At 66.6% G+C, this 57,463-nt stretch carries 44 protein-coding genes, 3 tRNA genes and 2 pseudogenes (1 of these 49 cut by a window edge); 27 read left to right on the top strand and 22 right to left on the bottom strand.

Annotation, left to right across the window (positions count from 1 at the left end; genetic code table 11):
* Positions 1-1,959 carry the 3' portion of a DNA topoisomerase IV subunit A gene (gene parC / locus H9Q09_RS15865; RefSeq protein WP_187391831.1) on the top strand. The gene continues 294 nt to the left of window position 1, outside the view, so the window shows 1,959 of its 2,253 coding nt (coding positions 295-2,253); its start codon lies off the left edge, out of view; it ends in the stop codon at positions 1,957-1,959.
* Positions 1,960-2,019: 60 nt separating this feature from the next.
* Here parC and H9Q09_RS15860 read toward each other — a convergent pair whose 3' ends face one another.
* From H9Q09_RS15860 to hemB, 5 genes are all read right to left on the bottom strand, one after another.
* Complete coding sequence (locus H9Q09_RS15860) at positions 2,020-2,946, bottom strand: DMT family transporter (RefSeq protein WP_187391830.1); 927 nt, start codon at positions 2,944-2,946, stop codon at positions 2,020-2,022.
* Between the two features lie 77 nt (positions 2,947-3,023).
* Complete coding sequence (locus H9Q09_RS15855) at positions 3,024-3,773, bottom strand: arginyltransferase (protein WP_024350539.1); 750 nt, start codon at positions 3,771-3,773, stop codon at positions 3,024-3,026.
* A gap of 16 nt (positions 3,774-3,789) precedes the next feature.
* On the bottom strand, positions 3,790-5,610 hold the full coding sequence (locus H9Q09_RS15850) for an SLC13 family permease (RefSeq protein WP_187391829.1): 1,821 nt from the start codon (positions 5,608-5,610) through the stop codon (positions 3,790-3,792).
* A gap of 162 nt (positions 5,611-5,772) precedes the next feature.
* A complete protein-coding gene (locus tag H9Q09_RS15845; RefSeq protein ID WP_348646314.1) occupies positions 5,773-6,246 on the bottom strand; it encodes an RDD family protein in 474 nt (157 codons plus the stop codon).
* A 108-nt stretch (positions 6,247-6,354) separates the two neighbouring features.
* Complete coding sequence (gene hemB, locus H9Q09_RS15840) at positions 6,355-7,389, bottom strand: porphobilinogen synthase (protein ID WP_187391828.1); 1,035 nt, start codon at positions 7,387-7,389, stop codon at positions 6,355-6,357.
* Between the two features lie 281 nt (positions 7,390-7,670).
* Here hemB and H9Q09_RS15835 point away from each other — a divergent pair, with 281 nt between their 5' ends.
* The 4 genes and pseudogenes from H9Q09_RS15835 to H9Q09_RS15820 all read left to right on the top strand — a co-directional run.
* Positions 7,671-8,093: a DUF6163 family protein gene (locus H9Q09_RS15835; RefSeq protein WP_348646313.1), complete on the top strand. Its 423-nt coding sequence runs from the start codon at positions 7,671-7,673 to the stop codon at positions 8,091-8,093.
* 212 nt (positions 8,094-8,305) lie between these two features.
* Positions 8,306-8,815 carry a MarR family winged helix-turn-helix transcriptional regulator gene (locus H9Q09_RS15830; protein WP_009209424.1) on the top strand — a complete coding sequence of 170 codons (510 nt, stop codon included), beginning with the start codon at positions 8,306-8,308 and terminating at the stop codon, positions 8,813-8,815.
* 614 nt (positions 8,816-9,429) lie between these two features.
* Complete coding sequence (locus H9Q09_RS15825) at positions 9,430-10,794, top strand: selenium-binding family protein (protein ID WP_187391827.1); 1,365 nt, start codon at positions 9,430-9,432, stop codon at positions 10,792-10,794.
* 59 nt (positions 10,795-10,853) lie between these two features.
* Positions 10,854-11,117, top strand: a pseudogene (locus tag H9Q09_RS15820) (2Fe-2S iron-sulfur cluster-binding protein); the annotation flags it as partial.
* Positions 11,118-11,466: 349 nt separating this feature from the next.
* On the opposite strand, the gene H9Q09_RS15815 reads toward H9Q09_RS15820, so the two are convergent.
* From H9Q09_RS15815 to H9Q09_RS15805, 3 genes are all read right to left on the bottom strand, one after another.
* Positions 11,467-11,541 (bottom strand) — tRNA-Glu (locus H9Q09_RS15815).
* Positions 11,542-11,723: 182 nt separating this feature from the next.
* Complete coding sequence (locus H9Q09_RS15810) at positions 11,724-12,755, bottom strand: D-Ala-D-Ala carboxypeptidase family metallohydrolase (protein WP_210315388.1); 1,032 nt, start codon at positions 12,753-12,755, stop codon at positions 11,724-11,726.
* 228 nt (positions 12,756-12,983) lie between these two features.
* Complete coding sequence (locus H9Q09_RS15805) at positions 12,984-13,424, bottom strand: VOC family protein (RefSeq protein WP_187391824.1); 441 nt, start codon at positions 13,422-13,424, stop codon at positions 12,984-12,986.
* A 357-nt stretch (positions 13,425-13,781) separates the two neighbouring features.
* Here H9Q09_RS15805 and H9Q09_RS15800 point away from each other — a divergent pair, with 357 nt between their 5' ends.
* The 5 genes from H9Q09_RS15800 to H9Q09_RS15780 all read left to right on the top strand — a co-directional run bounded on the left by H9Q09_RS15800 (position 13,782) and on the right by H9Q09_RS15780 (position 15,454).
* Positions 13,782-14,360, top strand: coding sequence for a cold shock domain-containing protein (locus tag H9Q09_RS15800; protein WP_246716177.1), 579 nt, complete (start codon positions 13,782-13,784; stop codon positions 14,358-14,360).
* Positions 14,361-14,375: 15 nt separating this feature from the next.
* The gene (locus H9Q09_RS15795; RefSeq protein WP_187391823.1) at positions 14,376-14,840 is read left to right on the top strand and encodes a DUF192 domain-containing protein; all 465 of its coding nucleotides are present in this window, start codon (positions 14,376-14,378) and stop codon (positions 14,838-14,840) included.
* A gap of 53 nt (positions 14,841-14,893) precedes the next feature.
* Positions 14,894-14,970, top strand: a tRNA-Pro gene (locus H9Q09_RS15790).
* A 66-nt stretch (positions 14,971-15,036) separates the two neighbouring features.
* Positions 15,037-15,342, top strand: coding sequence for an ETC complex I subunit (locus H9Q09_RS15785; RefSeq protein WP_024350550.1), 306 nt, complete (start codon positions 15,037-15,039; stop codon positions 15,340-15,342).
* A 36-nt stretch (positions 15,343-15,378) separates the two neighbouring features.
* Positions 15,379-15,454: transfer RNA gene (locus tag H9Q09_RS15780), tRNA-Arg, on the top strand.
* 19 nt (positions 15,455-15,473) lie between these two features.
* On the opposite strand, the gene H9Q09_RS15775 is transcribed toward H9Q09_RS15780, so the two are convergent.
* Complete coding sequence (locus tag H9Q09_RS15775; RefSeq protein WP_187391822.1) at positions 15,474-18,053, bottom strand: GSCFA domain-containing protein; 2,580 nt, start codon at positions 18,051-18,053, stop codon at positions 15,474-15,476.
* Between the two features lie 187 nt (positions 18,054-18,240).
* Positions 18,241-18,840, bottom strand: a pseudogene (gene cysC / locus H9Q09_RS15770) (adenylyl-sulfate kinase); the annotation flags it as partial.
* A 393-nt stretch (positions 18,841-19,233) separates the two neighbouring features.
* On the opposite strand from cysC, the gene H9Q09_RS15765 reads away from it, so the two are divergent.
* Complete coding sequence (locus tag H9Q09_RS15765) at positions 19,234-19,437, top strand: hypothetical protein (protein ID WP_024350553.1); 204 nt, start codon at positions 19,234-19,236, stop codon at positions 19,435-19,437.
* An 80-nt stretch (positions 19,438-19,517) separates the two neighbouring features.
* On the opposite strand, the gene metC is transcribed toward H9Q09_RS15765, so the two are convergent.
* Positions 19,518-20,702 (bottom strand): cystathionine beta-lyase, encoded by a 1,185-nt coding sequence (gene metC / locus H9Q09_RS15760; RefSeq protein ID WP_246716176.1) that lies wholly within the window; start codon positions 20,700-20,702, stop codon positions 19,518-19,520.
* A 216-nt stretch (positions 20,703-20,918) separates the two neighbouring features.
* On the opposite strand from metC, the gene H9Q09_RS15755 reads away from it, so the two are divergent.
* The 5 genes from H9Q09_RS15755 to H9Q09_RS15735 all read left to right on the top strand — a co-directional run bounded on the left by H9Q09_RS15755 (position 20,919) and on the right by H9Q09_RS15735 (position 26,880).
* Entirely contained in the window at positions 20,919-21,938 is a 1,020-nt protein-coding gene (locus tag H9Q09_RS15755) for an amino acid ABC transporter substrate-binding protein (RefSeq protein ID WP_040325598.1), read from the top strand.
* Positions 21,939-22,049: 111 nt separating this feature from the next.
* Positions 22,050-23,240: an amino acid ABC transporter permease gene (locus tag H9Q09_RS15750; RefSeq protein ID WP_187391820.1), complete on the top strand. Its 1,191-nt coding sequence runs from the start codon at positions 22,050-22,052 to the stop codon at positions 23,238-23,240.
* A gap of 17 nt (positions 23,241-23,257) precedes the next feature.
* The gene (locus tag H9Q09_RS15745) at positions 23,258-24,757 is read left to right on the top strand and encodes an amino acid ABC transporter permease (RefSeq protein WP_187391819.1); all 1,500 of its coding nucleotides are present in this window, start codon (positions 23,258-23,260) and stop codon (positions 24,755-24,757) included.
* 11 nt (positions 24,758-24,768) lie between these two features.
* A complete protein-coding gene (locus H9Q09_RS15740) occupies positions 24,769-25,557 on the top strand; it encodes an amino acid ABC transporter ATP-binding protein (RefSeq protein ID WP_024350558.1) in 789 nt (262 codons plus the stop codon).
* Positions 25,558-25,716: 159 nt separating this feature from the next.
* Complete coding sequence (locus H9Q09_RS15735) at positions 25,717-26,880, top strand: AI-2E family transporter (RefSeq protein WP_246716175.1); 1,164 nt, start codon at positions 25,717-25,719, stop codon at positions 26,878-26,880.
* Between the two features lie 101 nt (positions 26,881-26,981).
* Here H9Q09_RS15735 and H9Q09_RS22360 read toward each other — a convergent pair whose 3' ends face one another.
* The 3 genes from H9Q09_RS22360 to H9Q09_RS15720 all read right to left on the bottom strand — a co-directional run bounded on the left by H9Q09_RS22360 (position 26,982) and on the right by H9Q09_RS15720 (position 30,635).
* Positions 26,982-29,042, bottom strand: a complete 2,061-nt coding sequence (locus tag H9Q09_RS22360; protein WP_210315387.1) for an OmpA family protein — start codon at positions 29,040-29,042, stop codon at positions 26,982-26,984.
* 182 nt (positions 29,043-29,224) lie between these two features.
* A complete protein-coding gene (locus H9Q09_RS15725) occupies positions 29,225-30,352 on the bottom strand; it encodes an FAD-dependent monooxygenase (protein ID WP_348646315.1) in 1,128 nt (375 codons plus the stop codon).
* A gap of 37 nt (positions 30,353-30,389) precedes the next feature.
* Positions 30,390-30,635 carry a zinc-finger domain-containing protein gene (locus tag H9Q09_RS15720; RefSeq protein WP_024350562.1) on the bottom strand — a complete coding sequence of 82 codons (246 nt, stop codon included), beginning with the start codon at positions 30,633-30,635 and terminating at the stop codon, positions 30,390-30,392.
* Between the two features lie 140 nt (positions 30,636-30,775).
* Between H9Q09_RS15720 and H9Q09_RS15715 the strand changes: the two genes are divergently transcribed.
* The 4 genes from H9Q09_RS15715 to H9Q09_RS15700 all read left to right on the top strand — a co-directional run bounded on the left by H9Q09_RS15715 (position 30,776) and on the right by H9Q09_RS15700 (position 33,654).
* Positions 30,776-31,534, top strand: coding sequence for an alpha/beta hydrolase (locus H9Q09_RS15715; protein WP_187391886.1), 759 nt, complete (start codon positions 30,776-30,778; stop codon positions 31,532-31,534).
* Positions 31,531-32,406 (top strand): alpha/beta hydrolase, encoded by an 876-nt coding sequence (locus H9Q09_RS15710; protein ID WP_348646312.1) that lies wholly within the window; start codon positions 31,531-31,533, stop codon positions 32,404-32,406. Before H9Q09_RS15715 ends, H9Q09_RS15710 begins: the two co-directional genes overlap by 4 nt.
* Before the next feature lie 142 nt (positions 32,407-32,548).
* Positions 32,549-33,373, top strand: coding sequence for a serine O-acetyltransferase (cysE, locus tag H9Q09_RS15705; protein ID WP_187391817.1), 825 nt, complete (start codon positions 32,549-32,551; stop codon positions 33,371-33,373).
* Positions 33,374-33,444: 71 nt separating this feature from the next.
* Positions 33,445-33,654, top strand: coding sequence for a DUF3126 family protein (locus tag H9Q09_RS15700; RefSeq protein WP_024350566.1), 210 nt, complete (start codon positions 33,445-33,447; stop codon positions 33,652-33,654).
* Between the two features lie 93 nt (positions 33,655-33,747).
* Here H9Q09_RS15700 and H9Q09_RS15695 read toward each other — a convergent pair whose 3' ends face one another.
* Together H9Q09_RS15695 and H9Q09_RS15690 are read right to left on the bottom strand one after the other, a co-directional pair.
* A complete protein-coding gene (locus tag H9Q09_RS15695) occupies positions 33,748-34,350 on the bottom strand; it encodes a transglutaminase-like cysteine peptidase (protein WP_187391816.1) in 603 nt (200 codons plus the stop codon).
* A 607-nt stretch (positions 34,351-34,957) separates the two neighbouring features.
* Positions 34,958-42,985 carry a hypothetical protein gene (locus tag H9Q09_RS15690; protein WP_187391815.1) on the bottom strand — a complete coding sequence of 2,676 codons (8,028 nt, stop codon included), beginning with the start codon at positions 42,983-42,985 and terminating at the stop codon, positions 34,958-34,960.
* 416 nt (positions 42,986-43,401) lie between these two features.
* Here H9Q09_RS15690 and H9Q09_RS15685 point away from each other — a divergent pair, with 416 nt between their 5' ends.
* Positions 43,402-43,785, top strand: a complete 384-nt coding sequence (locus tag H9Q09_RS15685) for an Hpt domain-containing protein (RefSeq protein WP_187391814.1) — start codon at positions 43,402-43,404, stop codon at positions 43,783-43,785.
* A gap of 168 nt (positions 43,786-43,953) precedes the next feature.
* Positions 43,954-44,274 (top strand): 2Fe-2S iron-sulfur cluster-binding protein, encoded by a 321-nt coding sequence (locus H9Q09_RS15680; protein WP_187391813.1) that lies wholly within the window; start codon positions 43,954-43,956, stop codon positions 44,272-44,274.
* 137 nt (positions 44,275-44,411) lie between these two features.
* Here the strand turns inward: H9Q09_RS15680 and H9Q09_RS15675 are convergent, their stop codons facing one another.
* Positions 44,412-45,017: a DUF922 domain-containing protein gene (locus H9Q09_RS15675; RefSeq protein ID WP_024350571.1), complete on the bottom strand. Its 606-nt coding sequence runs from the start codon at positions 45,015-45,017 to the stop codon at positions 44,412-44,414.
* Between the two features lie 423 nt (positions 45,018-45,440).
* Between H9Q09_RS15675 and dnaE the strand changes: the two genes are divergently transcribed.
* Positions 45,441-48,902 (top strand): DNA polymerase III subunit alpha, encoded by a 3,462-nt coding sequence (dnaE, locus tag H9Q09_RS15670; protein ID WP_187391812.1) that lies wholly within the window; start codon positions 45,441-45,443, stop codon positions 48,900-48,902.
* Between the two features lie 149 nt (positions 48,903-49,051).
* On the opposite strand, the gene H9Q09_RS15665 is transcribed toward dnaE, so the two are convergent.
* Both H9Q09_RS15665 and H9Q09_RS15660 read right to left on the bottom strand, forming a co-directional pair.
* On the bottom strand, positions 49,052-49,714 hold the full coding sequence (locus tag H9Q09_RS15665) for a hypothetical protein (RefSeq protein ID WP_187391811.1): 663 nt from the start codon (positions 49,712-49,714) through the stop codon (positions 49,052-49,054).
* Positions 49,711-49,986: a DUF3572 domain-containing protein gene (locus H9Q09_RS15660; RefSeq protein ID WP_040325604.1), complete on the bottom strand. Its 276-nt coding sequence runs from the start codon at positions 49,984-49,986 to the stop codon at positions 49,711-49,713. The genes H9Q09_RS15665 and H9Q09_RS15660 overlap by 4 nt, the downstream gene beginning before the upstream one ends.
* Positions 49,987-50,132: 146 nt before the next feature.
* On the opposite strand from H9Q09_RS15660, the gene H9Q09_RS15655 reads away from it, so the two are divergent.
* Together H9Q09_RS15655 and H9Q09_RS15650 are read left to right on the top strand one after the other, a co-directional pair.
* Entirely contained in the window at positions 50,133-50,504 is a 372-nt protein-coding gene (locus tag H9Q09_RS15655) for a response regulator (protein WP_024350574.1), read from the top strand.
* A gap of 9 nt (positions 50,505-50,513) precedes the next feature.
* Positions 50,514-51,878 (top strand): PleD family two-component system response regulator, encoded by a 1,365-nt coding sequence (locus tag H9Q09_RS15650; RefSeq protein ID WP_187391810.1) that lies wholly within the window; start codon positions 50,514-50,516, stop codon positions 51,876-51,878.
* Between the two features lie 404 nt (positions 51,879-52,282).
* On the opposite strand, the gene H9Q09_RS15645 is transcribed toward H9Q09_RS15650, so the two are convergent.
* The 3 genes from H9Q09_RS15645 to H9Q09_RS15635 all read right to left on the bottom strand — a co-directional run bounded on the left by H9Q09_RS15645 (position 52,283) and on the right by H9Q09_RS15635 (position 54,464).
* A complete protein-coding gene (locus H9Q09_RS15645; RefSeq protein ID WP_246716174.1) occupies positions 52,283-53,194 on the bottom strand; it encodes a diguanylate cyclase in 912 nt (303 codons plus the stop codon).
* Positions 53,195-53,578: 384 nt separating this feature from the next.
* Positions 53,579-54,031, bottom strand: coding sequence for a YaiI/YqxD family protein (locus tag H9Q09_RS15640; protein WP_187391808.1), 453 nt, complete (start codon positions 54,029-54,031; stop codon positions 53,579-53,581).
* 76 nt (positions 54,032-54,107) lie between these two features.
* Entirely contained in the window at positions 54,108-54,464 is a 357-nt protein-coding gene (locus tag H9Q09_RS15635) for a helix-turn-helix domain-containing protein (protein WP_187391807.1), read from the bottom strand.
* A 172-nt stretch (positions 54,465-54,636) separates the two neighbouring features.
* Here H9Q09_RS15635 and H9Q09_RS15630 point away from each other — a divergent pair, with 172 nt between their 5' ends.
* Together H9Q09_RS15630 and H9Q09_RS15625 are read left to right on the top strand one after the other, a co-directional pair.
* A complete protein-coding gene (locus H9Q09_RS15630) occupies positions 54,637-56,652 on the top strand; it encodes an acetyl/propionyl/methylcrotonyl-CoA carboxylase subunit alpha (protein WP_187391806.1) in 2,016 nt (671 codons plus the stop codon).
* Between the two features lie 54 nt (positions 56,653-56,706).
* Positions 56,707-56,982 carry an acylphosphatase gene (locus H9Q09_RS15625; RefSeq protein WP_187391805.1) on the top strand — a complete coding sequence of 92 codons (276 nt, stop codon included), beginning with the start codon at positions 56,707-56,709 and terminating at the stop codon, positions 56,980-56,982.
* The last annotated feature ends 481 nt before the right edge of the window (positions 56,983-57,463 follow it).

Here is a 57,463-nt window from a genome sequence, read left to right as displayed (position 1 = left end):
TCGCAGGATTTCGCCATCCGTTACCCGCTGATCGACGGGCAGGGCAATTTCGGCAATGTCGACGGCGATAGCCCGGCGGCGATGCGCTACACCGAAGCGCGGATGACCGATGTCGCGACGCTGCTGCTCCGCGGCATCGACGAGGACGCGGTCGACTTCAAGAAGACCTACAACGAGGAGGAAGAGGAACCGATCGTCCTGCCGGGCGCGTTCCCGAATCTTCTCGCCAACGGCTCGTCGGGCATTGCCGTCGGCATGGCCACGTCGATCCCGCCGCACAACGCGGCCGAGCTCTGCGACGCGGCGCTCAAGCTGATCGAGAACCCGGAGGCCACCACCGACGCGCTGCTGCGCTTCGTGCAGGGGCCGGATCTGCCGACCGGCGGCGTCATCGTCGACAACCAGGCGCAGATCCGCGAGGCCTACGACACCGGGCGCGGCTCGTTCCGGGTTCGGGCGCGCTGGGAGACCGAGGACCAGGGCCGCGGCGGCTACGTGGTCGTCGTCACCGAGATTCCGTATCAGGTCCAGAAGTCGCGTCTGATCGAGAAGATCGCCGAGCTGCTTCTGGCTCGCAAGCTGCCGCTGCTGGGCGACATCCGCGACGAATCGGCCGAGGACGTGCGCATCGTCATCGAGCCGAAGAGCCGCACGGTCGATCCCGAGCTCTTGATGGAATCGCTGTTCCGGCTGACCGATCTGGAATCGCGTATCCCGCTCAACATGAACGTCCTGTCCGGCGGCAAGGTGCCCCGGGTCATGTCGCTCAAGGACGTTCTGGCCGAATGGCTGGCGCATCAGCGCGAGGTGCTGGTGCGGCGCTCGCGCTTCCGGCTGGCGCAGATCGAGCGGCGGCTGGAGATCCTCTCTGGCTATCTGATCGCCTTCCTGAACCTCGACGAGGTGATCCGGATCATCCGCGAGGAGGACGAGCCCAAGGCCGTCCTGATGCGGACCTTCGAGCTGACCGACACCCAGGCCGAGGCGATCCTCAACATGCGGCTGCGCTCCCTGCGCAAGCTGGAGGAATTCGAGCTCAAGCGCGAGTTCGACACGCTGACCGCGGAAAAGGCCGAGAAGGAAGCGCTGCTGGCTTCGGACGAACGCCAGTGGGCGGGCATCGCTGCCGAAGTACGCGAGGTCCGCGAGACCTATTCGAAGAAGACCAAGATCGGCCGTCGCCGCACCATGTTCGCCGACGCGCCGAACCGGGCGCTCGACGACATCACGGTGGCGCTGATCGAGAAGGAGCCGATCACGGTCGTCCTGTCGAAGAAGGGCTTCCTGCGCGGCATGAAGGGCCATCTGGCCGACTTCTCGTCGCTGGCCTTCCGCGAGGGCGACGGGCTGCAGCTCGCCTTCCACGCCATGACCACCGACAAGCTGCTGTTCCTGTCGACCGGCGGTCGCGCCTTTACCCATGGCGCCGACAAGCTGCCGGGCGGGCGCGGGCAGGGCGAGCCGATCCGGCTGGCCTTCGAGCTCGAAGACGATCAGGACATCGCGCTGGCCTTCGTCGCCGATCCCGAGCGCCGCCGGCTGCTGGTCTCCTCCGACGGCAATGGCTTCGTCGCCAGCGAGGCCGACATGCTGGCCAACACCCGCAAGGGCAAGCAGCTGATGAACGTTGCAGGAAAGACCAAGCTCGCGCTGGCCGCGCCGGTCGGCGCAGGCGACCACGTGGCCATCGTCGGCGAGAACCGCAAGCTGCTGGTCTTCCCGCTGGTACAGGTGCCGCAGATGACCCGCGGCAAGGGCGTGCGGCTGCAGCGCTACAAGGATGGCGGCCTGTCGGATGCCCGCGTCTTCGCCATGGCGGACGGGCTGACCTGGACCGATTCCGCCGGCCGCAGCTTTACCCGCTCGGAGACCGAGCTCCTGGAATGGCGCGGCGACCGCGCCCAGGCCGGCCGGCTGGTGCCGAAGGGCTTCCCCAAGACCAACCGCTTCGACGGCTAGTCATCGGCCTTGCCCGGCAAGCGGGCGAGGCGATGCGCGAAGGACTGGGCTCGGTGCCCGTCAGCCAGCGCGGTTCGGCCCGGCAAGGCGCCGCTGACCGCGCACCCGCCGCAACTCGGCGACCGAATGGGCGACCAGCGTCGCGATCACCACCCCGCCGCCCAGCATCGCCAGATCGACCGGGCGCTCGCCGAAGATCAGCCAGACCCAGACCGGCGCCAGCACGGTTTCGATCAGGAAGGCCATGGAGACGACCGGGGCGGGCACGAACATCGGTCCGATCGCCAGACAGATCATGGCGACGGGGATCAGCAGGCCGCCATTCAGGATCAGCCAGATGATCGCCTCGGAATGGAGCCCTTCGCCGGCGACGAAGGGCAGAGCGATGATGGCCGGCAGCAGACCGCCAAGCGCCGCGGTGTAGCGCATGTCGGTGCGCGAGCGCCGCGACAGGGTCAGGGCGAGGGCGATCAGGAAGGCGGTCGCCAGCGCGGAGAGGTCGCCCGTCCAGTTGCCGGTCTCAAAGCCCGCGCCGATGATCAGGAGGACGCCGAAGAGCGTCGCCGGGATCGCCAGCACGGTGGCCAGCGGCGGACGCTCGCCGATCAGCCACCAGGACAGGATCGCCGCGAACATCGGGTTGAAGGCGAGGATGAAGACGACATTCGCCGCGCTGGTGTTGAACACGGCGAAGACGAAGGTGGTGGCCGCTACCGAGAAGACGGCAACGATCAAAAGGCCGGTCCAGCCGGCGATCAGCTTCTGGCCGCGCGGATTGCGGATCCGGTCGACCTGCCAGATCAGGAGCACGGCGAGGCCGGTCAGCAGGCCGCGGACCGCCAGCACGGTCCAGAAGGCGCTTTCCGACATGCGGATCAGCGGAATGTCGAAGGACAGGACCAGCCCGCCGATGCCGACGATGGCAAGGCCCTGGCCATAGGACTGGGCCGAAGCGGCGGCTTCGGTCTGGGACGAGACGGCGGACATGGGAACCTGCGAATGGTAAGTTACCCTGACCGGCTATCGTGCCGGGCGCGGCATGGCAACCGGCGCGACGTCCGGCCTCAGCCCTCGTAGCGTTCCCAGCCCTTGGGCAGCAGGTGTTCCTGCGGGCGGAAGCGGATCTTGTAGTCCATCTTGCGCGAGCCGTTCACCCAATAGCCGAGATAGAGATAGGGCAGGCCGAGCTTCCTTGCGCGCTCGATATGGTCGAGGATCATGAAGGTGCCGAGGCTTCGCTCGCTCTCGTCAGGTTCGAAGAACGAATAGACCATCGACACACCGTCGGCCATGACGTCGCTGAGCGCGACGGCGACGAGTTCGCCATCGGAATGCGGGCTGAAGGCCGAATCCGCGCCGCGCCGGCGGTACTGCACCAGCCGCGTATCGACCTGGCTGTCCTCGACCATCATGGCGTAGTCGAGAACGCTCATCTCGGCCATGCCGCCCTCGGCGTGGCGGTGATCGAGATAGCGCCGGAACAGCGAATATTGCTCGCTCGACGGTTCGGCCTGGTCCATCCGGCCGATCAGGTCGCGGTTGCGGGTCGCCACACGGCGCATGGAGCGCGTCGGCTGGAACTCGTCCACCAGGATGCGCACCGACACGCAGGCGCGGCAGCGCTCGCAGGCGGGCCGGTAGGCGATGTTCTGGCTGCGGCGGAAACCGCCCTGGCTGAGGAGGTCGAGCAGCGAGGGCGCGCGCTCGCCGGTCAGATGGGTGAACACCTTCCGCTCGGACTGCCCCGGCAGATAGGGGCAGGGCGAGGGCGACGTGAGGAAGAATTGCGGCGTCTGCGGATGATGAACCGTCAAGGCCGAGCCTCCCGTCTCACAACGAATAATACCATGGGCCCACGATCGAAAATGTTAACCACACCAGAATCACGAGGGGAACACCGGCCTTGGCGAAGTCGACGAAACGATAGCGTCCCGGGCCCATGACCATGAGGTTCGTCTGGTAGCCGATCGGTGTGGCGAAGGATGCGTTGGCGGCGAAGATGACGCAGGCGAGAAAGGCCTGCGGCGGCGCGCCCAGCCGGTTGGCGATGTCGAGCGCGATGGGCGTGAACAGCACGGCGGTGGCGTTGTTCGACAGGAAGTTCGTCATGATCGCGATGACGAGGAACAGGGCCGACAGGATGACCGTCGGCGACTGGCCGTCGAGCGCGGCGACCGTCCCTTCGGCGATCATCCCTGCACCGCCGGTGCGCTCCAGCGCCGTCGCCGCGGCGATTGCCGCGCCCACCAGCATGAAGATCGAGCGATCGACCGAACGCGCCGCCTCGCCGACGGTGAGGCAGCCGGTGGCGACCATGAGGACCGCGCCGGTCACGGCGAGAACATCGATGGGCAAGAGGCCGGTGGCCGAGCCGGCGATGATGCCGAGGAAGATCGCGACGGCGAGCTTGGCCTTGGTGCTCTGCGGGATCGCCTGGGCGCTGTATTCCAGCAGCAGCAGATCGTGGTTGCCCTTGAGCGACGAGATCGCCGCCTCGCGGCCGCACAGGAGCAGCGTGTCGCCGGGCTCCAGCCGAATTTCCGACAGCGCCGAGCGGGCCATGCGGCTCTTGCGCTGCAGGCCGAAGAGGGTGATCCCGAACTGGGTGCGCAGGCCGGAGAACTGCATCGTGCGGCCGGCATAGCGCGAGCCCGGCGCCACCACCGCCTCAGCCATCACCATGTCCGGCCCGATCTTGCGCTGTTCGGCCGAGTAGCCGGACGGGTCGAGCGTCTTGATGGTCAGATTGCCGGCGGCCAGCGCCTTGGAGAAGGCCCGGCGCGTCGCCGTGACGATCAGCCGGTCGCCGGGCTGCAGCGAGACGCCGTCGAAGGGCGGCAGGAAGGTCTCGTCGTCGCGCAGGATCATCCGTGGCATCAGATCGCCGAGATCGGTGAACAGGCCGGCCCGCGCCGTGCTGCCGACGAAGGCGTGCTCCTCGGTGATGTCGATCTCGCCGAGGAACTGTTTGCCGCCGGCATCGACGACGCGGCCTTGCGGGCCTTCGCGCGGGGTGAGGATGCGCGGCATCACCTTGATGACGTAGATGCCGCCGACCACGGCGATGGCGAGGCCCGGAATGGTGAAGTCGAAGAAGTCGAGGGTGATGCCCGAGCGGGCCGCGACGCCCGCCACGAGGAGGTTGGTGGACGAGCCGATCAGCGTCGTGACGCCGCCGAGGATCGACAGGAAGGACAGGGGCATGAACACCCGCGAGGGCGAGATGCCGCGCTGGGTCGCCAGCATGGTGAGGATGGGGATGAAGATCACCACCACCGGCGTGTTGTTGAGGAAGGCCGACAGGACCGCGGCCGTCAGCAGGACCACCGCGATCGCACCGGCGCCGGCCGTGCCGCCGATCCGCGACAGCAATTGCGTTGGCTGCGCCATGGCATCGGTGGCGAAGAGGCCCTGGCCGACGATCAGCAGCGCCAGGACGGTGATCAGTGCCGGATTGGCGAAGCCGGCGAGCAGGTCGCCGCTGGTGACGGCAAAGCCGGCCGCGTCCCGGTAGGGGAACAGGGCGAAGAACAGCAGGAATGCACTGAGAGATGCTGCGGCCACGGCCTCGATCGGCCAGCGTTCCAGCGAATACCCGATCACACTCACCAGGATGAAAAGGTAAGTGACCCAGACGTGTAGCGAATCCATAAACCGCCGCGTTCCGTTGTCCGCCTGACCTTATCCGTGTCGTGGCGGCGAATGGCAACCCGTGGGGTCGATCGAACAGGATCGGCCGAAGCGGAGTTCGGCGCAATCAGCGGCGGGAAGAGCGCGGACGGCGAGGGCGTCCGCGTAGGAAGGTCGCCGGGGTCAGCGGTCGCGGACGACCGCGGTTCCAAGCAACAGGTCGTGCAGCAGCTGCTTGCGGCGCGTGAACAGGGCAACCAGCAGGACGAAGGGCGTCAGCACCGAGACGGAGGCCCAGAACAGGACGCCGTGCAGGACCGCCAGCGTCGGGTCGACCCTTGCGCCATCGAGCCGCGCGACACGCAGGCCGGCCACCCGCATGCCCGGCGTGGCCTGCTTGGCGCCGCCCATGGTGAAGGCGATGTAGACGATGGCGATCACCGGCAGGAGGATCGCGTAGAGGCCCCATGCCAGGCCGAAGGAGACGATGCCGAGGATGAAGACGACGATGGCCGCCGGCACCGACAGAAGCAGCACCAGCGCGTAATCGACCACGAAGGACATCATCCGCCGGGTGCGCACGCCATCATAGAGCCGCGGCGCGTCGAGATCCGTCGCACGCGTTTCGGCCGTCCGGGTCATGGTGTCGTCGTACACGGGCTGTCCTTCGTCGCAGTTTCCTGTCGTCCTCAGATGGTGACGATCACGGCGGCGTGCAACGCCGGTGCCGCAGGGGCGGCTGCCGTGCGAGGCGCGCGCGGCCCGTCAGCGGCGGGGCATGCGCGCGGCGATGGTCGGCGAGAAGTAGCTGAGGATACCGGAGGCGCCGGCCCGCTTGAACGCGGTCAGGCTCTCGATCATCGCCCGCTCGCCGTCGAGCCAGCCATTGCCGGCCGCTGCCATGATCATCGCGTACTCGCCGGAGGTCTGGTAGGCGAAGGTCGGGACGCCGAATTCGCGCGACAGCCGCGAGACGATGTCGAGATAGGGCATGCCGGGCTTGACCATGATCATGTCGGCGCCCTCGGCGATGTCCTGTGCGGCCTCGCGCACAGCCTCGTCGCTGTTGCCGTAGTCCATCTGGTAGGTGCGCTTGTCGCCCTTCAGCATGCCGCCGGAGCCGACCGCGTCGCGGAACGGGCCGTAGAAGGCCGATGCGTATTTCGCCGCATAGGACATGATCAGCGTGTCGCGATGGCCGACCTCGTCGAGCGCCTGGCGGATGCAGGCGACCCGCCCGTCCATCATGTCGGAGGGGCCGATGATGTCGCAGCCGGCTTCGGCCTGCACGACGGCCTGTCGGCACAGCGCCTCGACGGTCTCGTCGTTGAGAATCCGGTCGCCCTCCATGATGCCGTCGTGGCCGTGGGAGGTGTAGGGGTCGAGCGCGACGTCGCAGAGGATGCCGACCTCCGGCACGGCGGCCTTGATCGCCCGGCTTGCCCGGCAGACGAGATTGCCCTCGTTGAAGGCCTCGCTGCCGCGTTCGTCGCGCTTGTCGGCATCGGTATAGGGAAACAGCGCGACAACCGGGATGCCGAGATCCCGCGCGCGCCTGGCGGCCTCGACGCAGCCCTCGACCGAGAGGCGGAAGACCTCCGGCATGGAGGGCACCGGTTCCGGCGCGCCGCCGCCTTCGCGCACGAAGATCGGCCAGATCAGATCGTCGGCGGTCAGATTGGTTTCGCGCACCAGCCGGCGCGACCAGTCGGACTGGCGCAGCCGCCGCATCCGCAGGCCTGCCGTCGCCGCATCGATCCGCGTGGTGATCGAAACTCCAGAATCGCCGGTCCGTGTCATGCGGCAGCATCCTATCTGTCTGTCGGGTGCATCCGTCCCGCGCCTTTCATGGAGAGGCGAGAACGGCGTCCATCATGCGCGGGGCCGATCGCCGCGCGGTCGGCTTCTGCGTATGCCCTCGGCGCCGCGACTTCAAGATTGACGCGCTCTTCGCGTCCACCGTAGGTTCCGGCGCGTCGGGCGCTCGCCCGGCCCGCATGCGGTCATCCGCACGCCATGTCTCCCCGCGCGACCGCATGCAAGGCGGCAAGGGCGCCGAACGGTCCGGAAGGTGGAGCTACGTGATCAAGGGATTTGCCCAGCGCGTCAAGGCCGAAGCGTTCAATCGCGCGCTGGCGGTCTGGCTCTACCGGCTGGCGGCCATCGTGATGTTCGTCGCCGGCGTCGGCTACTGGATCCGGCTCGTCGGCATCGACGAGGGGCCGCTCAACCGCTTTGACCTGATGCCACTGTGGTGGAAGATTGCCGCGCCGGCGCTGGCGGTGCTCTATCCGGTCGCCGGGATCGGGCTATGGCTGACGGTCGGCTGGGGCGCGGTCGTCTGGGTGCTGATCGCCCTGATCGAAGCGGTGATGCATCTCGGCTTTCCCGAACTGTTCGGCCCCAACCTCCTGTGGCTCGGCTTCCATCTGTGGGGGCTCGGCATGCTGGCGGTGATCCGCGCGGTGGGGCTCTACGAACGGCGGCGCCTGCGCGGCTATTGAGGTGGCCTCCATTCCCCGCCTCCGCGGCCCGCCGGGAGGCCGAAAGGAATTGTTCAGATCGGGGATAGGTCTTGTTAATCAAGACTTTGGATGCGCAAGTGTAAGGGCGCATTAAGCCTGCGGTTTAAGTCGAATTTTAGATGCGCTGCCTATGTTGGGTCTCAAGATGGGGTCGATAGAGAACATCCATCAGCTCAACAGCGGAGACTACTATGAACGCTCAGATGAAGGCAGACGCCGCCCCGCAGGTCGGTCCGAAGGATGAACTGAAGTCGCTTTACCTGGAGACGCTGCAGCTGGTCGAGCGGCTGCACCGCCGCCTGCTGGACGTCATCAAGGACGAGTTCGACCGCAACAGCCGCACCGACATCAACGCGGTCCAGGCGCTGCTGCTCTTCAACATCGGCGACTCGGTGCTGACCGCCGGCGAGCTGCGCACCCGCGGCTTCTATCTCGGCTCCAACGTCTCCTACAATCTGAAGAAGCTGGTCGATCTCGGCTTCATCAACCACCAGAAGTCGCGGGTCGACCGCCGCGCGGTGAAGGTGTCGCTGACCGATACGGGCCGCGAAGTCGCCGCGATCGTCGCCGAGCTCTATGACCGTCATATCGGCTCGATCGACAAGGTCGGTGGCCTCGACGAGCAGGAATTCCAGAAGATGAACCGTTCGCTGCAGCGGCTGGACCGCTTCTGGAACGACCAGATCCTGTACCGCCTCTAGACCCAGTCCTACAGACCTCCGCGCATTTGCCTCGCGACCCTCGGGTCAGCGGGGCCTTTGCGGTTCGGACACCACAAGGAGAGGTGTTCGGGATCGCGCAGGGCAGGGGCTCGCCGTCCCGGCGACAGCCTGGCGCCCGAGTTCGCAGCCGGTTCCGGGGCCGGGCCGCCGATTCTCTCGTTGTGCGAACCGGGCAAGAGTGCTCAGGATGGGCGGCAGGAACTCGGATCGTGAGACATGCCGGTGTATCTGGACCGCCTCGTGACCACGCTGGACGCCGCCGCCATGGCAGGCTGCGGTCGGGCGCCCGTCCGGGTTCAGGGAGCGAAGCGTCCGCCACGCGCCGCGATCTTCCAGCCGTTGCAGATTTCCGCAGATTGCCGACGGCTGCTTGAGCTCGCCCCGGACGCACATCGCCTGACCGGCGCGCGTCCCATCCGCGTCTTCCGGCTACGCAGGCCCCTCGGCCACGTCCCGAATGCGCTTTTCCCAAGGGACAGGGCCGCAATTCGGTGCGGCAACATCATCCATTCGCGGGATCGGAAGCTCCCGCTCTCGAAGCGGACGCAAGCATAGGGACACGCATCACCACGCCAGAGCCAAGGGAGGAATTCATGTCCAAGACCAATGGGAGCTGCTGCGCAGGTCCGGGCTATGCATCGCCGCAGGAGGCGATGAAGGCACCGCGCGAGACGGTCGTCTACACGATCTGCATCTACACCGGGACCGGGATCGAGAAGCCCGACTATCTGGCCACCATCGACGTCGATCCGGACAGTGCGACCTATGGCGAGGTGATCCACCGGACCGAAATGCCGAATGTCGGGGACGAACTCCACCACATGGGCTGGAATGCCTGCTCCTCCTGCAACACCGACGGCAGCATGGAGCGCAAGTACCTGATCATTCCGGGCGTGCGCACGACGAATTTCTACATCGTCGACACCGCCACCGATCCGCGCCGGCCGACACTGTTCAAGACGATCGACGGAAACGAGATCAAGGCGAAGACGAACCTCTCGGCGCCGCACACGGTGCATTGCCTCGGCGCCGACATCATCGTGTCGATGCTCGGCGACGCGGACGGCAACGGGCCCGGCGGGTTCCTGCATCTGGACAAGGATTTCAACATCATCGGGCGCTGGGAGGAGGATCTCGGCGCGATGCGGTACAATTACGACTTCTGGTACCAGCCGCGCCACAACATGATGATCTCGACGGAATGGGCCTCGCCCAACACCTTCATGCCGGGATTCGATCTCGAGGACGTGGCGCGCGGCAAATACGGCCAGCATGTGCATTTCTGGGATTTCGCGAATCGCAGGGTCGAGCAGAGCATCGATCTGGGCGCGGAGGGCATGATCCCGCTGGAGGCCCGGTTCCACCACAACCCCGACAGCACGCATGGCTTCGTCGGGGCGGCGCTGGCCTCGAATATCTTCCACTACCACAAGGACAACGGCACGATCGAGATCGAGAAAATCATCGACGTGCCCACCGTGGACGTCGAAGGCTTCCCGGTTCCCATGCCCAGCCTGATCACCGACATCCTGGTGTCGATGGACGACCGCTTCCTCTATTTCTCGAACTGGCTGCACGGCGACCTCAGGCAGTACGACGTGTCCGACCTGGCGAACCCGAAACTGACCGGCCAGGTCTGGATCGGCGGGATGCTCGGCAAGGCGCCGGAGGTAAACGGCCGCACGGTGGACGGCGCGCCGCAGATGATCCAGCTGTCGCTGGACGGCAAGCGGCTCTACGTCACCACGTCGCTCTTCTCGACCTGGGACAACCAGTTCTACCCCTCGATGAAGGAGAAGGGCGGGATCATGCTGATCGTGGATTGCGATACCGAGAAGGGGGGCATGACGATCCGCGACGATTTCATCATCGATTTCAACGACGAACCGCATGGACCGGCCCGCGCCCATGAAACCCGCTATCCCGGCGGCGACTGCTCGTCGGACATCTGGGTCTGACGGGCGGCGGTCATCCGCGTCTGGCTCGGCCGGATGCGGCGTTTTGCGGGAGCGTCGGCATGCGCAGGCATATCATCACATTGCGCAATCGCGGCGGGCTGACCTTTTCGGTGGGCGAGGACGAGCCGATCATCGACGCCGTCGAGGCGGCCGGCCATGTCCTGCCCATCGGCTGCCGCTATGGCGGCTGCATCACCTGCGCCGCCCGGCTGATTTCCGGCTCGGTCCGCCAGCCGAATGGCACGGCGCTGAACCGGCGCCAGTCGGAGGCCGGCTACGTGCTGCTCTGCGTGGCACGCCCGAAGGAGGATTGTGTCCTTGATGTCGGCGTTGAGAGCCATGACCGGCTCTACGTCAATCCGTTCGCCAGCGCCGCGGCGGCGGACCAGTTGGCGCGCGCGAAGGGCAGATGACTGTGTGAGTGGGGATTCGGAAAGCGGGGCGCCGGTCGCGCTGAGTGGTACGGGAGCGCGGAGTAGGAAGGCGGACTGGCGACTACCCGCTCGCCACGTTGCCAGCGCCAGGCAAACGCCCTGGGCAGGCGCAGCCGGATCGCGAGCACGTCGGCCGCGACGCGCATGGCATTCGTCAGCGCCCTGACATGGACGCCGCGAACACACGCCGGAGGCGCTGGATGGGTCCTGCCGTGTGGCAGGCGATTCAAAGGGGGAATGGTACGCCCAAGGGGAATCGAACCCCTCTCTCCACCGTGAAAGGGTGGCGTCCTAACCGATAGACGATGGGCGCAGCGACGGCGTGTATACGGTGAGTCTCCGGCGACCGCAAGAGCCGGAAAAGGGGTTTTTCGCTGTTGCGAGAAGTTTTTGCGACAGGCCGGAATTCTGCGCTTTGCCGGTCGGGGAGCTTTAAAAAGCTGGCCACGCCGGCCTTGGCCGGGCGCCGATCCACCTATGGAACCAGTGGGTTGGCTATTTGCGACCGCGGCAGGACCAGTTCCAGTCGCGCTTGTGCCCGACATCGACGTGGATCGCCTTGGTGTGACAATAGGTGCCGACGCCACCGCGGCCCGGCAGCGAACGCACATAGGCGGCAACGGCCATGTTGTCGGCGCCGGGGATGATGATGTCGGCAGCCTTGCAGCCCATGTGCTGGGAGCGGCGCGCACCGTTGACCCGCTTGTTGTGGGTCGGGCTGCGATAGCCGGAGGTGACGATCACCTTGGTGCCGTAGCGCCGCTCGACACTGCGCAGGATGCGCACGAGGTTCGACGGGAAGCAGGAGGTCTCGACGCTCTCGCGCTGAACCATCAGGCCGTTCGGCGCGAGCCGGGCCATGCCGGTCGACAGCGAGGCGACCCGGTAGGAGGTCTCGACGTCCTCGATCATGTCCTCGTCGGCCGAGGCGCGCTGGCCGATCTCGAACAGCGAGGAGGGGTCCACGCCGGGCAGTGCGTCGGTGCCGGCCGCCGCGCCCTCTCGCTGCAGGACGACGCGCCGCGACTTGCCCTTGTCGACATTGGCGATGGGTGTGCGGGCCTCCGAGCGGGCGAAGAGCGAGGAAAACAGCGAACGGTCGGAGGAACGGCCTGCCGCGCCACTGGTGGACGCCTCGGTCGCATAGGCGACCATGGCCTTGTTCTCGCTGCCGGTCGGAATCAGCGGGGTGGTGGCCGGCATGTCGGCGATGGCGGGCGGCGGCGTCTGTGCTTCGGCCATCTCGGTCACCGGCGCATTGGTCTCGGCCGCTGCGCTCGCAGCTTCGGTGCCCTGCGCTCCGCCGGTCGCCGACGTCCCGGCGTCCGCTTCGGATGCAGCCGCGACATCGACGGCAGCCGCGTCTTCGGTTTCGGGCGCCGTAGCGGTCCCGGCAAATCCGAAGGCCGAGGTATCGTCGATGGCGGAGACGCATCCCGACAGGATCGGCGCGGTCGACAGAAGCGCCAGCATCAGGAGATGCGGCGTCATCGTAAGGCGGCGGTGGCCCGGGCGGTCAGTTTTCAATCGTGTCCCCTCTCGGCAGCGTGTTCGCGAACCCGCCACGTCAGTCCTGCAACGACCCGGCCATCCTGCCGCGTCTCCATGGTCCCCACCATGTGTCGCCACTGACAGTCTCGATGATCTTACCAAGCGTCAGGTCGTGCACGGCGAAAGCATTGTCTCTCAATAACGCTCTGCCGTCTATGGTGGGAATGCGGCGGCACGATGGTCGCCGCATGTCCCGGTGGAAGCTTACCAGCTTCCGGTGTTCTGCATCGAGGTCCAGGGCTCCGCGGGCTCCTTGGCTTCGCCCTTCTGCAGCAACTCGATCGAGATGTTGTCGGGCGACTTGATGAAGGCCATGTAACCGTCGCGGGGCGGGCGGTTGATGGTGACGCCCTTGTCCATCAGGTCCTGGCAGGTGGCGTAGATGTCGTCGACCTCATAGGCGAGATGGCCGAAATTGCGCCCGCCGGAATATTCCTCCGGGTCCCAGTTGTGGGTGAGCTCCAGAAGCGGCGCACGGGTCTCCTTGGCGCCCGGCATGTCTTCCTGCCCGGCGAGGAAGATCAGGGTGAAGCGACCCTTTTCGCTCTCGACACGGCGGGTTTCCACCATTCCCAGCTTGTTGCAGTAGAAGTCGAGCGACGCGTCCACGTCGCTGACGCGAACCATCGTGTGCAGATAGCGCATTCGGTCTTGCCTCTCTTGTGGTGATGGCGCCGATGGTAGCGTGTTTGACCGGTGAGCCAACCCTTGCGGCGCAGAAAAAGCGACGACGGGACACGGGTTCGGCCCCGGATCGGGCAGGGCGCTGGCGGTCGTCCATGGCAGCGATATGTCTGTCGGAGCGGCATCGCAGACGGCGTCAGTTGGTGGCTGCAGCCGGCGGCATCGTTGCTGTCGTCGCGGCAATAGAACGCCGCCATGTCTGGGCGACAACCGGCATATCCTTGGAAAAGCCCGCCGGTGGCCTTGCCCCGATCGGGCTCATTGATGCTAAGTTCGGCCATTGCGATTCGGATGGTGGAAGTACAGGCGGAACCCCGAATGCCGGACAGAATATCTGAAAACGCCGAGGACCGGGCCGGTCGGTCCGACACCGCGGATGTCGGCCTGTCCGTCGTCTCGGGCCATATCAAATGGTTCGACGTCTCGAAGGGCTTCGGCTTCATCGTGCCCGACGACGGCGGCGCGGATATTCTCCTTCATGTCACCTGCCTGCGGCGAGACGGCCATGCGACGGCGCTCGAGGGCGCCCGCGTCGTCTGCGAGGTGCAGCAGGGCGAGCGCGGCCTGCAGGCGTTCCGGGTCCTGTCGATGGACCAGTCCACCGCCGTCCATCCCTCGCAGCTGCCGGCCCCGCGCACCCATTCGGTCGTCACCGCCAGCAGCGACCTCGTCTCGGCCGTGGTGAAATGGTTCAACCGGACCAAGGGCTACGGATTCCTGACGACCGGCGAGGGGACCGAGGACATCTTCATCCACATGGAAACCCTGCGCCGGTTCGGTATGACCGAGCTGCGGCCCGGCCAGGACGTGCTGGTGCGTTTCGGGCAGGGCGACAAGGGACGCATGGCGGCGGAGATCCACCCCGGGACGGGTTCCGTCCAGCCGCCGTCCCACTGAGTTGAGGCAGATCCGATGGCAATGAGACGCGCGATCCTGGCGGCCGGCTTTGCGGCGGCGGCCGTCGTCGGGGCGGCCTATTACGCGGTGGCGGGCAACGGCCTGTCGACGGCGACGCTGGAAACGGCGACCGGCAGCCATGCCATCAAGGTCGAACTGGCGCAGACACCGGAGACGCGTGCCACCGGCCTGATGAACCGCGAATCGATGCCGGCGGACCAGGGCATGCTGTTCGAGTTCGACGAGACCCGTCCGGTCGCGATGTGGATGAAGAACACGCTGATTCCCCTCGACATGCTGTTCATCGATCCGGATGGGGTGGTGAAGCGGGTGAAGACCAACGCCCAGCCGCTGTCGCTCGAGACGATCCCGTCCGGGGCGCCGGTGAAATACGTTCTGGAGCTGAATGGGGGCGCCGCGGCCCGCTTCGGCGTGGCCGCCGGCGACCGACTTCGTCACCCGATCATTCCGCAGCCTTGACTTCCCGACCATTGCCCGCCAAACCCCGCATCGACAGGCACGTCACCAGTGTCCGGAGCGTAGCGCAGCCTGGTAGCGCATCTGGTTTGGGACCAGAGGGTCGCAGGTTCGAATCCTGCCGCTCCGACCAATGGTCGACGGACACCGGTTTTTGACACGGGCGTGGCGAAGCCGCGCCGCCGCCGACGAGGCCCAGATGGTTGCGAGAATCTATCGTCCGACCCGTACCGCCATGCAGTCGGGCAAGGCGAAGACGCGCGATTGGATGCTGGTCTACGAACCCGAGCAGCCCAAGCGCGTCGAGCCCCTGATGGGCTATACCTCGTCCGGCGACATGCTCTCCCAGCTCAGACTCTCCTTCGAGACCCGCGAGCAGGCCGTCGAATACGCCGAGCGCAACGACATTCCGTACCGGGTCGAGGAGCCGAAGGAAACGCGGCGCCCGAAGATCGCGTATGCGGACAATTTCCGCTATGACCGGCGCCAGCCCTGGACACACTGACGGTCGAACCGTCCGTCCCGGTGCCAGGTCGCCTACGGCCCCGTAGCTCAGAGGATAGAGCACCGGCCTTCTAAGCCGATGGTCGCAGGTTCGAATCCTGCCGGGGTCGCCAGAACCACCGACAATACGCCTTACTGTTTCAATGCTTCGTCGCCAAAAGCGTGGATGAAGCCGTTGACGATGGCAGAAACCGCGCGCTCGGACACGTGCCGCGTCGTGCCGTCCTCTTCTCCGAAGAGATTTGGGTGGTATGCGCCGACCCATCGCACCATCTCGAAAGCCGGCCAGTAGTTCACGCCTGCATGTGCCCGCTTCAAAACGACATCAATTGCAGCCCGCAGGACAGACTTGGACACGCAGTCGGCAATAATCGCTGAATCGTACTCGAAGGTCGAGTAGAGCGGCACCGGCGATACGGTGAAAACGATGTTGATGTTGGGATTGCACCGACGCAAGCCTGCGATCACCGCCTCGATGTTGTCGGCGTTCTCTTCCACGGTCGTGGTTCTGAAATCGTTCGTTTTGAGCAGGTGCAGCGTGTTCTTGCCAGCCTGGGTAAGGTGGAAAAGGCCGGTGCTTTTGTCGAAGAAACCCGGTGCCACGCCGAGTGTGTAGATGATGGTGTTCGCACTCGTCAGTGTAGCGCGGAGCGTGTCCGGGGATGCGCCGAAATAGACTTTCAGCGTCTCTATGGTTTCCGGGCTGTAGCGATCGAGCGGATCATTGTTCACCCATTCGATCAGGGCGCGGTTCGCGAACGTGCTGTTGATCAGTTCGCCGAGGCCGAGTGCAGTCGTCTCGACCCCTCGATCCTTCAATGCAATGGCAATGTTGCCGGCAAAGCATGACCCCAGGGTCACGACTCTCGTGTCGCGGCCGATCGGGCGGGTGCCCGCAGCCTTCGTGTTGTCCGCAAACTGCCGTGCGACCTCATCGAGGTCCTGGAATGCGGCGTTTTGTACGGGCCACCGCGCGATTTTGCGCTTCGGCGCCGAGGAATCCAGCCGTGTGAGTCCGTCGAGCATGTAGGCGGCACCGTTCAGGCGGTGGCTCTCGGCTTCCGTCACCGGCGCAAGCCTGACTGACTCGGTCAGATAGGCGCGGGCATCGTCCAGACGCGTCTCGGCAAGGATCAGCCCTTCACCGAGTCGCTCAAGCAGATGCGCCCGTGTCCGCTCGTCGAGCTGAACCGTCGACGACGCCTTTTCGAGCGCCAACGCCGTCTCGAAGATCCCGACTGCTTCTGGCGAGCGTCCCTGGTAGCACAATGCCTCACCGAGCCAGACGTGAGCGGTCACGGACTCCGGATCGTCCTCGACGGCGGAACGGAATAGCCGTTCCGCAGCGACGATCTTGGAAACCTTGCCAGCGGCCCCGTGCAGCAGCGAGACACCTTTGGCGATAACATCGTCGGATACGGTCGCGGACGTCTGATCCTGACCGCTGGCGAGTGCCGTTGTTTCTGCTTCGCAAACAGCGGAAATCTTGACGCAGCTTACGGCGACCGATGCGGTCAGATCATGGGTGCTCTCGACGCCATGATCGGAGAGGCGTCCCGTGCGCAGCGCGTTGATATCCAGTTCCAGCAAGGGGCCGGCCTTGGCATTGTCCGCCGCCCGCAATCGCCAACGCTTGACAGCACGCATGTCCTCCATCGACACATGATAGCTTGTCTCTTCGCAATCCCAGCCGGTCATCGCCACGGTGAGGCTGTCGAGCGTTTCCCTGTCGATCCAGCCGACGAGATGAATCTCGACGTCGTAACATGGCGATGCGGCGATCGTGGCGAAGAGCCGCGTCTCTGTGGCAGGACCTAGCCAGCGTGCATAGCTGCCGTTCTGGATCTGGCGGACGTGCCAGTTGTCCCCCTCGACGGTTTGACTGCCGTGGAGTTCGATAGCCGTCGGCAACGCCGTCTCTGGAGCCTGCCCGACAGCGTCCCGGCTTTTGCGCCAGGCCTGCCTTGCCATCGTACGCAGCAAGTTGCTGCGTTTTGCGCAGAAGCGGCGATGGACTTCCTGGTACAGAGCGACGTCGAACCGGTTGAGCTCCTCCAGCTGCCTCCTGACACTCGGACTGAGGGCGTCCGTCGCCACGCGGCTCGCTGTCGTGTTGAAGCGGTTGTCACTTGGCCACGGAAGCCAGTCCAGCATCGTGCAGAGCATCTGCATCGAATCGTCGTAAGCGGCATGCACGCCGATCAGGTCGAAATCGTCGAGATGTGCCATCGCCAGACTGAAATCCTGTTCGGTCACAGGATCGCTATGGCGCCAGTCATGCGCGAAGAAGCAGGTTTGATGATTGTCCGCGACCTGCCGAACGGCGGGGTCATCGATCCGGACGAACTCCTCGATGGGCCACCGGCGTGCGAGGTCGATCATCTGTTGCGCGCGGGTGTCCTCCACGTCCGCGTGGGCGCGCAGAAACCAGTAGTTCGACAATACCCGGTCGACCGGTTCGCGAACAATCGAGAACAGGAACCGGCTCGGGGGAAGCAGCAGCGTGTGATTGTATGCGTAGTGGCCGATCACCAGACGTTTGCCGGCAAAAGTCTCGGGCTTGAAATTGTCGAACTGTTCGGGGGACGCATTGACCGCCTCTGACAGGTCAAACCGGCTCAGAAGCTCCTGCGATATGGAATGGCCCCCCACTTTGCCGATATGCATGAAACAAACGGGGGAGTTGGGAATGTGTCCCGGTTCTGTCGTCATGCGATTCTTCGATCCGTTCTGAGGCCGCCAGCGGCAGGCCAGGGTGACGTATTCACCGGGCGCGAATAGATGTGCCCGTATGTCGACGTGTCCACGAACCTCGACCTTGCCCGACACCTCGCGGTGACTTCAACCTTCAGATCGTGGATTGTCCGGTCCTTGAATGACCTCCGCGTCACCCGCCTCGTTAGCGGGGGGCGAGATATCCGTGGGTTTCGAGATAGCGCATGATCTGGTCGGCCAGAACGTCCGGTTCTCGTGTTCCTGCCTCCAGCCGGATTTCCGCCTGCTCGGGCGCCTCATAGGGGCTGTCGATGCCGGTGAAATCCTTGATCAGCCCGGCGCGGGCGCGCTTGTAGAGGCCTTTCGGGTCCCGCTGCTCGGCGATCTCCAGTGGGGTGTCCACGAAGACCTCGATGAATTCGCCATCCTCGAACAGGCTGCGCGCCATCCTGCGGTCCGACCGATAGGGCGAGATGAAGGAGGCGAGGACGATCAGGCCGGCATCGACGAACAGGCGTGCCGCCTCCGCCACACGGCGAATGTTCTCGACGCGATCGGCCTCGGAGAAGCCCAGGTCGCGGTTGAGGCCGTGGCGCAGATTGTCGCCGTCCAGAAGATAGGTGTGCCGGCCGCGCGCAAAGAGGCTCTTCTCCACCAAGTTGGCGATCGTCGACTTGCCGGCGCCGGAGAGCCCCGTGAACCAGATCACCGCCGGCGTCTGCCCCATGGCGGCCGCACGGCGCTGCTTGTCGAGATCGAAGGTCTGCCAGCGCACATTGGGCGCATGGGAGCGTTCGGTTTCGGCCATGTCGGCACCATCAATGTCGGCAGGCCGTGACCCGCTGGAAGGGCGATGCAGAGCGTGCAGCCCACAGGGCCGGCTCTTTTCGTTCGCCGGGCAATGCCCGGTTTCGGACACGTCGTCGTGGCATCACCGAGTGCCGGATGGTTGCCGTCAGGTCAAGGAAGTGCGGGACGCCCATGGCCCGTGCAGCGGCGTTTGCCCGCGCCTCTGGACGGTTTTCGCGCCGGTTGCGGCGGGAAGGGCACAGCCGCAAAGCGGATCCGGGCGTATGATTGTTTTCGCACCCTTCACACTCCAGCCACCAACAATCTTCATCGGCTAGTGAGGCGGGTGTGGGCATCATCGACAGGCAGACACGCTTGGAGGCAGACGATGTTACAGGCACGCTCGACGATCCTGGTGGATCATTGCAAGGCGGCCATGGCGGGCGACTTTCGCCATCCGGCCAGTGTGATGAACATGCTGGGGATCGACTACGAATACGCGCAGGACGATCCGCGCGTGGATGTCCGCGTCTTCCATGGATGTACGAACGTCCCGCGGGGACTGCCGTCCTACGTTCGCGCCATCGGTTGAGGGACGCCGCGGCCAGCCCGCAGGCCCGGTATCCAGCCAGGCCGGCCCCGCATCGGCATCGCGACGCGGGGCCCTGACGATCAGCGGCCGTGAACGGCGGCGAAGCCCGCTTCCATGTCCGCCTGCAGGTCGGCCACATCCTCGAGCCCGATCTGCAACCGGATCAGGCTGCCCGCGGCCGGTCCCTTCGCGATGGTCCGGTCGCCCAGCGACGCCGGCACGGCGAGACTCTCGTGCCCGCCCCAGGAATAGCCAAGGCCGAAGACGCGCAGCGCGTCGAGAAAGCGCTCGGCCGCATCCGCATCCCCGTCGAGAACGAAGCCGAACAGGCCACTCGCGCCGCTGAACTGACGCTGCCACAGGGCATGGTCGGGGAAGGAGGGCAGGGCCGGGTGCAGCACCTCGAGAACGTCGTCGCGACCCTCCAGCCATTGCGCCAGCGCCAAAGCGGATGCCTGGTGCCGCTCCAGCCGAACGCCCATGGTCTTCAGGCCGCGCAGGACGAGATAGGTGTCGTCGGGCGCGCCATTGACGCCGAGCTGCATCTGCGTGTCGCGGAGCTGGGCGAGGGTCGCCGCGTTCGCCGACACGCTGCCCATCATCAAATCGGAATGGCCGCCCGGATATTTGGTCAGCGCATGGATCGACAGATCGACGCCATGCTCCAGCGGCCGGAAGAACAGCGGCGTCGCCCAGGTATTGTCCAGCATCGTCACGGCGCCGCCGGCATGGGCCGCCTCGCAGACCGCGGCGACGTCCATGATCTCGAAGGTGTTGGAGCCGGGCGCCTCGAGGAAGACGACCTTCGTCTCCGGCCGCATCAGCCCGGCGATGTCCGCGCCGATATGCGGATCGTAATATTCGACGTCGACGCCCATGCGCCGCAGCGTGCCGTCGCAGAAGCGGCGGGTAGGGAAATAGACCGAATCGACCACCAGGCAGTGATCGCCGGCGGCCAGGAACGCCAGCAGCGGCACGGTGACAGCGGCCAGCCCCGACGGCACGAGGATCGTGCCCGCGGCGCCCTCGAGTTCGCTCAGCGCATCTTCGAGAACCTTGGTCGTAGGGGTGCCGGACAGGGCATAGCTGAACGGTGCCTTGGCCCGGTTCTTCAACTCCTTGGCGGTGGGAAACAGCACGGTGGAGCCGTGCACGACGGCCGGATTGACGAAACCATGCTGCGTGGATGGGTCGAACGGGCCGTGCGCGAGCTGCGTATTCACCCCCAGACGCGTGTTGCCGGGCTGCGCGGATCGAGTGCTCAATTGTTGGGCTTCCTGATTGTTTGCGAGACGTGGATTGCCGTAATCGTCAAAATCGGCGGGAGAAAAGCGTCACATGCTTGACCTGCACAAATTTATGACATGAGATCAAGCCGCCTCGTGAAGATGCGTTTGCGATGCGGCTTTGGCTGCATGGGTGCGTCTCTCAACGACAAAGAAAAGAATTGAACTGAAAACCATGCCTGGAAAGGTTTCCTGATGAAATTGAGACTTTTGACTGCCGTGCTGGGTCTGACCGTCGCCGGAGTGGCCGTCAGCGGTGCGTCCGCCCAGACGCTGCAGACGGTCAAGGATCGCGGCGTTCTGCGCTGCGGCGTCAACACCGGTCTGCCGGGCTTCGCCTCGCAGAACGATCAGGGTGCCTGGCAGGGTCTCGACATCGACTACTGCAAGGCAATCGCCGCCGCCGTCTTCGGCGACCCGTCCAAGGTCGAATACTCGCCGCTGTCGGCCGTTCAGCGCTTCCCGGCGCTGCAGAACAACGAAGTCGACGTTCTGGCCCGCAACACCACCTGGACAATGGACCGCGACACCACGCTGGGCCTGACCTTCGCCGGCGTGAACTACTATGACGGCCAGGGCTTCATGGTGAAGAAGGATCTCGGCGTGAATTCCGCGCTCGAACTGTCCGGCGCGACGGTCTGCGTGCAGAGCGGCACCACCACCGAGCTGAACCTGGCGGATTATTTCCGTACCAACAACATGGAATACAACCCGGTCGTCATCGAGTCCCAGTCGGACGTGAACTCGGCCTATGACAGCGGCCGTTGCGACGTGCTGACCACCGATGCGTCGGGTCTCGCGGCCTCGCGCCTCGAGATGGGCAATGCCGACGAGCACACCATCCTGCCGGAGATCATCTCCAAGGAGCCGCTCGGACCGGCCGTGCGCCAGGGCGACACGGAATGGTTCAACGTCGTCAAGTGGACGCACAACGCGCTGCTGAACGCCGAAGAGCTGGGCGTCACCCAGGAGAACGTCGAGGACATGAAGACCTCGGAGAATCCCGAGATCCGGCGTCTGCTCGGCGAAGACAAGAACTTCGGCGAGTCCATCGGCCTGTCGCAGGATTGGGCCGTGAACATCATCAAGGCCGTCGGCAATTACGGCGAGATCTTCGAGCGCAACATCGGTGTCGATACGCCGCTGGAAATCGCCCGTGGCCAGAACGCCCTGTGGACCAAGGGCGGCCTGCAGTACGGCATGCCGATCCGCTGAGCTGATCAAGCCGGGCCGGGCGCGTCTCTCGCGTCCGGCTCGCCCGGCGTGGCCCGTTTGCCCCTTGCGGCCGCCGGGGATCGTCAACTTCCGCAACGCCCGGGAGCGTAGATGACCGTCGAAACCCATTCCGTGCCGCGTCAGGGCGGCGGGGCCAGTTTCCTGAACAATCCGACCGTCCGCAGCATCGTCATCCAGGTCGCCCTGGTGGTCGGTATCGCGCTCTTCACGTGGTGGATCGTCGACAACACGGCGCGGAATCTCGCAGCCGCCAATATCGCGTCCGGCTTCGGCTTCCTCGCCGAGCGGTCGGGCTTCGACATCGCCATCACGCCCTTCACCTATTCGAGCAACGCCACCTATGGGGACGCGATCCTCATCGGTATCGCGAACACGCTGGTCGTGGCGATCAGCGGCATCATCCTGGCGACCATTGTCGGCTTTCTCGTCGGCATCGGGCGCCTGTCGCGCAATTTCCTCGTCCGCTCGATCTCGACCGTCTATGTCGAGACCTTCCGCAACATCCCGCCGCTGCTGGTCATCCTGTTCTGGTACTTCGGCGTCCTGTCGGTTCTGAGCGGGCCGCGCGGCATCGACGAAAGCCCGGTCGGCGTCTATCTGACCAATCGCGGCCTGCAGATCCCAGCCATCCTGTTCGAGCCGGTCGCCTGGGCCACGCTTGCGGCCTTCGCCGTCGGGACCGCGGCCACGATCTTCTACGCCAAGCGCAGCAAGAAGCATCAGATGGCCACGGGCGAGCGCCGGCCGGTGCTGTGGCCCGCCATCGGCATGATCGTCGGCCTGCCGCTCCTGGTCTTTGTGGCCACCGGAATTCCGGCGACACTGGAATTTCCCACCGCGACACGCTTCAACCTCGCCGGCGGCATCCAGATCCGGCCGGAATTCATCGCCCTGTGGCTGGCCCTGTCGATCTACACCGCGGCCTTCGTGGCGGAGATCGTGCGCGCCGGCATCCTGTCCGTCTCCAAGGGGCAGACCGAGGCCGCCTCGGCGCTCGGGCTGACGCGCGGCAAACTGCTGCGGCTGGTCGTCGTGCCCCAGGCGTTCCGGGTGATCATTCCGCCGCTGACCAGCCAGTATCTCAACCTGACCAAGAACTCGTCCCTCGGACTGGCGATCGGCTATCCCGAACTCGTCGCCGTCGGCTCGACCGTCCTCAACCAGTCCGGCCAGTCCATCGAGGTCGTGGTGATCTGGATGACGGTGTATCTCGGCCTCTCCATCACGGTGTCGCTCATCATGAACTGGTTCAACGCCAAAATGGCGCTCGTCGAGCGATGATCGGGGGCGAATAGATCATGGAAGAACAAGTCGCCCGTTTCGTTTCCACCGAGGAAAAGCTGCCGCTGCCGCCCCCGCCCAGCGAGGTCGGGTTCATCGGCAATGTCCGCCGCAACCTCTTCGCGACGCCGCTCGACAGCGTCCTCAGCGTGATCGCCGGCGCTTTCATCGTCTGGGCCGCGATGAACATCTTCAACTGGGCCTGGCTCGACGCGGTCTTCACCGGCAGCGATCGCACCGCGTGCCTGGTCGAGGGCGGTGGCCATGGCGGCGCCTGCTGGGCCTTCGTCAGCGCCAAGTTCGGCCAGTTCATGTACGGCGTCTATCCGTTCGGCGAACGCTGGCGCATCGACGTCACGGTGGTGCTGCTGGCGCTGCTGGTGGCAGGGCTCGCGATCCCGCGGGTGCCCCACAAGCGGCTGAACGCGATTCTGCTGTTCGCGGTGTTCCCGTTCGTGGCGCTGGTGCTTCTGACCGGCGGCGAGTTCCGCTTCGCCGGCGGCACGGTGGCGCTGGTCTTCCTGGTCGCGGCCGTTGCCACGCTGAGCAGCGTCCTGGCCAAGCCCGACGTCGACATCTCGCAGATGCCGGTCAAGATCGCCGCCGGCCTCGCAGGCTTTGCGCTCCTGCTGCTGCTGGTTTCGGCGGCGGTGGATCCGGATCTGTTCCGCTTCCTCGGCTACCGGTTCTCGATCCTCTCGGTCGCCGCGTTCTTCGCGTCGCTGGCGGCGATCGCGCTGGCAGTCTGGGCCGGCTTCCGTGCCGGGTCCGAGGGGGCGGGCGTCTTCGGGCTGCTGGTACCGACCCTCGCGGCGCTGGCCTTCATGGTGCTGATGACCGGCGATTTCGGGCTCCGGCCGGTTCCCACCAATCTGTGGGGCGGCCTGATGGTGACCCTGGTCGTGGCGGTCAGCGGCATTGCCGCGTCGCTGCCGCTGGGTATCCTGCTGGCGCTCGGTCGGCGTTCGTCGATGCCGGCGGTGCGGCTGTTCTGCATCGTGTTCATCGAGTTCTGGCGCGGTGTGCCGCTGATCACCGTCCTGTTCATGGCGAACTTCATGCTGCCGCTGTTCCTGCCGGAGGGCGTGACCTTCAACCAGCTCCTGCGGGCGCTGGTCGGCGTGGCGCTGTTCTCGGCGGCCTACATGGCCGAGGTCATCCGCGGTGGCCTGCAGGCGATCCCGAAGGGACAGTATGAGGGCGCCGACGCCATGGCGCTCACCTATTGGCAGAAGATGCGGATGATCATCCTGCCGCAGGCGCTGACGCTGGTGATCCCGGGGATCGTGAACACCTTCATCGGCCTCTTCAAGGACACCAGCCTCGTCTACATCATCGGCCTGGCCGACCTTCTGGGCACGGTCCGGCGCGGCTTCAACGATCCCGACTGGATCACCCCCACCACACCGGCGACCGGCCTGGTTTTTGCCGCGTTCATCTACTGGCTGTTCTGCTTCTCCATGTCGCGCTACTCGATCTACACCGAGCGGCGACTGGATACCGGACACAAAAGCTGAAGGAATCTCCCATGGCCGTCGACATCGACACCAAGCCGGGCAATGCAGACCGCATGGCTATCTCCGACGAGATCGCGGTCGAGCTTCTGGGCGTCAACAAGTGGTACGGGGAATTCCACGTGCTGCGTGACATCAACCTGACCGTGCGCCGTGGCGAACGGATCGTCATCTGCGGGCCGTCGGGCTCCGGCAAGTCGACGATGATCCGCTGCATCAACCGGCTGGAGGAACACCAGAAGGGCACCATCACCGTCGACGGGATCGAGCTGACCAATGATCTGAAGAAGATCGACGAGGTGCGCCGCGAGGTCGGGATGGTGTTCCAGCACTTCAACCTCTTCCCGCATCTGACGATCCTGGAAAACTGCACGCTGGCGCCGATCTGGGTCCGCAAGATGCCCAAGAAGAAGGCCGAGGAGGTGGCAATGCACTACCTCTCGCGCGTGAAGATCCCCGAGCAGGCCCACAAATATCCGGGGCAGCTTTCCGGCGGCCAGCAGCAGCGCGTGGCCATCGCCCGCTCGCTGTGCATGAGCCCGAAGATCATGCTGTTCGACGAGCCGACCTCGGCGCTCGATCCCGAGATGATCAAGGAAGTGCTCGACGTCATGGTCGGGCTGGCGGAAGAGGGCATGACGATGCTGTGCGTCACCCACGAGATGGGCTTCGCGCGGCAGGTGGCCAATCGCGTCATCTTCATGGATGCCGGCCAGATCGTCGAGCAGAACGAGCCGGAGGCGTTCTTCACCAATCCCGAGCACGAGCGCACCAAGCTCTTCCTGTCGCAGATCCTGCACTAAGACGCTGCCTGACATTTGCGCGGCCGGTAGCGGCCGCGTAGCAGGCCGATGGAGCAGGGCGGACGGCGCCGGTCTGCCCGGCGCCGTTCCTCCGTCACGGCAAGGGAACCTGATTGTGATCAGTCCGTTGGTGCATATCTGACCCGAGGGGATGCGCCATTGTCTGAACGATCGAGCGAGGGGCGTGAAGACAAGCGTTCCACCACCCTGTCCCCGACGATCGGCCTCGTCACCAACCAGCATATCGAAGCCGGCCCGCGCTGGGCGGTGATCGGGATCTTCTTCATCCTGTTGTTCGGGGCGCTGTATCTGACGGCGAGCTTCGTCCTGCCGGTGATCATCGCGCTGCTCTTCGCGCTGGTGATGAGCCCGGTGGTACGGTTCATGAGGAGGCGGCTGAAGATCTGGGAGCCGATCTCGGCCTTCTTCCTCGTCGTCGGCGCACTGGTGACGATGGTGCTCGGCTTCTACATGCTGAGCGACCCGATCACGAACATCGTCAACGATGCACCGCGCTACGCCGCCGCCGTGGACCAGGAACTGCGCTCGGTGCAGGAGCGGTTCGCCCGGCTGGAGGCGGCGCAGCAGAATGTCGAACAGGCCGCGGGGCGGAATGCGCCCAATGACGGCCAGCCCGACGAGGTCGTCGTCAAGAACCCCGGGCTCTTGGACAATGTGACGACCGCCGCGCCGCAGATCGTCGCTTCGGTGGGCTTCTCGTTGGTCTTCCTGTTCTTCCTGCTGGCGTCGGGCGATCTCTTTTACCAGAAGCTCGTCCGGGCCATGCCGACCCTGTCGGACAAGAAGCGGGCGCTCAACATCGCCCACGAGATCGAGCGCGAGCTGTCGCGCTACCTGTTCACGATCACGCTGATCAACGTCACCCTTGGCCTCACCATCGGCACACTGCTCTGGTGGGTGGGCATGCCGACGCCGATCATCTTCGGCGCGCTGGCGACGCTGTTGAACTTCATCCCCTATATCGGCGCGCTGATCGGCATGTTCCTCGTGGGCGTCATCGCGCTGGCCGAGTTCGGCAGCCTGTCCAACGCGCTGGCACCGGTGCTCGTCTATCTTGCCTGCACGACGGTGGAGGGCCAGCTCGTGACCCCGATGATCGTTGGCCGCCGGCTGGAGATGAACGCGGCCGCGGTCTTCCTGTCGGTGGCGTTCTGGGGCTGGATCTGGGGCGTCGTCGGCATGTTCCTGGCGGTGCCGGTGATGGTCGCCCTCAAGGTGCTGGCAAGTTATGTCGAGCCGCTCGGGCCCTTCGGCGATTTCCTGTCGGTCGGCTCCAAACGACCGACGAACGACGACGACTGACGGGGTCCGCGGCCGGGCGGTCCGTTCCCATCCCACCAGCGCTGAAACAAAAAAGGGCGGCCCGCGGGCCGCCCTTTCCTGCTCGGGTGTAACCGGCCAGCCTAGCGCTGGGCGGTGTTGACCGGCTTGACCAGCGGGGTGATGCGCCGGACGGTGACCCGCCGGTTCTCGCGGTTCTCCGCCTGCGTATCGACCTTCAGGTCCTGCTCGCCATAGCCCTGGGTGACGAGGTTCTCCGGCGGCACGTCGAAATACTGGGTCAGTGCCGTGGCGACGCCGTCGGCGCGCCGGTCGGAGAGGGCGAGATTGGCCCGCTCGCTGCCCACCGCGTCCGTATGGCCTTCGATCAGGAAGGTCTCGTCCGGGTTCTCGGCGATGACCCGTGCGATGGCATCGGCCAGCGCCTGCAGGTCGCCGACTTCCTCCTGGGTGATCTCGGCCGACCCGAAGTTGAAGTTGATCGTGCTGAGATCAATGCGGCGCACCTTGTCCCGCACGCGCTCCGACCGGCGGACCTCGTTGAGGGAGTAGATGCGATCGACGGTCTCGACGGGCGGGGCGACGATGGTCCGGTAGTAGAGCTCCTCGTCGGGATCCGTCACGTCGACGATGTAGTCCTCGCGCGGGATGCGCAGGTCGAGCGGCGGCAGGTCGGCACCCACGTCGCTGTAGTAATAGTCGTCCTGGCGCTCGTCGTCCTGATACGGATCGTAGAACAGCACGACTTCGCTGCCGTCCGGCATGATGCGCGAGCGGCGCACGACGTCGCCGTAGCGGTTGGTGATCGTGACCACCTGGACGCCGTTCGGCCGGACCACCGTCTCGCGGGTGCGATCGCCGCGCAGGCGGTCGTAGTAACGCTCCTGCGCATCGACCGCGATGCGGTCGTCGTCATTGCCGCGGATGAAATAGGCCGCAGCTCCGCCGGCGAGCGCCCCAACGGCACCGGCACCGACGATCGACAGGATGTCGCGATTGCCGACGCGATCGACGACCTCGACGCCCGGCGGCAGCGGCGCCTGCTGGTTGACGGTGGTGTTGTTCACGACGGTGTTGTTGGTGGTCGTGCTGTTGTTGATCACCGTGTTGTTCGTCGTGGTGCTGCCGGCACTGCCGTCCGCCGCTGCGGCGTTCGGCGCCTCGATCCGTTCGCCTTCCTCGGCGGTGATCGGGGTCACCTCGACCGGCTCGGCCAGCTGCTGGACGCGGGCGTCGCTCGCAGCGACCCCGCCTTCCGGCACGGTCTCGGTCTGGACGGATTCGTCAACTGCTTCGGGCTGCGATTCCGGAGCGGTCGGCTCGGGCTGCGCGGCGGTCTCGGCGGCGGGCTGCTCTTCGGTAGCGGGCTGCTGGTCGGCCGCAGGCTGCTCCCCGGTTGCTGCGTCGGCCGGCTGGTCAGGCGACGTTTCCGCCGGCTGTCCGCCGGTGTCGGCCGCGGGCACAGTTTCGTCGGTCGGCGCAGTGGTGTCACCGTCCGTGGTCTCCGGCTCCGCTGCCTCGGCAGGTGCCTCGGACTGGGGCTCGGCGGCCGGCTCGGCCGGCGTGGCGTCGGCATCCTCTGCCGCAGGCGCTTCGGGTGCCACGTCCTCAGGCGCGGCTTCCGCCGCAGGCTCGGACGGGGTTTCGGTTTCGGCGGCGGGCTCCTCTACCGGCGTCTCGGCAGCCGGTTCAGTGGCCTGCGGCTCGGCTGCAGGAGCCTCCTCGACGGGTTCCGCCGGGGCTTCGGCCTCGACCGGGGCCGCTTCCTCGGGAGCCGACTCAGGCTCTGCCTCAGGTGCTTCGGCCTGGGGCTCTGCAGCCTGGGGTTCTTCGGCGGGGGCTTCGGCTGCCGGCGCCGGCTCAGGCGCGACGGGATCTGCCGGCGCTTCGGCCGGCGGTGCCTCGGGTTCGGGTGCGGGCTCTGCCGGCGGCTCCTCGATGGGAGCGGGCTGCGGCTCGGCGGCGGGCTCCTCGACTGGTGCGGCTTCCTCTACCGGGGCGGGTTCCTGCGCAGCCGGAGCTTCCGGCGCGGGGGCCGCGTCCTGCGGCAGCAATTCCTCGGCCTGCGCGACGCGGATGGTCGCCGCCTCCTGCGCGTAAGCGGCGATAGGCCCTGAGAGGGCTGTCGAGGCCGCCAGCGCGGCGACACCGACGAACCTGCCGGTCCTGTTACTTTTCGGCATGTAAATGACCTTTTCGAAACCGTCCCTTGCAGCATTGAGAGGTCGCACGGCCGGTTTCGCGGTCCGGTGCCAGTCCTCCCGCCCGCCATGGCTGCCGGCCGGCTGGCCGGTGCACCCATGTCGAGGCGAGGCAGGAACGTTCCACCGGTGCCGCTGTTCCGCGACGGGCAGTGTTCGGTTGATTAATCCCTGGGCGGGCGCCAGTCGTAGAGCCAGGCGAGATCGCCGGCGAGACTTTCCGCCGAGCGCGATGCCAGCACCGCATTGCGGCCGAGGCTGAGCGGAAACGGCAGGTGATAGACGAAGCGGTGAAAGCCGACCCGCGACCGGACCCTGTCGATCCGTGGCCGACGCTCTGTCTCGTAGCCCCCCAATGCATTGCTCAAGTCGGCGGCGCGATCGAGATGAGTGGCGAGCACCGCCGCATCCTCGATGGCCATGGCCGCGCCCTGCGCCGCATAGGGCAGCATGGCATGGGCCGCATCGCCGATCAGGATCAGGCGGTCATCGAGATGGCGCCAGGGCCGTGCGCCGGTCACCGCTTTCAGGGGCCAGGCCGTGAAGGTGTCCACTGACTCGATCAGGCCGCCGAGCCGCCGGTCCCATCTCGAAAAGCGTGCCGGAAGGTCTGCGGCGTCCGGCGAACCGCCCGCAGGCTCGATGAGGACGAGATTGGTCTCCCGTCCGCCGGTAATCGGGTAGGCGACCGCATGACGGCGCGGGCCCAGCCAGGCTTCGATACCGGCAGGCGGCATAGCCGCGGCGCTGTCGGCAACACGGCCGCGCCAGGCGAGGGCGCCCGTGGCCGCCGGTCCGCCCAGGCCGAGCCGTTGGGCCGTGGGCGAGTTCACGCCGTCCGCGGCGATGACGAGCGGCGTCTGCAGGATCTCGGTGCCATCGGGGCTGATGGCTTCGACGCGCAGATCGTCGCCATCCCGGACGACGGCGCCGATGTCCCGGCCGAGCCGAAGATCGATCCGGCTTGAGGCCGCGGCGGCGCGTACGAGCCAAGCCTGGAGATCGGCCCGGTGAATGGAGAGGTAGGGCGTTCCGTCGGTCGAACTGACCGGCACCGACGCGATCGCACGCCCGGTCCGGGCGGCATGCAGGGTGACGGTTTCGGCCACCGTGCCGCGCGCCTTCAGATCGTCCAGATCGCCGAGACGGGCGAGAACCCGCAGCGCATTGGGCGACAATTGCAGGCCAGCCCCGACCTCTTCCAGCCGGGGGGCACGCTCGACGACGATGCAGGGACGATCGCGGCGCGCCAGTTCCAGCGCCATCGTCAGGCCGGCCATGCCGGCACCGATGATGACGACCGGCCGCGTCCGGTCGATGGCGCCTATGTCAGGCGGCCTTCTCTTCGAACTGGCAGCCGGGAGGAATCGTGTCCCAGCCCTTCAGCGAGGAATTATAGCGATAGAGGGTCGAGCAATAGCTGCAGACCATCTCACCCTCGTCGCCCATGTCGAGATAGACATGCGGATGGTCGTGCGGCGGGTTGGCGCCGCAGCACATGAATTCGTTGACGCCGACCTCGATCAGATCATGTCCGGCATCGTTCTGGAAATGGGGGATCGTGTGCCCGGCCATTGCGGCTCGCCCTCGGCTCGGTTGCGCTATGGCGCGGACCATAATGGCGCCGGTCGCGAATGAACAGGGGGTGGCGAAACCTCCGTCATGGCTCTAATGCGCCTGTGACGTCCGATCGGAAAAACACGAGAATGGCAGCCATGGACACCTTCACCAGCGACGGTCTGCAACTGGCCTTCACCGATACCGGCGAGCGCGACCGGCCCGCCGTGCTGCTCGTCCACGGCTTCGCCTCGTCGATGCGGGTGAACTGGATCGACACGGGCTGGGTGAAGACCCTGAACGAGGCCGGCTACCGCGTCGTCGCCTTCGACCATCGCGGCCATGGCCAGAGCGCCAAGCCGCAGGACGAGGCGGCCTACACGCCGCAGAAGATGGCCGGCGACGTGGTCAACCTGCTCGATCATCTCGACATCGGCCAGACCGTGATCTTCGGCTATTCCATGGGCGCGCGCGTATCGGCCTTCACCGCGCTGGCGGCGCCGGAGCGCATCTCGAGGATCGTCTTCGGCGGTCTCGGCATCGGCCTCGTCGCGGGCGTCGGCGACTGGGACCCGATCGCCGCGGCGCTGCTGGCACCCTCCCTCGACGACGTCACCGATCCGCGCGGGCGCATGTTCCGGGCCTTTGCCGACCGCACCCGCAGCGACCGGCATGCGCTGGCCGCCTGCATCTCCACCTCGCGGAAGGAACTGACCGAGGCCGAGGTCGGGCGGATCGCCCAGCCGACTTTGATCGGCGTGGGCACCACCGACGACATTGCCGGTTCGCCCGACGCGCTCGCCGCGCTGATGCGGAACGCCCGGGTCTTCGCCATCGAGGGCCGGGACCACATGCTCTCGGTCGGCGACCGCACCTTCAAGGCGGAGGTCCTGCGCTTCCTGGGCGAGGCTGCGTGACTACACGGCGTATGGAATGGGCGGGGGCCGGCGGCCATCGCCTCGTCGCCGACCGTCCGGTAGCGGACGGCCATCCGGTGCTGCTCCTGCACGGCGGCGGGCAGACCCGGCAGGCCTGGTCGCATGTCGCCGGCCTTATGGCCGGGCGCGGCCTGTCGCCGATTGCCGTGGACCAGCGCGGCCATGGCGACAGCGAATGGATCGCCGGCGGCGGCTACAGCTTCTTCGATTTCGGCGCGGATGCCGGCGCGCTCGCGGATGCGATCGCCGTTCAGGCCGGGGCCAAGCCCGTGGCCGTCGGCGCGTCGCTGGGCGGCATTGCCAGCCTGCTTGCGCAGGGCGAAGCTGACCGCTTCGCCGCGCTGATCCTCGTCGACGTGACGCCGAGCCTCAACGAGGATGGTGTCGCCCGTGTCCATCGCTTCATGACCGACCGGCTGGCCGACGGCTTCGCCAGCCTCGAGGAAGCGGCGGAGGCGGTCGCCGCCTATCTGCCCAACCGGCGGCCTTCGGGGTCGTCGAAGGGGCTGGCCAAGAATCTGCGGCGCTCGGCGGACGGCCGCTATCGCTGGCACTGGGACCCGGCATTCATCGACGGGCCGAACAGCGTCGCCATGCGCCGCGACGCGGCGCGCACGGCAATGATCGCCGCGGCGCAGGCGCTGACCATTCCGACGCTTCTGGTGCGCGGCGGCCGCTCGGACATGGTCACGAGTGCGGAGATCGACGAGTTCCGCAGCCTCGTCCCTTCGGCCGAGTTCGTCGACATCGCCGGTGCGGGGCATATGGTGGCGGGCGACCGCAACGACGTTTTCGGCGATGCGATCCTCGATTTTCTCGCCCGGCATGGCTTTGCCACGCCGGCTGGCTGAGGCGCGCACCGAGCCCCCGTGCGGGCCGATCGCGGCGCCGGAACGCAGCGTTCCGCTGCCGCGGCTTCCCCTGACGGCTTCGCGCGCCTATCTTTGACACTGACCAGGCGCCGTTTCGGCGCATCCCGACCGGGAGACTTCCATGAGCAGCATGAGCTCGCATTCCCACGAGACCCTTCAGGCCGTCGATCCGATCTGGGCCCAGGTCCGGCTGGAGGCGGAGGACGTCGCGGCGCGTGAACCGGTTCTGTCCGGCTTCGTCTATCCGACGATCATCAATCAGCGCAGCCTGGAGGCGGCGCTGATTCATCGCGTCTCGCAGCGGCTGGACCATCCGGATCTGCCGGCCGTGACCATCGCCCAGGCCTTCGCCGACATGCTGGATGCCGACGACAGCTTCCGCGCGACGCTGCGCACAGACATCCAGGCGGTCTACGACCGCGACCCGGCGTGCGAGCGCTATCTGGAGCCGCTGCTCTACTTCAAGGGCTTCCACGCCATCCAGACGCACCGGCTGGCCCACTGGCTGTGGAACGCCGGCCGGCGCGACTTCGCGCTCTATCTGCAGGCGCGGTCGTCGGCGGTGTTCCAGACCGACATCCATCCGGCCTCGCGCATGGGGCGCGGGATCTTCCTCGATCACGCGACGGGGCTGGTCGTCGGCTTCACCGCCGTGATAGGCGACAACGTCTCGATTCTTCAGGACGTCACGCTCGGTGGCACCGGCAAGGAATTCGGCGACCGCCATCCGAAGATCGGCAGCGGCGTCCTGATCGGGGCAGGTGCGAAGATCCTCGGCAATATCCGCGTCGGCGAGTGCTCGAAGATCGCGTCGGGTTCGGTGGTGCTGAAGGAAGTGCCGCCGCATACCACCGTGGCTGGCATTCCCGCGCGGGTCATCGGAACGGCCGGCGATTGCGACGAGCCGGCCCGGGCGATGGACCAGTGCTTCGAACGGAACGACTGAGCGGCGTCCGAGGATTGAAACGATTGACCGGCGCCTAGCTACAGGCGTCCCAGACGATCCAGGAGAATGCTGTGAAGCCCGACGAAATCCGCAAGCTCGAAGCCTACCTCAGGAGCAGCTTCAAGACCGCAGACATCAAGGTCCGCGCGCTGCCGAAGAGTGCCGACTCGGCGGAAGTCTATCTCAACGACGAATTCGTCGGACTGCTCGCGAAGGATACCGAGGAGGGCGAATTGTCCTACCACCTCACCATGACGATCCTGGACATCGACCTCGAGTAGACGTCGCGGTCGATTCGACCCGGCAAACGAAAGAGCCGGCCGTGAAAACGGCCGGCTCTTTTTGTGTCTGTCAGGCCTCGTGCCGGGCTCGCCTCAGCGAACGCTGCCGACCAGAAGGTTGCGGTCGTCGGCGATCGCGACCCATTTGCCGGCGTTCCGCTCGGACTGGCGCTTGAGATACTGGTAGTCGGTGTCGGTCCACGCCAGGACGCGGTCGTCGAGATTGTCGAGAACGTAGTCGCCCTGGTCGGTGCGCACGGTCAGCACGGCATGGCCTTCGCCGTTGGGCTGGCGCACCACGGTGATCAGCACCGCCGAGGTCGGAATGCCGGCCCGCTCCAGCATGTACTGCTTGAGCAGAACGAAGTCTTCGCAATCGCCCTGGACGGTTGGGTAGGACCAGAGCTCCGGCACGCCGTGCATTTCCGCATCGGTGCGCGGGAAGATGTTGGTGTTGACCGCCATGTTGATCTCGACGATCTGCGCCCAGACTTCGCGGGTCAGCTTGACCACGGCGACAGAGGCGTTGCGGGTACAGGTGCTGGGATAGCTCTTGCAGAACTCGTAATGGCCGACCGGCTGGGAGGTCTGGCTGGTCGTGGCCATGGCGGGGGCCGCTGCGGCGCTCGTCGTCCCCGCGCCCATGGCGAGGAGGAACCCTGCTGCGATCGCGACCTGCTTGATGACGTTCTGCATGTGCTTTCTCCTCGTTCGTGAGGAGACAATGCGCGTTCCATTTTACTTTGAAGCGAAATGTAGTCACCGCATTTGCATCGAATTTTAGGTGGTTTGTTACCGGATATACTTTCTCTATGTTGAACCCATCAGGCCAAATTGCAGCGTCGTCGTTTGCCTTTCGGCAACCACGCTGGCGGGGCCGGGAACTCGCGCGGGCGCGCCAGGGTGGCGGACAGCGGGGTGACTGCGCCCGGAATGGGCCGTCAGGCGCCGGGTCCGCCGGGGCTTTCGATCGTGGGATCTGTACGGGAAAGCCGGAATCCGAGGGGATTGCGGGCGGAGCAGCACTGGCTGCGAGCTGCAACGCCGACGCCGCGCTGGGAATGACGGCAGGGCCGCCGGACGTGAGCACCGCGCCGGTGCGTGCTTGTTCGCCAAGCCCCGTTAGCGGAGGTAGCAGCCGCTCGCAGGCGCATCGGTGCCTTCGAGACTGGCCTCAGCTCTTAACGGAGTGCGGCACAGCGCTTTCGCCCCGCCGAAAAAACTTCGGCCACGGACGAAAATCGTCCGTGGCCGAGGAAGTGTTGGAAGCAGCCGCCGGATGGCGGCTGCCTGTTCGCCTGGATCAGGCGTCGAAGCGGCCCGAAGCATGGGCCAGCATCGTATAGACCTTCCCGGTGTCCGAGGTGAGGTAGGTCCGGCTGCGGGCATTGTCCGGGTCGCTCTTGGCGATGTCGGCCAGAAGCGTCTCGAAGTCGCCGATATAGCGATCGACCGCGGCACGGAACTCGGTGTCCCGCTGATATTTGCGACGGATCTCGTCGAAGGTCTGCTGCCCCTTCATCGTATAGAGGCGGCGGGTGAAGACGTTGCGCTCACCCTTGCGATAGCGCTCCCACAATTCGATCGACGCCTTGTGGTCGATCGCCCGGGCGATATCCACCGACAGCGAGTTCAGGGATTCCACCACATGGTCCGGCGAACGGCCTTCCGGCGCCGTCGGGCTGCGGTCCTGGCCCGCGGCAGGCGCCGCCGGCTGGACGGGAGCATTGTCGTCCTCATCCTGCGACGCGCGGCGCAGGAGGTCGGAGACCCAGCCGCCGGGCTCGCCGGTTCCGCGATCGGCGGCCGGCTCGCTGCGCGCAGCGCTCGGTGCCGGTGCGGCGGGACGGGCCGGAGCACGCAGCGGTGCCGCGGGCGTGCGCTGCTGGGCGGGTGCCGGTGCGGGACGGGCCGGGGCCTCGCTCCGCGGCTCGGCGGCCGGAGCCTGTGCACGCGGCGGCGTGTCGTAGTTCGAGCCACGCAGATCATGCGCCAGATTGCCGTCGGTCATGAAGGATGCAGCGATCTGGTCCTCCACATCCTGCTCTTCCTCGGCGGTGAACACCGGAGCCTCGGGCTGGCGTGCCACGGCGGCCGCTGCCGAATGCCGCGGTGCGGACTGGCTGTAGCTCGGCGCCGCGGTCCTGGCCCGCGGCTCGGCGGGTGCCTGGCTCCGCTCGGGGCCACGGCTCGACACGTCGAAGGCACGGCCCGAATGTGAGACGACATCCGACAGGTCCCGCAGTGCGCGGATCTGGTCGGCGACGGCACGGCGCATGGCCTCGGTGCTTTCGCGCGCCTCGTCCGGCAGCTCGAACACGCCGCGCTTGATGTCGGCGCGCGCCGTTTCCAGCTCCTGGCGGATTTCCTCGGCAGTGCGACGGATTTCCGCGGTCGCGCCGTCGAAGCGCGCGCTGGCGTCCTCGATGACCGACTGGATCGCCTGACGCATCGCCTCGGCGGTGGCGCGGGAGCGCTCCTCGGTGGTCTGCAGCTGACGGTCCGCCTCGACCAGCGTCTCGCCCATCTCGGTCGACAGACGCGAGGAGATGAGGCGCGAGCGCTGCTCGGTGCGATCGAACAGGCCGCCCATCAGTTCCTCGAAGGAATGGAGCAGCGAGCCGATCTCCTCGGAGCGCTTGACGAGACCTGCCGACAATTCCTCGATGCCGCCATGGCCGGCTTCGAGGGTCGCGCGGAGGTTGGCTTCGCCGGTCTCGATGAGCCGGACCGCCTCGCCGAGGACCGTTCCGTGATCCTGGAAGCGGTCGGCGATCGCCGAGACCTTGGAGAAGGCCGTCATGGACAGCTTGTCCAGGCGTTCGACATTGCTCTCCAGGAGGCGCGACGACAGCGAGATCGAGTTGGAGGCTTCCTCCGTCTCCTGGCTGAAGCGGGCGCCGGATTCGCGCAGCGTCTGATCGATCGCGCCGAGGTTCTCGACAGCCTCGTCGACCAGCCCGCGCAGCGAGCCGCTGGTCTGGGACAGCCGGCCGACCAGCGAACCGATCTCCTGCTGCAGGCTGTCGCGGATATCGGACACGGCGCCGACGGCGCTGGCGGTCTTCTCCTCGAAGCTGCCGATGATGTCGCCGGACGAACGGTTGAGCGTCTCCACCACTTCGCTCGCACGGCGGCCGAGGGCCGAGACCAGCGCCGCATTTTCGCTGCGCAGCTTGTCGGACGCATCACGCGTCGTCGTCTCGATCATCCGGGCGAGTTCGGTGCCGTTCTCGCCGAGGCGCTCGAACACCGGCCGGGCTTCCTCGTCGAGGATGCGGCTGATCTCGGCGCTGCGCGAGCTGAGCAGGGTCGCGAGGGTGCGGGTCCGCTCGTCGATATCCTCGCCCATGACCCGGGCCCGCGCCGCGATGATGCGGTCGGCTTCGCCCATGCGGGTCGACAGGTCCTGGCCCAGCGAGCCGGCACTGTCGAGAAGCTCCTGGCGGGCCCGCTCGGTCTCGAGCTGGATCGCGGCGGAGATCGACGCGAACTGGCTGGCCAGTTCACCGCCCTGGGCGAGCATCAGCTCGCGGGCGCTCTCGGCATCGCGGCTGAGGGTCTGGGAAGCGTTGTCGACATCGCCGCGCAGCTGCGTGGCCACGGCGTAGACGCCGTCGCGCATCGACTGCGAGGCATTGGCCAACTCGTCGCGGATGAGGCGGGTTGCCTCTTCGAGTTCGCCGCGCAGGGCGTTGCTTGCCAGCATCTCCGAGAGCTGGGTCGTGACGCCGCCAAGCTCCTCGCTGAAGCGTTCGGCGCGCTCTTCCAGGGTCGCGGCGACCCGTTCGGTCTCGCCGCGGATCTGGTAGGAGGCGCCCGAGAGGCGGCGGGTGAAGCCTTCGGTGTTCTCGCGCAGCGCCACTTCGGCCGCTTCGGTCATCTCGCGCATGCGCGCCGTGGCCGCTTCGACCTGCTCGGCGATCGCGCCGGCGTCGGAGACGAAGCGCTGGCGGCTTTCGTCGCCGGCCGAGCGGATCTGTTCGCTGGCCTCGCCGAACTGGGCGGCGAAGTCGCGGGTGTTGCGCTCGAACTCGCTGGCAATGGTGGTGGTGATGCCCGAGAGGCTGTCGGCGAGCGCGACGCGCTGCCCGGCCAGGCTCTCGCGGACCTCTTCGGTCTCGCTGCGCAGCGTGCCCGAGATCTCGGTGATCGAGCGCGCTAGTTCCTCCGCCTCGGTGGCGAAGCGCGAACGCGACTGCTCCGACAGGGAGCGGATGACCTCGGCAGCGCCGCTGATGTTTTCGGCGATCCGGCCACCTTCGCCGACCAGCGTGGTGCTGGCTTCGGCCGCGCGGCCCGCCAGATCGTCGGCGAGGGATGCCAGCCGTTCGGCCAGACGATCGGCTTCGCCGGCAATGCGCAGACGGGCTTCCTCGCCGGAGGCCTGGAACAGGCGGTCGATGCCGGAGACGCTCTCGGCGATCTTCGCGGTCTCGCCTTCGAGGCCTTCGCGGGCCTGCCTGGCTTCGAGGCTCATGGCCGTGGTCGCTTCGGCGATCGCATGGCGCAGCGAGTCGGCGATCTTGGCCGTCGAGGTGTTGAGGGTGCGCTCGACATTGCCGAGGCCGCGCTCCAGTGCCGACGAGATGGCGTCGGAGCGCTGGTCGATGGCACCGGTCAGGTTGCTGGAACCCGATTCGAGCGCGCTGAGCAGGTCGTCGCGGCGGGCTTCCAGCGAGGTCGAGACGTCGCCGACGCTCTGCTCGATGGCCCGGCGCACGTCGTCGGCCCGGTCCCCCAGGGTCGCCGAGGCCGAGCGTGCGGCCTCCTCGACGATCGAGGCGAGGCTGTCGCGCCGTTCTTCGAGGGCTGCCGACAGCCGCATGTCGGCTTCGAACAGCGCTTCGGTCATGCCGTTGACGCGCTCTTCGATGGCCGCGGCGATCGAGGTGCGGCCGGCTTCGAATTCCTGGCTGATCCGCGCGGTGCGCTCGTCGAGGCCGTCGAGGATCGAATTCTGCGAGCCGTCGACCATGCCGTGGATGGCGGCCATCCGCTCGTCGAGCCCGTCGATGAGGACGGTGCGGGCTTCCTCCAGCAATCCGCGCATGGCGGCGGTGCGGGCATCGAGACCCTCGGTGACGCGCATGACGCGCTCGTTGACTTCCTCGTTCAGCGTGGACGTGCGGCCGTCGAGTTCGCCGATCAGGCTGTCGCGGCCCTCCTGCATGACAGTGCGGATCCGGTCGAACCGGCCGTCCAGGCTCTGGCCCAGCGATGCCTCGACGGATTCGGCCGCGCTGCGCAGATGGCTGGTGCGCTCTTCGAGCCCATCCACAACCATCGACAGGGCGTTCTCGATCGCAACGAGCTGCGCGCCGGCATTGATGGCGATGTCGTCACCGAAGGACTGGGTCCGATCGGCCATCTCCTGGCGCAGGCGTTCGGTCTGGCTGTCGACGTCGCCGACGATCGCGGTGCGCGATTCCTCGACCACGTTGCGCAGGGCCTGAACCCGCTCGGACAGGTCGTCTGCCACCTGACGGACGGCGTCGTCGAACCCGCCGGTGATGCCGGCGATGCGCTCGTCGAGAGCCGAGAGAAGGGCGCCGTGGGTTTCTTCTGACAGCGAGCGCAGCACGCTGGTGCGCTCGTCGAGTGTGGTGCGGATGGCGGCGTGACGGTCGTCGAGACCGGCGAGCAGGGCATCCTGCGCGCTTGCCATCTGGGTCTGGTTGGCGGCGATGCGGTCGGCGAGGCCGGCGGTCAAATTGCCGGTCCGGGCGTCGATGTCGCCGATCAGGCGCCCGCCCTGTTCCTCCAGCCCGCTGATGAAGCGGACGGATTCCGACTGCAGCGACTGGTGGAAGCGGCCGACCCGGTCGGCCAGAAGGCTGGCGATGGCATCGATGCGCTGGTCGAGCCCGTTGACCAGGCCGTCACGGCTGTCGGCAACGAGGCTTTCGATGGCCTCGCGGCGCTCGTCGAGGAGACGGGCCATTTCGCGGGTCTTCTCGTCGACGCCCTCGGCCATGGCGCCCTGGGCGCTGCCGACGAGGCTTTCCATCTTGGCGACGGTCGCCTCGATGACCTGGGTGAGCGAGGCGCCGCGATCGTCCAGGCTGCCGATGAGGCTCTGCTGGGAGAAGGCGAAGGCGGCTTCGATGTCCTCGCTGTGGTCGGCAATGCTTTTCTCGATGGCGCCGACGCGCCCGTCGAGGGCGGCCCGCAGGCCTTCGGCGCTGCGTTCGACCATGGCCTCGATTTCCTCGCGGCGCTGCCCGAGCAGTTCCTCGAGGCGCGCGGCGGTCCGCTCGAGCGCGGCATCCATTTCGCCGGCCCGCGCCTGGATGTTCTCGACGCGGCTGTCGCTGGCGAGATCGAAGGCGAGAAGGCGATCGTCGAGCGTTCCGGCAAGCATGCCGGCGCGTTCGTCCATGATGGCGTTGAGGCCCGCAATGCGCTCGTCGAAGAGGGTCCGGAGCTGGCCAGTGCGCTCCTCCAGCGCCGACTGGCTCAGCGTCACGGCGTCGCCGGCGCGCATCGTCAGTTCGGTATGGCCGCGCTCGAAGGCGTCCATGATCTCGCGCGAGCGCTCGGCGAGGGCGCCGGCAAACTCCTGCGAGCGTTCGGCCAGCACCTGCGAAACCCGGTCGGTCGACCGGTCGACGGCCTCGGCCCGCGCCTCGATGGTGGCAACCAGCGAGCCGCCGGTCTCGGTCAGCGTGTGATCGATCGCCGCAAGGCGGCTGTCGAGATCGCCGAGGGTGCGGCTGGACGTGTCGGACAGCATCCGCGCGGCCTGTTCCGTGCGCTCGCCGAGGCTCGATTCCAGCGTCTGCAGGAAGCGGCCGGATTCCTCTTCGAGCCGGTTGCGGCGGCTGTCGATGTCCTCGGTCAGGCTGGACAGGAAGAGACCGTTCTTCTCGCCGATCTCGCGCATGCGGGTCTCGAACGCCTCGTCGAGGCTCGCCAGGAAGGTCTGGCTGTCCATCGTGAGACCGAGCGAACGGTCGTCGAGAACGCTGGTGAGGTCGGCAAGGAACTTCTCGCTCTCGCCGGCGACCGCTTCGCCACGCGCCTTGAGCAGGCCGGTGACCGCATCGCCCGAGGCGGACAGGCGAGCGGTGATGTCGTTGCCGACGTCGGACAGACGGCCGACGAAGCCGTTCGAGCGCTCGTCGATCTCGCGCAAGCGTTCCTCGAACGCACCGTCGAGGCTGGACAGGAAGGTCTCGCCGTTCATGGCGATGCCGATGGCGCGGTCGTCGAGAACGCCGGTGAGGTCGGCGAGGAACTTCTCGCTCTCGCCGGCGACCGCGTCGCCCTGCGCCTTGAGGAGGCCGGTGACCGCGTCGCCCGATGCGGACAGGCGGGCGGTGATGTCATTGCCGACGTCGGAGAGGCGGCCGACAATGCCGTTGGAGCGCTCGTCGATCTCTCGCAGGCGTTCCTCGAACGCGCCGTCGAGGCTGGACAGGAAGGTCTCGCCATTCATGGCGATGCCGATGGCGCGATCGTCGAGAACGCCGGTCAGGTCGGTGAGGAACTTCTCGCTCTCGCCGGCCACCGCTTCGCCGCGGGCCTTGAGGAGACCGGTGACCGCGTCGCCCGAGGCGGAGAGGCGGGCCGTGATGTCGTTGCCGACGTCGGACAGGCGGCCGACGAAGCCGTTGGAACGCTCGTCGATCTCGCGCAGGCGTTCCTCGAACGCGCCGTCGAGGCTGGACAGGAAGGTCTCGCCATTCATGGCGATGCCGATGGCCCGGTCGTCGAGAACGCCGGTCAGATCGGTGAGGAATTTCTCGCTGTCACCCGCCAGCGTGTCGCCGCGCGTCTGCAGCAGGCCGGAGATCGCTTCTCCGGCGGCGGAGATGCGCTCGATCAGGTTGCGGCTGCGGTCGTCGAGATCGGCCGTGCGCAGTTCGATCAGCCGGGCAACCTCGTCGCCGCTCTCGCTCAGGCGGCTGGTCGCGTCGTCGGCGCTCTTGGTGATGCGCGCGATCAGGCTGTCGCTGTCCTTCGCCAGGCTCTCGCGTGCATTGCGGGTGTGCTCGTCCACCAGGCTGACGAACTCGTCGCTGCGCCGGGTGTAGTCGCGGGCGAGGGCGTCGCCGCGCTCGTCGAGCAGCGTGGTGAAGCGGCGGGAAGCGTCCTCGATCCGCGACAGGATATGGTCGGAGGCGCCATCGACATCCTCGACCAGACGCTGGTGCGAACCGACGACGGCCGAGCGCAGGCGCTCGGCATGGGACAGCATCGCGTCGCGCTCGGCGCCGAGATCGTTGACAAGGCCGCGGATCTTGGCCTCGTTGTCGGCATAGGCGCGCTCCAGCGAGCTCACCTCGTTGTGGACGACATTCTCCAGTTCGGCGGTGCGCGCCAGGGCGCGCTCGACGCCTTCGCCGAGGGCGGCGACCTCGCGGCGCACGGCCTGGCCGACGCTCATGACGCGCTCGGTGGCGATGGATTCCGGCTCGGCCAGTCGCAGGGCGACTTCCGCCATGGACCGGCTCATCAGGCGCATGTCGGCCGACCGGCGGACCATCACGGCGAAGGCCATGATCAGCAGCACCGGAATAACCAGCACGGCGGCCATGACCGCCAGTTCCGACTGGCGGAACGGATCGGCAATGCCATCCGACAGGGTCGCGATGTCCGATCCGTAGAGGTCGTAGCTAATATAGCCGACGATTCCGACCCAGGCGGCCGAGACGGCGGCACCGATCCAGATCGGCAGCATCGACGCGCGACGGCTGAGAAGGGCATCGGCCATCACCGAGGTGCGGCGCTCCTCGTCATTGGCCGCGGGCTGGGAATAGGCGCGGGGCGCTTCGCTCGGCTCGGGCCGGCGCTCCGCGGTGTCGGGGCGCGGCGCGGCCTGCGCGGCCGGACGTTCGCGGGCGGGAGCAGCGGCCGGGCCCGGCTGCGGCGACGGCGCTGCCTTCTGGCGCGGCACGTCGGCGGCTGGCTGGCGGGCCGGGCGCGATGCGGCCGGCGGTGCCTGGCGGGGCGTCGGGGCAGGGCTGCGCCGGGGCGCCGGGCGGGCCGTATGCGGCTCGTACTCGGTCTCGGTGCGCGGAGCCTGATCCTCGGTCGGCGTGTCGAACGCGACGAAATCGGCCAGCGAGGCGCGGCGCACACCCGTCGCGGGCCTGGCCTCGGCGCTCTCCGTCCTCAGCTCGCCCGCGGTCTCGCTGATCTGCCGTTCGAAATCGTCGAAGGAGAACTCGACATCGGTGCGGTCGGCGGCGGAGGGTTGATCGAGCTGTCCCGAAGCGACTGTCGCGCCATCGTCGGAACCGGCCTCGAAATCCTCACGCAGCGCTTCCTCGATCGCGTTGACCGTATCGTCTGAAAGCTGGTCGATGGATTTGGTCTGGGACATTTCCGTCGCGCCTCAATACTCGTTACTCTGGACCCGCTCGGCATATGGGCCACCGAAGCGGCGACAGGTTTTCAGGCCTCGCCGAATTCGGACGCAGTCAACCGTCAACACCCGGCCAGAGGCCATCGGACAGTTTCGCACGATTGATGCTAGTTAGCGACCGCGTCGAAAGAAACCGTAAAAGGGCCCGATCCCTACAAGTTTAAACATAAGGTTAACGATAAACCGGAATTCGCGCCGGGCCCGCTGGAGTCCAATTCTAGGCCGACATGGCACATCTGCAACGCTTTGGGGCAGGTTCCGGTCAGCGCGCTTAACGCTTCCTCCATTCCGGCGGTTGATGATCGAAGCTGCGTCCAGGACGGAGCTCTATATATGAGCTCCGGACCGCATCGCTCGATTGTTCGGATGGTCCCATGGTCTCGCTTGCGCATTCACTTCCCGACGACGCCTTCACCCCGGCAGGCGAGGGCGCACTGCGCTCACCCTCCGGTCAGCGGCCCATCGATCTGGTGCACCTCGCCCGGCAGACGGCCGGCGATCGCAGCCTGGAGCGGGAGGTGCTCGGGCTGTTCGTGCGGCACCTGCAGCTGGTCGGTGTTCGGCTGGAGACGGCCGGCGGTCTGGAGCTGCGGCAGATCGCCCATACGCTGAAAGGGGCGTGCCGCAATGTCGGAGCGTTTCCGCTGGCGGACGCCGCCGAGGCGAGCGAGCGATCGGGCTTCGACGCGGCCAGTCTGGCGGCACTTCGGGCCGAAGTGAACGAGACGCTCGGCTTCGTCACGCGCCTCGCACGATAGGTTGTCGGCGTCCGGTCGAGCCGCGCAGCGGCACCGCGACCGGTTGACTTCCGGCCCGTGCGAACTCTAACCAAGCGCGACCATCAGCGGCGGCGCAGGCCATGCCCGTTTGGCCTTGCCACGACGCGCCCGCCGCCGACCCGACCCCGCAAGCCGAAAGCCTCATTCATGCCCAAGCTCGTTTTCCTCACCCCGGAGGGTGAACGCTTCGAGATCGATGCGCCGAACGGCACCACCGCCATGGAGAACGCGGTCAAGCACGACGTGCCCGGCATCGAGGCCGAATGCGGCGGTGCCTGCGCCTGTGCCACCTGTCACGTCTATGTCGACGAGGCCTGGACGGCGAAGACCGGCGAGCCTGAGCCGATGGAGGAGGACATGCTGGACTTCGCCTACGAACCGCAGCCGAATTCCCGTCTCTCTTGCCAGATCAAGATGCGCGAAGATCTGGACGGTCTCGTCCTGACGGTCCCGGCGCAGCAGGCCTGATCACCACCTTCGCGGCATTGCGGCCGGCGCGCCGGACGCGGCTGCATGTTCAGACTCTATAAGGGCTCGCGGCTTCGTGGTCGCGGGCCCTTATCGTGATCGCCTGTCCAAGACCGGTTGAGCCGCTCCGCGTAGGATCAGCGCCGGTAGTCCGACACGGCCCGACTGAGCGCCCGGCGCAGGCGGAAGTTGACCTCGCGTCCCTCGATGGTGTCGAACTCGACCTGGGCCCGCTCGTGCCCGGCGAGATAGCGCTGGGTCACCTGGTTCACCAAGGCTTCCATCCGGGCGCAGCTCGGCTCGGGCCGCAGATTGCGCAGCGCCATCTCCATGCGTTTCAGCCAGCTCTTGGCGATGTCCGCATGATGCTTCTCATGGCGCTCGATATCCGATTCCAGCGTTCGCCAGATCAGGATCGTCTCCGGCGCGACACCGCGGGGCGGCGCCCATTTCGGCAGAAGCATGTTGAGCGTCAGCTTCACATTGGCCATGTCGACGGCGCAGCCCTCCGCGACGCGCTTGTAGGTGACGTGTCCGTCGAACTTCACCTCCGTCGCACCGGGATGGCGTAGCCCGGTTTCGGCGACGAAGGGGCCGCGGCGATTGAGATCGCGGTCGAGCTCCGCCAGCGTCGTGCCGCGGATGGCGAAGTAGCGCGTCGTCTCGTCCAGCGTCTCGGCCGTTGCCGACGCGCCCGCAAGGACGGCGAGGCCGGCCAGCAGCAAGATTGCCCTACGCGTCATCTCTTCATCACCATGTCGAAGGTCGCCGTTCGTCCACGCTAACCGTTTGGCGCGGCGACACAAGTCTCTTGCCTGCGGGAGGCGCCGCGGCGGATGCACGCCGGCCGTTCCATCCGGGAGGTTGACAATCTGGAACAAACGAGAACATATAAGGAACATAGAACATAGGATGAACATCATGCTCGATATCGCCAAGGACCTGTTGTCGCTCGCCGTCGTCTCCGGTTTCGTGTTCAGCCTCAGCCTTCTCGTTCATGTGGTGTAGCCGCCGCTTTCCTGTGCACCGTTGCGGGTCGGCGGTTTCCTCCGGCGGCCACTCGGCCTAGTCGTTGGGTTGCCTTGACGGGTGATGGCCGATGGCCAGCGCCGGGGGGCGGAGCCGGCCGCGGTGGATGGCCGGCTCGGGAATGATGGAGCAGCAGCATGGCGTCGGATACCAAACCCAAATTCGTCCATCTGCGGGTCCACAGCGCCTTCTCACTGCTCGAAGGCGCGCTGAAGCTCGACCAGATCATCAAGTTCGCAAAGGGCGACGACGCGCCGGCGATCGGCATCTGCGACACCAACAATCTGTTCGGCGCCCTGGAGTTTTCCGAGAAGGCGTCGAAGGCCGGCATCCAGCCGATCACCGGCTGCCAGATCGACGTCGAGTTCTCCGATTGCGAGGAAAGCCGGGGCGGGCGCCGCGAACGAAGCCTGGCCTCGATCGCGCCGCTGGTGCTGATCGCGGCGACGGAAGCGGGCTACGCCAATCTCGTGGAGATCGTCTCACTCGCCTATCTCGGGCATGCCGACAATCCGCGCCCGCATGTGTTGTTCGAATGGCTGGAAACGCGGTCCGAGGGAATCATCGCCCTGACCGGCGGCCCGCTCGGCCCGATCGGGGCTGCCATCGCGGCGGACCGGGCCGATCTCGCCCGCAGCCGCATGGAGCGGATGGTGCCGGTTTTCGGCGACCGGCTCTATGTCGAGCTGCAACGCCACGAGGGGCGCAGCCGCAAGGTCGAGGCCGACACGCTGCAGCTCGCCTACGACATGGCGTTGCCGCTGGTGGCGACGAACGAACCCTTCTTCCTGAAGGCCGACGATTTCGAAGCCCATGACGCCCTGATCGCCGTCGCCAGCAACCGTCTGGTCAGCCAGGAGGACCGGCGTCGCCTGTCGCGCGATCACAGCCTGAAGTCCCAGAACGAGATGTCGGTGCTGTTCGCCGACCTTCCCGAAGCCCTGCACAACACGGTCGAGATCGCCCAGCGCTGCAGCTACCGGCCGCGGACCCGTGCGCCGATCCTGCCGCGCTTTGCCGGCGCCGATGCGGACGCGGCGGAAGCCGAGGCGGCCGAGGTCGCCGAATTGCGGCGTCAGGCCATCGAGGGGCTGGAGGCGCGGCTTGCCGCGCACGGGCTGGCACCCGGCGAGACCGCCGAAAGCTACCGTGAGCGGCTGGAATTCGAGCTGTCGATCATCGAGCGGATGAAGTTCCCGGGCTACTTCCTGATCGTTGCCGACTTCATCAAATGGGCCAAGGCGCAGGGCATTCCCGTCGGTCCCGGCCGTGGTTCGGGCGCCGGCTCGCTGGTCGCCTATGCGCTGACGGTCACCGACCTCGATCCGCTGCGCTTCTCGCTGCTGTTCGAGCGCTTCCTCAATCCCGAACGCGTGTCGATGCCCGACTTCGACATCGACTTCTGCCAGGACCGGCGCGAGGAGGTGATCCGATACGTCCAGGAGAAATACGGGCGCGAGCAGGTCGGCCAGATCATCACATTCGGAACGCTGCAGGCGCGCGCTGTGCTGCGCGACGTCGGCCGCGTCCTCGAAATGTCCTACGGCCAGGTCGACAAGCTCTGCAAGCTGGTGCCGCAGAACCCGGCCAATCCGGTGACGCTGGCGCAGGCGCTGGTGGAAGAGCCCCGCCTGCAGGAGGCGCGCGAGAAGGAAGAGATCGTCGACCGGCTGATCTCGATCGCGCTGAAGCTCGAAGGGCTCTACCGCCACGCCTCGACCCATGCGGCGGGTATCGTGATCGGCGACCGGCCGCTGTCGCAGCTCGTGCCGATGTACCGCGATCCGCGCTCGGACATGCCGGTCACCCAGTTCAACATGAAATGGGTCGAGCCGGCCGGTCTGGTGAAGTTCGACTTCCTTGGCCTGAAGACCCTGACCGTGCTGCAGAAGGCGGTCGAACTGATCGCCCGCACCGGGCCGACCATCGATCTCTCGGCCATCCCGCTGGACGACGCCAGGACCTACGAGATGATGACCCGCGGCGAGACCGTGGGCGTGTTCCAGGTGGAATCGGTCGGCATGCGCAAGGCGCTGATCGGCATGCGCCCGGACCGGTTCGAGGACATCATCGCGCTGGTGGCGCTCTATCGGCCGGGCCCGATGGAGAACATTCCGACCTACAATGCGCGCAAGCACGGCGAGGAAGAGCCGGACTTCATCCACGACAAGATTGCGCCGATCCTCAAGGAGACCCAGGGCGTCATCATCTACCAGGAACAGGTGATGCAGATCGCCCAGGTCCTGTCGGGATACTCGCTTGGCGAAGCCGATCTCTTGCGCCGCGCGATGGGCAAGAAGATCCGCGCCGAGATGGACAAGCAGCGCGTCCGGTTCGTCGAGGGCGCGGTCGCCAACGGCCTCGACAAGGCCCAGTCGAACATGATCTTCGACCTCCTGGCGAAGTTCGCCGACTACGGCTTCAACAAGAGCCACGCCGCCGCCTATGCGCTGGTCGCCTACCAGACGGCCTATCTGAAGGCGAACCACCCGGTCGAGTTCCTCGCAGCCTCGATGACGCTGGACGCGGGCAATACCGAAAAGCTCAACGATTTCCGCATGGACGCCATGCGGCTGGGCATCAAGATCGTGCCGCCGTCGGTGCAGACCTCGTTCCGGCAGTTCGAGGTCGGCAAGAACAAGATCTTCTACGCGCTGGCCGCCATCAAGGGCGTCGGCGAGCAGGCGGTCGACCACATCGTGGCGACGCGTGGCGACGGCAGCTTCCAGTCACTCGAGGATTTCTGCGCTCGTATCGACCCGAAGATCGTCAACAAGCGGACGCTCGAATTCCTCATCGCCGCCGGCGCGCTGGATTGTTTCGGCCACGAGCGGGCGCTGCTATGCGCCAATATCGACCTGATGGCGTCCTATGCCCTGCGCGTGCACGAAGGCCGCACATCCGGCCAGCACGACATGTTCGGCGGGGCCGACAGCGAGCCCGAGCCGCTGCATCTCAATCCCGCGCAGCTCTGGACCTCGTCGGAAAAGCTGCTGCGCGAATTCCAGGCGATCGGCTTCTATCTCTCGGCGCATCCGCTGGATGAGTACAAGACGACACTGAAGCGTCTGCGGGTGCAGACCCATGCGGAGGTGATCCACGCGGTCAAGCGTGGCGCCACCGCCGGCAAGCTGGCCGGCACCGTGACCTCGCGCCAGGAGCGCAAGACCCGCAGCGGCGGCAAGCTCGGCATCATCCAGTTGTCCGATCCGAGCGGCCAGTACGAGGTCGTGCTGTTCTCCGAAGCGCTCTATGCCTTTCGCGACCAGCTCGAGCCGGGTTCCTCGGTGATCGTCGGCGTGTCGGCCGAGGAACGGCCGGAAGGGGTGTCCTTCCGGGTCCAGTCGGTGCAGTCGCTGGAGGACGAGGCCGTGCGCATGCAGAAGGCGCTGCGGGTGTTCATGCGGGACGCCAACCCGCTGCAGGCCTTCAGGAGCCAGTTGCGCGCCGACGGCGACAGCGAGATTTCGCTGGTTCTGGTCCGCGACGGCGGCGAGCGGGAGGTTGAGATCACGCTGCCGGGCCGCTACCGGGTGTCGCCGCAGATGGCGAGCGTGGTGAAGGCGGCGCCCGGCGTCCTCGACGTGGAGCTTCTGTAGGCGAGGGCGGATACGGGCACCGCCCGCCGCGGCCTTGGCGGCCGGAACTGGTGGAGCGATGACGCAGAGCGCGATCGTCGGGGATCGCGACGGTCAATGCGTGCAGTGGCGTTTCGCCGCTGCGCGGTGGACTGAGCCGGGCGGACCGTTCAGGCGGCGGCGCCAAGAATCTCGTCGATGATGATGCTCGCCTCCTGCCAGTTGGTCGCGGCGCGGGCGCCGGCCGGCAGGGCCGGCAGATGCTGGCGGAAGACGTCGTTGGCCATGAGGTGGAGGAGATGGGTGTCGGGTGCGCTCTTGCGGACCGAAGCGAGATTGGGCGGCAGATCATCGACGAAGATGCTGGTGCCGCGCCAGCGCTGGCGCAGTTCGGCGACGACGGCGCCCTTGGAGCGCTCGGTGGCGATCATCGGATAGGCGAGGCCCTCCCGATCGAGAAGGGCACGGCGGACATCGTAATAGCTCGGCGTCATGGCTGTCAGGAACAGGATGTCGGTGCGGCGGGCCAGTTGGCGCAGCGTGTCGGACACGCCGGCGACGGGACGCTGGCGGGTTTCCTGCTCTTCGTAGAGCCGGACGGTCAGCTGGTCGAGTTCGTGGCCGGTGAGTGCGGTCCCGGTCGAGATCGAGCGTACATTGCCGGTCAGCTTGAAGCTCTCCGGGTGGAGGCGCGCGCCGTGTTCCTCCAGCAGAGCCCCGAAGGGCGCGATGAACTCCAGCACCACCTCGTCGATGTCGAGGATCAGCAGCGAATCGCTTTGCTGCTCGAGGCTGGCGATGGGCGGGCCTGCGGTAACGAGGGGGCGGCTCATTCGGTCGGCTCGCCCGGACCGGCGAGCGCCTGCCGCGCGGCCACGACGCGGGCCGGATCGATCTCGGCATCCTCGGCGAAGGCGATCAGCGTCGGCTCGTGGCCGAGAATGAAGTCGAAGACGCCGAGCAGGAAGCCGGGCGAGGCGGCCACCTGGCGAATCGCGCCGATCTCGATGCCGGTCAGGGCAAGGAACCGGTCGAAGAGCTTCGGGTCGGCCGCAAGGAAGGAGAGGGCCGTGACGGCGAGTGTCTCGGCCGCGGCCCGGTCCATTGCAGGCGCCCGCGCGCCGTTCCGCAACCATTTGTTATCGTTAAGAGATGGCAACCTGTCCATTCCCACTTCTTAAATCAAATCCGAGTAGAAGAGGCCATCGATAGCCGAAGCATGAGGGCTGGTCGAGGCAAGGAGTGCCGTCAATGGCGAAAACCGTGATGATCGTCGAGGACAACGAGCTGAACATGAAGCTCTTCCGCGACCTGGTCGAGGCGCACGGCTATCGGACGGTCCAGACCCGCAGCGGGCTGACCGCCACGGAGCTGGCCCGCGAACATCGACCCGACCTGATCCTGATGGACATCCAGCTGCCGGAGATCTCCGGGCTGGACGTGACCCGTCAGCTCAAGGAGGACCCCGAGCTGTTCCGCATCCCCGTGATCGCCGTCACCGCCTTTGCGATGAAGGGCGACGAGGAACGGATCCGCCAGGGCGGCTGCGAAGCCTATATTTCCAAGCCGATCTCCGTGACCAAGTTCATCGAGACGATCCGCTCGTTTCTCGGCGACGCCTGAGGAGTTGTCATGACCGCACGGATCCTGATCGTCGACGACCTCGAGATCAATCTCCGGGTCCTGGAAGCGCGCCTGACGGCCGAATATTACGACGTGGTGACCGCCACCAGCGGGGCTGCCGCGCTGGAGATCTGCCGCAACCAGAGCATCGACCTCGTTCTTCTCGACGTGATGATGCCCGAGATGGACGGCTTCGAGGTGTGCCGGCTGATGAAGAACGATCCGGAGATGATGCATCTTCCGATCGTCCTGATCACGGCGCTGGACCAGCCATCCGATCGTGTGGCGGGGCTGGAGGCCGGGGCCGACGATTTTCTGACCAAGCCGGTCCGTGACCTGCCGCTGTTTTCGCGCGTGCGCAGCCTGACGCGGCTGAAGCTGACCACCGACGAGCTGCGCCGGCGCGCCGAAACGGCGGCCAGCCTGGTGAGCCAGGACGATGCGGGCGGCGGCGTCTTTCCGTCATCGACGCGGCTCGCCCTGTTCGCCGACAGCGCCGACGAGGTGCGTCGCCTGCAAAAGCATCTCAAGGGAATCGCGACCGTCGAGGTCACCGACGATGCGGCGGCCATGCTGGCAGCGGCCACCGCCGGCCAGGTGGACGTCATCCTCGTCGATCTGGCGGCCAGCGCGGGCGACCCGCTGCGGCTCGTCTCGCAGTTTCGATCCAATGCGGCGACCCGGCACCTGCCGGTCATCGGCATTGCGGCCGCCGGCGACGATGTCGGCGCGGCCAAGGCCCTGGAACTCGGCGCCAACGACTATCTGCAGCGGCCGCTCGACCGCAACGAGCTGGTCGCGCGCATCCGCACGCAGCTCCGCCGCCGTCGCTATGACGATTGCCTGCGCCGCTCGGTCGAGGAAACCCTCGCCATGGCGCTGTCCGATCCGCTGACGGGCCTGCACAATCGGCGTTTCATGGAGACGCATCTGGACAAGGCGGTCGTGCGGGCGCGGGAGACCGGGATCAGTTTTTCCGTGCTGATGGCGGATATCGACCATTTCAAGCGCATCAACGATGGCTGGGGCCATGCGGCCGGAGACTTGGTGCTCAAGGACTTCGCCCGGCGGCTCAGCGGCTGCCTGCGGGCCAGCGATCTCGCCTGCCGGTTCGGCGGCGAAGAATTCGCCGTGCTGATGATCGGCGCCGACGAGACCACCGCGATGGCGGTGGCCGACCGGATCCGCCGGAGCGTGTGCGACATGCCGTTCCAGATCGCCGGCGAACTTCTCACGGTGACGGTCAGCGAAGGACTCGCGGTCTTCGACGCGGCGCGGGACAATGCCGCCACGCTGATCGAGCGGGCCGACCAGGCGCTGTACGAAGCCAAGCGGGACGGACGGAACCGGGTCGGGCTGGCGAAAGCCGCCTGAGTCGGGCCGGCGCAGCGCTTTGCGGCGAGGCCCGACGCTCCACGAAGCGCCGCGTACGCACGCATCTTAACCATTGTTTAAAACTTCATGCGCGGTGAGCACGTGACATCGTTGCATTTGGCGAGGTTCTGCGCGAACCTGCCTTCACACCGAAGGTCAAGGGGTTAACCCGGCATCTTCGCAGTTACCCCATGGAATGCTCAGGTCCGCCGCATCTCCTGGGTCCCGTGGGGCGGTCGGTCGGTCTAGTGCAATGGCGGTTTCCTCGTACCGTCGCGCGAAGACCGGCCGGCCACTTTCGTGTCCGGCCAGGGACCGTCGCTCTTCATCGGAAAAAATCTTGTTTCATGCGATGCGCGCGACCGGGTCGCGCGGGTCGATGATGCTCGCAGACTGTCCCGCCCTCAGGCGGCGATCTCGGTTTCGCCGATGATGATCCGGTCGCGGCCGAGCTGCTTGGCGCGGTAGAGCGAGGCGTCGGCGGCGGCGATGAGCGCGTCGGGCGTGACGGAGCGATCGCTCCGGCAGGCCGCGCCGATGCTCAGCGAGACCAAGGGCGGGCAGGCCGGGCAGGGATGCTCGATCGCCGCCCGCTTCAGGGCCGCGAGGATCCGCCGGGCGACCGCGAGGGCGATCTGCATGTCGGCATGGGGCAGGATCACCGCGAATTCCTCGCCGCCATATCGCGCCACCAGATCACATTCCTGCCGGGTCTCCGAGACGATGAGATCGGCGATGCGCCGCAGGCATTCGTCGCCGCGCTGATGGCCGAGGGCATCGTTGTAAGGCTTGAAGTGATCGATATCGATCATCAGCAGCGACAGATGCGCCGGATGCTGCCATTCGGCGGCCAGCCGCTGGTCGAACATTCGGCGATTGGCGACGCCGGTCAGCCCGTCCTGGCTGGCGAGGGTCTCGAGCGCCGTCTGGGCTTCCTTCTGGGAGGTGATGTCGCGCAGGGTTTCGACGACGGCGATCAGCGAGCCGCTCGGCGAATAGATCGGGCCGGCGTCGATCGCCAGATAGCGGCGGGCGCCGCATTGGGGCAGGACACACCAGTTCTCCGCGGACAGCGCGCCGTGCTGGTAGGTCTCGCTGCGATTGGCCAAATAGAGTTCGTCGACCAGATCGTCCTCACCATTGAGGACGAGATCGGCGAGGCACGGGCGAGCGCTCTCGTAGAAGCCGCTCCAGTGCAGTTTGGTCCCGATCACCTCCGCGGCGCGCACGCCGGTCAGCCGCTCACAGGCGCGATTCCAGATCGTGACATGTCCGCTGGCATCCAGGACGAAGGTGGGAACAACCAGGTGTTCCATCAACTGGACGGCGAACCCTTGCTCGCGATACTCCAACATAATGATCTACACCGATTTTTCGTGCCCCTGAAACTTCCGTAAAGGGAAGATAGTGGCCCTTTCCTAACGACCGGTAACCAACTTGGTCGAATATAAAGATTCCTGACGAATTAATTGTTCTGCACAATACTTTTGCAATGCAGCAAGTCTGCAGCCTGCCATGTTGCAGGCGAAATGCTGCCCTTGTCTCGCCATCCGCTTGAATTTGAAGCAAAATTGAAAGAAACGCCGCCGGTTTTCGTGGCTGTTCTCTTTGCCGCGCTGGGGATGGTTGGCGTTGTCGCAACCCACTGATAGGGCAGGCGGTTCGCACGCGGAACTTGCAGGCGCGATTGTCGCTCCGTGTCAGTTGAGGGCCGGCGGCCGTCGCAGGATCTGGTCGAGGCTTTGCAGAAAGCGGGAGCGGTCGGCATTGGTGAAGGAGGCGTTGTAGCCCTTGCTCTCGCCGGTCTCGCGCAGATGCTGCTTGAAGGCGCGCATCGACAGCGCCGTGCCGATCGACTCGGGTGTGAATTCGCGGCCGGTCGGCCCGAGGGCCGCGGCGGTCTTCTCCAGGGCGCGCGCCGCAAGCGGAATGTCGGCGGTGACGACGACGTCGCCGGCCTCGATCGCCTCAACGATCCAGTCATCCGCCGCGTCGGGGCCCTCGGGCACCGTCACGATCCGCGCGTCGGGATAGCGGGACGGGCGCATGCCGCCATTCGACACCAGCACGGCCTCGGCGCCGTAGCGCCCGGCGACCTCGATGGCTTCGTCCTTGACCGGACAGGCGTCGGCGTCGATCAGCACCTTGATCATCGGGACAGGGATCCGCTGGAGGACATGGGCGCCGCGAGGCAGAGGCTCGGCCGGCGCGTCGAAGTAGCGAATATTGTCATGCGGATGCGCTTGCCATGGCGGCTTCCAGCCGGGCGATCTCGCGATCCAGCACATCGCGCCGGGCGCGCAGATTGTCGAGCCGGGCGGCCATGCCGTCCTCGTCGAGATCGACGGTGTCGGGGACCTCGCCATAGCCGCCGAGCAGCCAGGCCGGGCTGACGCCGAGAATCCCGGAGAGGGTGATCAGGCGGTTGGCCCGCGGCTCGGACCGGTCGCGCTCCCAGCCGCGCATGGTCTCCGGCTTCACGCCGAGGCGCGCCGCGAGTTCGGCGGTGGTGATGCCCAGCGATTCGCGGCCGCGCTGAATGCGCCCGCCCATCGTGTCGCCATCCATCTGCATGATATCCGTCATCGGGCCCTTGCTTCCTTCCTGTCGCGGTTCGCACCCGGACCCGTCGCAGCGCTGCCGGCCGCAGGCGAGGTCCGCGGCGCGGACGGGGCATGCGGCTTGCAGTCGGACGGCCCAGAGGTCAAAACGGACGCGATTGCAGGATGCACGATCTGTTCCGGAGTAGCACCCCATCATGTTCAAGAAGATTCTGGTCGCCAATCGCGGTGAGATCGCCTGCCGGGTCATCAAGACGGCGCGGGCGATGAACATTGCCACCGTGGCGGTCTATTCCGATGCGGACCGCCGTGCCGTCCATGTGGGGATGGCCGACGAGGCCGTGCATGTCGGCCCGTCGCCCGCCGGCGAGAGCTATCTCGTCGCCGAGAAGATCCTCGAGGCCTGCCGCGCCACCGGCGCCGAAGCGGTGCATCCGGGCTACGGCTTCCTGTCGGAGCGGGCCAGCTTCTGCGAACTCCTCGAGGAGAACGGTATCGTCTTCATCGGCCCCAAGCCGAAGGCGATCCGGGCGATGGGCGACAAGATCGAATCGAAGCTCTTCGCCGAGAAGGCCGGCGTGAACATCGTCCCCGGCCATATGGGCATCATCGAGGATCCGGCCGAGGCGGTGCGGATTGCTGGTGAGATCGGCTACCCGGTGATGATCAAGGCGTCTGCCGGTGGCGGCGGCAAGGGCATGCGGATCGCCTGGAACGACGAAGAGTGCCGCGACGGCTTCGACCGGGCGCGATCGGAGGCGAGTTCCTCCTTCGGCGACGACCGGGTCTTCATCGAGAAGTTCATCGTCGATCCGCGCCATATCGAGATCCAGGTGCTGGCGGATTCGCACGGCAACGCGATCCATCTGGGTGAGCGGGAATGCTCGATCCAGCGGCGCAACCAGAAGGTCGTGGAGGAGGCGCCGTCGCCCTATCTCGACGCCGAGACGCGGCGCGCCATGGGCGAGCAGGCGGTCGCGCTGGCCCAGGCCGTCGATTACCAGAGCGCCGGTACTGTGGAGTTCATCGTCGATGCGGAGCGCAATTTCTACTTCCTCGAAATGAACACCCGACTGCAGGTCGAGCATCCGGTGACCGAACTCGTCACCGGCATCGACCTCGTTGAGCAGATGATCCGCGTTGCGGCGGGCGAGACGCTGCAGATCGCGCAGGACGCGGTGCGGCTGGAGGGCTGGGCCGTCGAAAGCCGGATCTACGCCGAAGACCCGTTCCGCGGCTTCCTGCCGTCGATCGGGCGTCTGGCGCGCTACCGACCGCCGCAGGAGGGGGCGCTCGGCGACGCCACCGTGCGCAACGACACCGGCGTCACCGAGGGCTCGGAGATCGCCATGTTCTACGACCCGATGATCGCCAAGCTCTGTACCCACGCGGCGACGCGCGAGGCGGCGATCGACGCGATGAGTGTGGCGCTGTCGCGTTTCGAGATCGAGGGCATCGAACACAACATCCCGTTCCTTGCCGCGCTGATGGAGCATCCGCGCTGGCGCGAGGGGCGACTGTCGACCGCCTTCATCGCCGAGGAATATCCCGATGGCTTCGCGCAGCCGACCCCTTCGGCGGAAACGCTTCGCCGGGCAGCGCTGGTGGCCACCACCATCGAGATGGCGCGCAAGGCCCGGCTCGACCGGCATATCGACCGCCTGCGCGTCCATTCCGGTGCGATCCAGCGCGACTGGGTCGCCAAGATCGACGGCGAATATCTGGCCGTGACCGTCGTGCCGGAGGCCGGCACCGCGGGTGGTCCGGTGCAGTATCGCATGAGCGTCGACGGCGCCGAATGCGTGCTCGCGACCGACTACGAGCCGGGCCAGTCGCCCTGGTTCGGGACACTCGACGGTGCGGAACTCGCCGCACAGGTGCGTTCGCGCGAGAACGTGACGGCGATCTTCGTCGACGGCCTGTGGGTCGAGGCCAAGGTGCTGTCGCCGGCCATTGCCGAACTCGACCGGCTGATGCCCGAAAAGACGCCCCCGGACACCTCGAAGATGCTGCTCTGCCCGATGCCGGGCCTCGTCGTCTCGATCGCCGTCTCGGAGGGGCAGGAGGTCAAGGCCGGCGAGACGCTGGCCGTGGTCGAAGCGATGAAGATGGAGAACATCCTGCGGGCCGAGCGCGACGCGACGGTGACCAAGCTGAACGCCAAGCCGGGCGACAGCCTCGCCGTCGACGCGGTGATCATGGAGTTCGAATAGGGCCGGCTTGCCGGCCGGAGATCGCCCTGATCTGCAAGCACTGACGAGGCGCCGATGAAATCCGTTCACGTGACCGTTGCCGGCCGGGTCCAGGGCGTCGGCTACCGCGCCTGGTGCCGGGACGAGGCGGCGCGGCGCGGCCTGTCCGGCTGGGTGCGCAACCGCGCGTCGGGCGAGGTCGAGACCGTCATCGCCGGCGAGCCCGCGGTCGTCGACGACATGCTGGCCGCGCTCTGGACGGGGCCGTCCAGCGCGTCCGTGTCGGCGGTCGACGTGGCGGAGAGCGATGAGGCGCCGGAGGGGGAATTCGCCGTGCGCGCGACGGCGTAGGGCCGGGGCGTACGGACGTATTCTGGTGGTCCGGCGGGATGTCGTCGCTTGCTTGTATCCGTCGGTGCAACGGGACCGGTTTGGCATGGGTCCTCGGGTCAAGCCCGAGGATGACGACCTTGATATAGGGTTTGGCTAGTCGCGTACGCCGCGTTGGGTCGACTTCGAAGCGGCTGGGCCGTGTAGAAGGGGAGGCGCGCCGAAGGCAGGCTTATCCGTCTGCATGGCCACCAGGCTCGCGACACATGCGCGGGACAGGCACGGTGTCAGTGGAGGCTCGATCCTGTCCTCTACCGCGTCCGCTCCTACGCCCCTGTCACCAGCGGCCTGTGCGTGTAGCGATCCCAACCCCCTCAGAGCGTCATCCTTGTCTGTTGACGGCCTCTTGCAATTGGAGAGGCTGATCGGCGGGCAGCGCACCGTGTCATCCTTGGTCGTTGGAGACCGTGCCCGAGCAAGGTTCGCCGCCCGCCTTTCGTCA

Source organism: Aurantimonas sp. DM33-3, assembly GCF_014334315.1.
In the GTDB taxonomy this organism is placed as follows: domain Bacteria; phylum Pseudomonadota; class Alphaproteobacteria; order Rhizobiales; family Rhizobiaceae; genus Aurantimonas; species Aurantimonas coralicida.
The sequence above is the reverse complement of the archived record's forward strand: the minus strand, read 5'-3'. Positions and strand labels throughout refer to the sequence as shown.

What these genes read in the sequence shown, in the direction of transcription:
- H9Q09_RS15675 (WP_024350571.1), bottom strand. Translation starts at nt 45,017, where the DNA reads ATGACGCGTAGGGCAATCTTGCTGCTGGCCGGCCTCGCCGTCCTTGCG.
- H9Q09_RS15775 (WP_187391822.1), bottom strand. Translation starts at nt 18,053, where the DNA reads ATGACGACAGAACCGGGACACATTCCCAACTCCCCCGTTTGTTTCATG.
- H9Q09_RS15690 (WP_187391815.1), bottom strand. Translation starts at nt 42,985, where the DNA reads ATGTCCCAGACCAAATCCATCGACCAGCTTTCAGACGATACGGTCAAC.
- H9Q09_RS15750 (WP_187391820.1), top strand. Translation starts at nt 22,050, where the DNA reads ATGACCGTCGAAACCCATTCCGTGCCGCGTCAGGGCGGCGGGGCCAGT.
- H9Q09_RS15680 (WP_187391813.1), top strand. Translation starts at nt 43,954, where the DNA reads ATGCCCAAGCTCGTTTTCCTCACCCCGGAGGGTGAACGCTTCGAGATC.
- cysE (WP_187391817.1), top strand. Translation starts at nt 32,549, where the DNA reads ATGAGCAGCATGAGCTCGCATTCCCACGAGACCCTTCAGGCCGTCGAT.
- H9Q09_RS15860 (WP_187391830.1), bottom strand. Translation starts at nt 2,946, where the DNA reads ATGTCCGCCGTCTCGTCCCAGACCGAAGCCGCCGCTTCGGCCCAGTCC.
- H9Q09_RS15635 (WP_187391807.1), bottom strand. Translation starts at nt 54,464, where the DNA reads ATGACGGATATCATGCAGATGGATGGCGACACGATGGGCGGGCGCATT.
- H9Q09_RS15660 (WP_040325604.1), bottom strand. Translation starts at nt 49,986, where the DNA reads ATGGACCGGGCCGCGGCCGAGACACTCGCCGTCACGGCCCTCTCCTTC.
- H9Q09_RS22360 (WP_210315387.1), bottom strand. Translation starts at nt 29,042, where the DNA reads ATGCCGAAAAGTAACAGGACCGGCAGGTTCGTCGGTGTCGCCGCGCTG.
- H9Q09_RS15830 (WP_009209424.1), top strand. Translation starts at nt 8,306, where the DNA reads ATGAACGCTCAGATGAAGGCAGACGCCGCCCCGCAGGTCGGTCCGAAG.
- H9Q09_RS15805 (WP_187391824.1), bottom strand. Translation starts at nt 13,424, where the DNA reads ATGCGCTATCTGCACACGATGGTTCGCGTCAGCGACGTGGACGCGTCG.
- H9Q09_RS15640 (WP_187391808.1), bottom strand. Translation starts at nt 54,031, where the DNA reads ATGATCAAGGTGCTGATCGACGCCGACGCCTGTCCGGTCAAGGACGAA.
- H9Q09_RS15630 (WP_187391806.1), top strand. Translation starts at nt 54,637, where the DNA reads ATGTTCAAGAAGATTCTGGTCGCCAATCGCGGTGAGATCGCCTGCCGG.
- H9Q09_RS15800 (WP_246716177.1), top strand. Translation starts at nt 13,782, where the DNA reads ATGCCGGACAGAATATCTGAAAACGCCGAGGACCGGGCCGGTCGGTCC.
- H9Q09_RS15825 (WP_187391827.1), top strand. Translation starts at nt 9,430, where the DNA reads ATGTCCAAGACCAATGGGAGCTGCTGCGCAGGTCCGGGCTATGCATCG.
- H9Q09_RS15685 (WP_187391814.1), top strand. Translation starts at nt 43,402, where the DNA reads ATGGTCTCGCTTGCGCATTCACTTCCCGACGACGCCTTCACCCCGGCA.
- H9Q09_RS15765 (WP_024350553.1), top strand. Translation starts at nt 19,234, where the DNA reads ATGTTACAGGCACGCTCGACGATCCTGGTGGATCATTGCAAGGCGGCC.
- H9Q09_RS15695 (WP_187391816.1), bottom strand. Translation starts at nt 34,350, where the DNA reads ATGCAGAACGTCATCAAGCAGGTCGCGATCGCAGCAGGGTTCCTCCTC.
- H9Q09_RS15665 (WP_187391811.1), bottom strand. Translation starts at nt 49,714, where the DNA reads ATGAGCCGCCCCCTCGTTACCGCAGGCCCGCCCATCGCCAGCCTCGAG.
- dnaE (WP_187391812.1), top strand. Translation starts at nt 45,441, where the DNA reads ATGGCGTCGGATACCAAACCCAAATTCGTCCATCTGCGGGTCCACAGC.
- H9Q09_RS15720 (WP_024350562.1), bottom strand. Translation starts at nt 30,635, where the DNA reads ATGGCCGGGCACACGATCCCCCATTTCCAGAACGATGCCGGACATGAT.
- H9Q09_RS15650 (WP_187391810.1), top strand. Translation starts at nt 50,514, where the DNA reads ATGACCGCACGGATCCTGATCGTCGACGACCTCGAGATCAATCTCCGG.
- H9Q09_RS15795 (WP_187391823.1), top strand. Translation starts at nt 14,376, where the DNA reads ATGGCAATGAGACGCGCGATCCTGGCGGCCGGCTTTGCGGCGGCGGCC.
- H9Q09_RS15645 (WP_246716174.1), bottom strand. Translation starts at nt 53,194, where the DNA reads ATGGAACACCTGGTTGTTCCCACCTTCGTCCTGGATGCCAGCGGACAT.
- hemB (WP_187391828.1), bottom strand. Translation starts at nt 7,389, where the DNA reads ATGACACGGACCGGCGATTCTGGAGTTTCGATCACCACGCGGATCGAT.
- H9Q09_RS15715 (WP_187391886.1), top strand. Translation starts at nt 30,776, where the DNA reads ATGGACACCTTCACCAGCGACGGTCTGCAACTGGCCTTCACCGATACC.
- H9Q09_RS15755 (WP_040325598.1), top strand. Translation starts at nt 20,919, where the DNA reads ATGAAATTGAGACTTTTGACTGCCGTGCTGGGTCTGACCGTCGCCGGA.
- H9Q09_RS15740 (WP_024350558.1), top strand. Translation starts at nt 24,769, where the DNA reads ATGGCCGTCGACATCGACACCAAGCCGGGCAATGCAGACCGCATGGCT.
- H9Q09_RS15785 (WP_024350550.1), top strand. Translation starts at nt 15,037, where the DNA reads ATGGTTGCGAGAATCTATCGTCCGACCCGTACCGCCATGCAGTCGGGC.
- H9Q09_RS15655 (WP_024350574.1), top strand. Translation starts at nt 50,133, where the DNA reads ATGGCGAAAACCGTGATGATCGTCGAGGACAACGAGCTGAACATGAAG.
- H9Q09_RS15850 (WP_187391829.1), bottom strand. Translation starts at nt 5,610, where the DNA reads ATGGATTCGCTACACGTCTGGGTCACTTACCTTTTCATCCTGGTGAGT.
- H9Q09_RS15625 (WP_187391805.1), top strand. Translation starts at nt 56,707, where the DNA reads ATGAAATCCGTTCACGTGACCGTTGCCGGCCGGGTCCAGGGCGTCGGC.
- H9Q09_RS15745 (WP_187391819.1), top strand. Translation starts at nt 23,258, where the DNA reads ATGGAAGAACAAGTCGCCCGTTTCGTTTCCACCGAGGAAAAGCTGCCG.